This window comes from Microvirga aerilata (assembly GCF_016743775.1).
Taxonomy (GTDB): domain Bacteria; phylum Pseudomonadota; class Alphaproteobacteria; order Rhizobiales; family Beijerinckiaceae; genus Microvirga; species Microvirga aerilata.
The window spans coordinates 1-57,671 of record NZ_JAEQMY010000023.1; the positions used below are offsets into that span (position 1 = coordinate 1).

Genomic DNA, 57,671 nt, shown 5'->3' on the forward strand with positions numbered 1-57,671 from the left:
TACACCCGTCATGGCAGCCTCCTGTGTCAGATCAGGAGATTATGAACCCATGCGCAGGAGGTGCAACTGTAGTGCTAGGTTGGGCAGGGCCGCCACGAGGGCGCCCGCTTGGGATACGATCAGGGGCAGGAGGATGTAGGCGAGCAAGAGCAGCACAGCAAGCAGGATCAGGAACGAGAGCAGAATGGCCAAGCCGCGCGGAACGTACTGGGCGAACAGGTGGACCGGGAAGGACAGCACCAGGGCCACTGCGAAGCCGGCGAGAGCCACGGCAGGTACGACGGGCACAGCCCATAGGATCAGCACCAGCAGGGCGGCTAGGCCGAACAGGATCAGCCGCCACGTGGTGGTGGAGATCCGGATCGGGGTTGGCTTCCGCGGTCCATGTCTCCGCACAGTCCGGTGCGGAGGCAAACGAATGGGGTCAGGAGGGGGGCTCCTCAATTCCATCGTGCGCTCGTCGTAGGGGCTGAATGGTGTGCCCGACCGACCACGAGCCCCTCCCCAAACTGTGGCGTTATCCGGCTAACGCACGAGCGAGGCTACCTGACACAGTCGGCGGGGCGCTGAGGCTGATGTCTGACGATTGCTTGGAATGCTGCCGCTTCCGTTCACATGCTTTTGTTCATTTCTGATGTCATCTACTATCGGAGCTTGTGCTCACAGTTCCAGCTCGGCCTCTCCTCCCGCGCCCCAGGTTTGGACCAATGAACTGAGGAGGCGCGGTGGCGGTGGCGCCGAGCAGATCCTTGAACATCAACAATTGTTCATTTGCCTGATCCCTCGCGATGCACCAACCTTGGCGTGCGTACTAGGGATTGAGAGCTCATGAAAATCTCATCTGAATCCCGCCTTTCAACCAAGCCCATCCTGCTTGGGGGCCTCCTGATCCTAGCCGTGATGGGAAGTCCAGCCGCCCAGTCCCAAGGCACGGCCTCAGAGCGGGCCGAGCGGTTCCGGCGCATGTCGCAGGAGGCGGAGGCTCGGGGCCTGGCAGAGACATTCAAGGGCGTTACCAGAGACGGTCAGATCATTCCAAGCCTGTTTGCCGTCCGCTCGAGCGGCGTTTCCACCGAGCCCGTGCGGCAGGCTGCGTCAGCCTTCCTAGCCGTCCTCTCTCCTGACCAGCGCGCCAAGACCTTGTTCCCGGTGAACGATGATGAATGGCGCAAGTGGATGAACCAGCACTTCTATGTGCGCCAAGGTGTCAGCCTTTCTGAGATGAGCGAGGCCCAGCGCCAAGTGGCCATAGACCTGTTGCGAGCCTCACTCAGTGCTAAGGGACTTCAGCAATCGCAGGACATCATGCGCCTGAACCATACCCTTGGGGAACTCAACGGTAACAACTTCGAGGAGTATGGCGAAGGACGCTACTGGATTACGCTAATGGGCGAGCCGCATGCCTCCGAGCCATGGGGATGGCAGCTCGACGGGCACCACCTCATCATCAACTACTTCGTCATGGGCGATCAGGTGGTTATGACCCCGACCTTCATGGGCTCCGAGCCGGTCACCGCGACCTCCGGAAAGTACCGAGGAACAGCCGTGCTGCAGCGGGAGCAGGCAAAGGGGCTGGCGCTGATCAATGCTTTTAACGATGACCAGCGAAAGCACGCTGTCCTTCAAACGTCGAAACGGGGCCAGAACAATGTGGCCGAGGCGTTCAAGGACAACGTAGTCCTCGACTATGCCGGCATCCGTGCAGCAGATCTATCGGCCGCACAACAGGACACCCTGCTGGACCTGATCCAGGAGCATGTTGCGAACCTGCGCGATGGGCATGCCCAAGTGAAAATGGACGAGGTTCGTCAGCATCTGGATGCGACGCACTTTGCCTGGATCGGGGAAACGACAGCCGACAGCGTCTTTTACTATCGGGTCCAGAGCCCCGTGGTCCTCATTGAGTTCGACCACCAGCCGCACATCAACATGCCGGGCGTGGAGCGGGGAAAACCGACGCGGCAGCACATCCACAGCATCGTCCGGACCCCAAATGGAAACGACTATGGCAAGGACCTGCTCCGGCAGCACTACCAGCAGCACCCGCATCCCCACCGGCACTGAGGGGGCTAGGAACCCGTACTCAGCCATAGATAGCCCAGACATGTAGGCACCAGCCAGCAAGGGAGGCAATGATGGATCCTGATAGGCCGCCATGGATGGTCCGAACCACAGCCCAACGATCTTCTTCGTCAGCGGATGATATTCGACATCCCGCAGCACGCAGCCAGCCAGTTCGGCATTGCGTTCGTACCAGCCATAAACCGCATCAAGGCCAACCTTGAGTCGCTCGACCTGAAAGTGATCGCCTCTGCCATGCGGAATGAGCATGGAATAGAGCAGTGGAGCTTACACTCTGTTAAGATGTGCCTGCGAGCTGCTCTGGAAGACCCAACCCGTAGTATGATGCTGGTGCGGGACTGCGGAGAGCTTGGTCGGATACCCTGGCTTGCGTGATGCGCTACCTTGAGCTTGTTCTATATGCCTTCGTCAGGTTGGTGATTTGGTATAGCGTAGTTTTTCTGCTCGGCATTGTTGCCATCGAGGTTGCGAACTGCCCAGCGCAGAACCGCTTTGTCACAAGTGAGCGGAGTGGGGCAGTCTACGTGTGCGACCGGGACGGCGACATCGCTCGGTCCAATGCAATCCTTCGGGAGCTATAGTCATTAGGGCAGAGAAGACCGATACAACCTACTCCAGCAACTGGGAGCTATATCGGTGCGGAGGCAAGCCCTCACCCTCAACCTTTTGACCGCCTCCGTAGACTTCAGCCCCGTTCAATCCAATCCCGACGAAGCTTTTTCATGCCCCACGGTAGCCGGCGAGACATGGCTTGACAGCTTACGTCATGACGCAAGAATTATCCTGCCTTGACGGAGAAGCCGCCGTGGATGTGGTCGTGACACCTGCGGAGTTCAAACCAGGCACTTGGATGTTGAGCGACAGGCTCAGGCGCCCTCTTGGAACCATTACTGAAGTCTCCCCGTCGCTGTTCACCATCCAAGCGGACGGTAACTCCAGGCTGGCCGGAATGGAGGCTGCCAATTTCGTCTCTCTGGGCAGTGTCATGTCGGCCATCGCGAAGCACATGAAGGGTGAGTGTCAGCTTTCTAGCGGCAATCTATAACGTGAAGTCGCTGGGATAGGATTGAAGCCCAACCCACCTCGTGCCCCTGCGCCAGCCCTGTCCAGCACACGCATGACTTGATTGGCCGTCAATTCCTTGCCCCGGGTGGTCTTGATGTCAGCAGCCCGGCTCCTATGAACCAGAAGCGCGTCGAGCACCTTCTCGGTCGCTTGAGGGTCTATGCTGCGCGCGGCCGCGATCTCCTAGTCCGTGCGCCCGCCATCGTGCAGGGCCTCAAACAGGCCCGCCTTGGAGGCCGCCATGATGATCCGGGCAAACTGAAATGCGGCCTGAGTATAGGCCAGCGGCTTCGGGCCGAGGTTCAGCCGGAAGGCGAGCCGCTCCAGGAAAGTTTCCGCATGGGCGCCCAGTCGCATCGCACGGCACTCCTCAAGGCCCGCAGCTGACCTTAGTCGTAGCAATGATTGCATGCGGAGCGAAGGGGACACGGACCCAGAGGCCGCTGCCCTTTAGGATGGACGCGTCACTTACTCAGCCAGGGCCACGATCCCATGAGACGACTCAGCGATCGCAAAGTTGAAGAAATCTGTCTTGATGCCAGCAGCTGACATGTGTGGTTACGGAGAGCTCTTCTGCAATGGAGCTGTTTCAGAGCCAGTTACGTTGGGCGTCTCGGACCGTGTGAGTACTACTCGACCCTCGGGAACCCAGTGAGTGTTGATCTCCCACCACTTCAGGACATCAGGCAAGACGCCTGTGGGTGGACCAGCACGGCTGCCCATGTGCAGCTCATACTTCGCCAGGACGCAAGCTGTGTCGGCGCGCAGCCAAAAGAAGTTTGCGCGCATGAGAGCCCCTTGCAGGCCCCTCAGGGTTCTGGCCTCCTCCAAGATTCGGTGGTTTGCAAGGCGACAACTGAAAACATCCGCCAAGCGTCGCTCAGCGTAAAACGCCATGGTGCCGATCTCGCCAGAGACTTGCTTATCACCCCCATAGACCCGGACATTAGCATCAGGCTCCACATGGCTGTGCAGCCATAAGCCGATCTCGCGATACTGCTGATGCGTAGCCCAATTCGTGTGGATTGGCGGCTGCGTCAGCAAATCTCCTCGCCCAAAGAGATAAATCAGGCCAAACACTACCGCAGCGGGTGACAAGATCACCGCAGTGCTTCTGATGAGACTATGGCGTGCAGCATTCAGCTGCTCGGCTGCAGTGAGGAGGCCGAGGACACCAAGTATCACACCCGGGATCACGACCGGAACGAAGTACCAGTGGTAGGGCGGCACTCCCAAGGCCGCATAGGCAGCAAAGTAAGTGGCGCTAAAGGCACAGAGCAGCGCCGCAGCAAGCACGGCCTGCCTGTTTTCAAGCTTGAGGCAAAGAACAGCAAAAGGCATCAGCAGGAGGGAAAACAGGGTCTCCTGCGGATACCGGAGGAAGTACAGCAGGGCACCATGGGCGAAGTTGAAGCCGCCCCATGTGCCGCTCTGGCTCAGCTTGATCCCAAACGTACTTGGAACAATTGACCCCAGGTGAATCCAGGAGAATATGTACCACGGAGCTAAGCAGAGAGCATACACAAGACCCAGTCGGGCTATGAGCCTGAGTTGTGCACGCCACCTGGGGGTAGCTTCCTCCCGAGGCTGACCTGGCCGCAAATTCTCTGAAGCCTGATAGCGGAGCAGGGCAGCGATCATCATAATCGGGAACAGCAGAACCCCATCGGGGCGCGTCAGTGTCAGCAGGGCTGAGAGGATGGCAACGGAGGTATAGTGTTGAGTCAGGAATGCAAAGACACAGGCGACCAACAGTGTGATGTAGAGCAGGGGCTCAAGGCCAATCGTTGATAGAAGAAGCGGATTACCGACAACAGCAAGAAAAGCGAACGCACCAAAGGCAGAGCTGGACGTAATGTGCTTCGAAAGAAGCAGGAGGAGAACAAGGAGGGCTACTGCTTCCAGGGTCGCGAGGGTTAAGGCTGCTTGAACAAGGTCGTGTACGCCAAAGCCTATGGCTGCGGTCAGGATCACATTGAGCGGCGAGGTTGCTGTGTTTGTCACTTCCCATGGAAAGAAGCCCCAAACGCCGTAATCCCGCAGCGTCCGGGCGTACTGGAGCGTGATGAGAGTGTCATCAATCAGCATCTCCCGAAAGAGCTGGAAGTACAACCAGATCGGAATTGCAGAGACGGCAAGAAGTGCAAGTCGGGATTTACCCATAGCGCATCATGATCATCAGATAAGCACTTCGAACTGATCAGTTAACAAGATGCGGCCGCCACGACTAGCGCTCGACCGCAAAGAACTGTTCGGATCTCAAGATTATCGCGATACCGTAAAAGCTGCTCAAAAGGAGGCGTCTTTATGCTATGGCCGGCTTTCATCGGAACGCCTCGCGATCAAGTGAGATTGGATCTTCTGCTGGTCATGCTTTAGTGCACATGGTGACTCTCATTGGCGCGGGACCTGTGCAGCTTGGGGAACGATGCCTTGCGCGGCAAGCCACTGGGTGATCTGTGGCAGGCGCTCCGTTTTCACCTCCAGGCGGAAGTTTAGATCGGCATAAAGCCGCTCAGCCGATTGGCGGAACTCTGCCGGTACGTTCTCATCAATAAAGCGTCGAAGCTCCCCAAGGCGGTGCGGGGTCGTGGACTGCGCTGCGAGAGAAGGCACAAAGTCATAGCGCTGGAGTGCATCAAGCCGGGCGTTGAGGGCATCCAGATGCTCGAGGGCAAATTGCCAAGCCAGATCCGGATTGCCAGTGGCCACCCTCATGATCATGCGCAGGCCTGTTGCCCTTGAGGGCTCATTGCTCAGGGCGATCTCAAGCGTGCGACGGGCCAGGGCGGGATCCTCGGCCAAGGCGAGCGCACCAAAGAGTTGATCCTTCTCAAGAGGGTCGGCAGCCTTGGTCGCAAGCTCGTGCATGGTCCCGTACAGAACCGGATCGGCGGAAAGGGCCGCCACTCTCAACGTTGGCAACCGGATTGCCGCAGGCAGGCTTTTTGGATCGGCCACGAAGGCATCGAAGCGACGGCGGGCCTCTGCCATCACAGCAGGCTCCCCGAACTGCCCCAGGGCGTTCAGAAGATCCTCACGCAGGATAGCCCTGATGTCAGGCTCCTTAGGCCTTGTATCCCAGCCAACCTGCGCCAAGAGCGGCGCCAAGGTGGTGCGTGCGAAAGCGCGAAATGTAGTCTGCTCGGCCTGCCGCGCGTAGAGCCGGTCAATGGACATCAAGGTCTCAATAATCTGCCGCCACACCGCTGAGTCAGCATCAGGCGGAGCTTTCCGGATCAACGCGAGATAATCTGTAAGGGGCGTGAGCCCTGCCTCACCCAGAGCCCAGCTGTCATAAAGTAGTCCCAGCTGGTCAGCCGGTAACAGCAGGCTGAAGCGCTCTGCCAGCGCAAGAAACGCCTCCTGGGGATAGTGGCTGCGGTAGTAGGCGGTTTGACCAACGTTGATCTTGATCGGTAGCGCTCCAGGGACAGAGATGAAGCTGGGGGAGGGGCCTGCAATCACCTGGGCGGCAGGCAGCATTCCAACGCCAATAGCGGCAGCAGAGACCGGAGTGCGCCACACGAGCAGATCGCGTGCGCTGTCATCCACCCCAAAGCGCTCCTGCCTGAGAGTGATCGTTGTCTGGGATCCTGCCGCTTTGACGTCCTGGACCGAGATGAGGGGAACCCCGGGCTGGCGCGTGAAGTCATCCGCGATCGGCTTGACCGGCTGACCGGCGGCCTTCTCCAGTTCGGCCCACAGGTCGTCCGTGATGGCGTTCTGGTAGGGGTAGCGTTGCATGTAGCTCCGGATACCGCGCCGGAAGGCCTCGGGCCCAAGATAGCTCTCAAGCATGCGGATGACCGCCTGCCCCTTGCGATAGGTGATCTCATCAAACGACTGGGTTGCCTGATCCCCCCTGATCACCGGCTGTATGACAGGGTGGGTGGTGCGTTTTGCATCCTGCCGCATGGCTCTCTGCCGACCAGACTCAGATTGGAGCCACATCATCCACTCGGGATGGAAGCGATCGGTGGCTTTGTTCTCCATCCAGGAGGCAAAGCCTTCATTGAGCCAGAGATCATCCCACCATTGCATGGTCACCAGATTGCCGAACCACTGGTGCGCCATCTCGTGGGCGACGACCACAAAGACGCGTTGCCGCGCGGATTCCGGCGACAGGGCAGGGTCCACCAAGAGGGCGTTCTCGAAGTAGAGAATGGCGCCCCAGTTCTCCATGGCCGAAAAGCCGCCGCCACCAGGAACCGCAATCATGTCAAGCTTGGGCAGGGGATAGGGCACGCCAAAGTACCCGTTGAAGTACCCGAGCAGCTGTTCGGCACTGTCGAGAGCGAACTGACCTTTAGATGCGCTGCCCTTGCGGGCAACAACAGCAAGCTTTGTGGAGCCGACTGTTCTCTCGAGACGCTCCAGATCTCCCATCCCCAGGAACAGCAGATAAGACGACATCTTAGGGCTTCGTTGAAACCGGACCCTGTGCCGTTCCCCGTCCAGTTCGGCAATCTCCTCCACGGGCATGTTTGAGACTGCGACCTCACCCTTGGGAACGGCCACCGAGAGGGAGAAGGTGGCTTTGCGAGCGGGCTCGTCCCAGCAGGGCACGAAGCGGCGGGCACTGACCGGCTCGAACTGGGTTGCAAGCATCCGCTTGGGAGCCTCTGGCGAGCCGTACTTTGCCACAAACAGGCCGTCAGCGTTCTCGCTGATCCTTCCCTCGTAGTCGATTGCAACCTCATAGGTCCCAGGCTCGATCGTTTGGCCAAATGTCAGAGTGGCGGTTTGCTGCTCGGGATGCAGCGCGATAGCGGCGAGCTGCTCCGGGCTTGATCTCAGCACAGCACGCTTCAGCTGCAGGTCAGCGGCATTCAGCACGATCGCGGAGGTGGGCTCGCGCACCGAGACGGTAATCCGCACAGAGCCATCGAACCTTAGGCTCCCGGCATCCGGTCTCACAAAGATGTCGTAGTGTTCAGGGACGACGTTCGACGGGAGCTGGATGGGAGCGGCCGTGGTGAGGGGCTGATCCGCCGGTTGTGCCGCGGCAGGGGTGAAGAGCCCTGAGGTGCGTTCCATTGGGAGAAACTCACCCAGCAGAAGGGTCATGACGGCAGCACAGACGAGGGTGCTGAGGCTGTTCAGGTTCATCTCGCTTCACCTTCAATCCGAGAGTTTCCGACTGGATTGCTGCCACTTGTCAGAGCACCCGAGCCATGAAGCCTGAGCTCGCTTGGTATGTTGGACAATTGAGAATGAAGAACGCAACTGTGCCTACTGTAACATGAGCGAATGCTTCGCGCTTGTGATTTCACCGGGTTGGAGGGGGCACTTCAAAGTCTGCGAGGTCGAGCCCACTAAGGCCAGCCGGGCATGTCGATTTCTGTAATTGGATGTCGCTGCGGCATTTAAGGCAGCTGAGAGCCTCGTCGATGTTGGCGACCTCAATGACCTTGATGCCGCTGGAAACCAAGCAGTCTGCCGTTTCAATGCAGATCTCCCGATCGCGCCGGGCCAGCAGGACTTCGGTTTCCAGAGAGTTGAGCACGCGCCATCTCGCGCCTCCTGAAGGTCCCCAATATACCAGATCTGCTTGGATACGGGTGGCCGAGTCCCCATATAAACTGCATGCCATCCAAGGGATTTTCGCCCCGCACTCTCGACCTGTTCGAGTACACCCTGACCATCCCGACACCTTCGTCCGAACTGACTTCCGGTTCGGCCAAGTCGCCGGAGCTTGTCAGCGTGTCTGACGCACAACTAGCCCAGCAGCTCGGTCGCGTCCTTGAGGAAGTGCAGCGCCGACTAAAGAAGGGCAGGGGGACCCGGCCGGAGCTGGAGGAGGCGGCAAAACAGGACAGCCTGTCACTCAAGCATCTGATTTCAAGCCCCAAACGCCAGAACAAGCCCTCAAAATCTGGCAAGGCCTCATCGGTGCTGCACGAGGGGCAGCGCAAGGCCGTGTGGGCAGCCCTTCTGGCCGGGGTGGCACCCAATCAGGTGGCAAGCACTTTGGACTGTCGCCGGCTACAGTGCGCAAGGTTCTCGACGAGAGTGCGTGAGCCCGCAGCATGGCGGATCCTTCTAACGCCGATAGCCTCCAACTTGTGTTCTCAACGGCAGGAGGACGCTTGTGGCGGAGAACTTACTTTCGGGATGGAGCCATTCCAGCATAGGGGTAGCACCGGGCGCGCTCGAGGGTGAGGCCGAAGTGCTCCCCTAGCTTGCGAATGGCCTCCGCATGCTCAGGGTAGGGATCCCGGTTCTCAGGACCCACAAGGATGATCCTGAAAGCCGGGTCATAGCGCCTGGCTGGCGGCAGCATAGCTGTCACGAGGGCTGCTCCCTCCGCACTGCGCAACGTCAGGAACAGAGGCATGACACGCTGAACGTGGGCCTTGAGGCCAATGTTCTGCTCAACAAATGAGCTGGAGGATGAGCGGTAGGTGCTCGTTGCGGCTTCCCACGCTTGGCGGAAGTGCTTCTCCACCACATGGCCCATCACATCCGACTCGAGCGCGGCTTCACCTTCAGTCTCGATCCGAAACCAGGTCTTCGAGCCTGGAGCATCACAGATGTACTGCATGCCTGATCAACGCAGGACTGCGGCGAAGGTGTCCAGAGGCTGGGCCATCCGACCAGAGCAACACGAGAGCTTTGTTCCAACAAGCAGGTAGAGGCTATTTTAGGCAGGGTCCGTCCGGCAGGCGTAAGCCGTGGTGCTCCACAACCGGGGTCTTGGCAGGGGGTACAGGTGAGTAACCCGCCTTGATGTAATCCGCCCCGTTCACCCCGTCCGTTGCGCGGAAGCCGATGCAGGCACGAGGTCAGCTTCACGTACAACGCGTTGGACTGGCCCCGTTGCTGCCTTGATCCGGTAGAGTGGTTCACCGTCCGGTCCGGAGGGCAGAACACGCAGGATCTCATAGATCCCGGTGTTCTCAAGAAGGCGTTCCTTTGGCCGCACAAGCTGGCCAATCCCGAAGCGGTGAGTCATGGCGTGTGTTCCTCGTCCTTGAGCGCGGCCCTTCTGGGTGGCTCGCGATGCCGAAACAACCGTGTCGCTTCACCCGACGTTCCAACGGATACCGCACTGACAGTCGGTCCATTCAGGTCTGCACTTGCGCTTTGCACTCACCAACAGCCCAGGAGCATTCCTGCTGCTGGGGAAGCATCCGCGGCGAGAGCTGGAGCAGGCCACAATGGAACATACCTCACAAGGTTGCGGTTACCCTAACGGCCAAGCCTACCTCGCCAGTTCGCTGCCTCAGAGTTCGACATCCGTCATGCCCATTGCAACGCCTCCGTCCCAGGATCCGCACAGCCACCCCGCTTCGTCCATGACATCCACGCTGCTGGCTGCTGCGGCTGGGATGGTCCTAGTCCGACTCGTGGCCGGCGGGAGCACGGCGACTGCGAGGGTGCGAGCCCGGAAACCCAATCACATGCCGCAGACCGACCGGCAAGGCCGAGCACAGGACCCAAGCCAGCATGCGCCGGAAGCCACAGCCTCAGAGCCGGGGCGTGGACGTGAGGCAGCCACACCGGTTGAGATCTCGGCCAAGGGATGGAAGGACATCCTGTGGCGCACGTATGAGGAATTTGGCCAGGACCGTCTCATGTCAGTGGCCGCGGGCGTGACCTACTACGCCCTTTTGGCTCTGTTTCCGGCGCTGGGCGCCCTGATGTCTGTCTACGGCCTGTTTGCTGATCCAGCTACGATCCAGGATCACCTGACGGCACTCTCCGGCGTTCTCCCGGGCGGCGCCCTCGACATCATCCGCGAGCAGGTGGTCCGCATTGCCTCAGCGGGCGAGGGGACCCTCGGTCTCAGCTTCATTATCGGCCTGGCCGTGTCGCTGTGGAGCGCCAACGCGGGCATGAAGGCAATCTTCGACGCGCTCAACATCGTCTATGACGAGGAGGAGAAGCGCAGCTTCGTGAAGCTGAACCTCGGGTCGCTCACCTTCACGCTGGCGGCCGTCGGTTTCCTGCTCCTCGCCCTGGCCGGCATCGTGGTCCTGCCCGTCGTGCTGGATGTCGTCGGCCTCGGCAGCGGTGTCGAATGGCTGCTCGCCATCGCTCGCTGGCCGGTTCTGCTTGCTGTGGTGATTGCCGGGTTGGCCGTGCTGTACCGCTACGGCCCGAGCCGTGACAAGGCCGAGTGGAAGTGGGTCACGTCAGGCGGCATTGTTGCGGCCGTGCTGTGGCTTGTCGTGTCGATGCTGTTCTCCTGGTATGTGGCCAACTTCGGCAGCTACAACGAGACCTATGGCTCGCTAGGGGCCGTCATTGGCTTCATGACGTGGATCTGGATCTCGAGCATCGTTGTGCTGCTCGGGGCTGAGATCAACGCCGAGATGGAGCACCAGACGGCAAAGGACACCACGGAAGGACCCGAGAAGCCGATGGGTGGGCGCGGCGCCACCATGGCCGACACTTTGGGCGCGGCAAAGGCATAGGGCCGCATTTCTGCGGCTAGGCTGACCCCTGCTGGAGGAAACCGAAGTGGACGTTGTGGAGGTCGAGAGCGCGGAGGCGGCGTTTGAGTGCCTCCAGGACCGCGGTGGGCGGGCTGCGATGGTCCGGCTACCAGGCATGATGGACGGGGTAGTCTTGGCTGAGCAAGTTCATCAGCGCTGGCCGCATGTGTCGCTGCTGATTTGCTCAGGCTATGCCCGAATGCATCCTGACGAGATCCTGGACCACGGGCAGTTCATCCCCAAGCCTGGCCGCCTTCGTCCGGCACATTCACGAACTGATGCCCATGCTGCACCCGTGAGCAGGGTGGCGCAGGCAGGCATTGCCCCTCGGCGACTCACGCAGACATTCAGTTCCCCAACCGCTGCCGTTGCCGGAGTTCCCCGGCCAGGCAGTTGGCCCGTGCGTCCGCCTGAGTCGGCTGAACAAGGGATTGGATCTGCGGCCTCTCGGCAATCTCGCGCACGACCTTCATCCGGATCGCCCCTGCGAACTGCGCCTTCTCCCGCACCGGGATCATGAAGGCGCCCGGCCCTCCGATCACGCAGTCGTGGAAGTACAGGTCGAGGTTGTCGATGTCCCATGCGCCGTCAGGCCGCTTCAGCATGAGCGGCAGACCGTTGATGGTGATCCCCTGCGCCACCGCCTCGTCTCTGGCTGCGGTCACCATGCGCCCCTGGTTGTTGGCGCCATCGCCCGAGATGTCGATCACCTGCCTCACAGGCTCTACGCCACTCACACGCAACTGCCAGAGACTGAAATCAATGGCGCCGGAGATGGACGTATAACCGAAACGCTGAATGGTGCTCCCCGACAGACGAGCCGCAAAGGCATGGCTGTCGGCCGGGTGCTCAATCACGGTCCAGGGCACAACAACCTGCTGGTACCCGGCCCCAGCCCATTCAACGTACACCACCGCGATGCGCCCCAGCATGCCCTTGCCGATGGCCTCGTGCACCTCGGGCGAGCGGAACGCCTCCACGAAGCCCTGCCGCTGGAGTTCCTGCTCATCCGGCTCCATGGACAGAGACACGTCGACCGCCAGCACCAGGGCCAAATCGACCTCCGTCTCGGCACGGGCGCTCCATGTTCCTGAGACCAGAATCCCTACAGTCACCAGCAGGGCTGCGAGCCCCCGCGTCAGGTTGAACATCTTGAGCTCCCTCTCAGGAACCACCCGTTGCTGATAAAGCTAGAGCGATACTCTGAAAGGACGATTCCCGGAAGTGCACCCAGACCTCTGCTCCCGTCCCATGCGTCTGGGCTCTTCAGTGCTCCGAAGATCCCAATCACCTCACTCCCCGACTACGAGGTAGGGTCACTGGCGTAACCTTGCCAGAAGCGCCGCCCAGCATCGCCCGCGGCAGCGCACCGTGAGCTTCGCGGTGACCTAAATTCTCTGGGCGTAGAGCGGGATCATCTTCGAGCCGGACAACTAGTCAGCCCGCAATTGGGTAGCAAATGCCACCACCCCTGTCCTCTTTGTCACGGAAGTTATCGGGTCACGCCTGTTCGGCCATACAAACGTAGAGTTAGAGGAACAGTTTACTCGGGATGGATCGGCTCAGCGGGGCAGGGGGTGTAGACGCCATAATGCAGGACACAATCGAACACCAGCGGGATCAACATTTTGACATGCTCATTGTTGGAGCTGGGCTCTCCGGCATCGGTGCCGCGTATTACCTGCAGACCCGTTGCCCGACCAAGACCTTTGCTGTCCTGGAAGCTCGGGAGGAGAGCGGTGGAACCTGGGATTTGTTCCGCTACCCTGGCGTTCGCTCGGACTCGGACATGTACACTTTGGGCTACAGCTTTCGGCCTTGGCGCCACGAGAAAGCAATCACTGACGGTCCGTCTATCCTCCAGTACATTCGGGACACTGCCGAAGAGCATGGCATCGATCGCAAGATCCGGTTTGGCCATCGCGTCATACGCAGCGTTTGGTCCTCTTCCGACGCACAATGGACCATAGTGGCGGAGGTCGGGCCCGAGAAGCAGGCTCTCCGCTACACCTGCAGTTTCCTCTACATCTGCTGCGGCTACTACGACTACGGCGAAGGTTACCTGCCGGGCTGGCCTGGCATGAATCGTTTCAATGGGCCCATCGTGCACCCGCAGCACTGGCCGGGCAATCTGGACTACGAGGGCCGCCGGGTGGTCATCATCGGGAGTGGCGCGACAGCCGTAACGCTCGCCCCAGCCATGGCTGCAACAGCCGCTCATGTCACCGTGCTGCAGCGCTCGCCAACCTACGTCGTTTCTCTCCCCGCTCAGGATGCTGTTGCCAACTGGCTCCACAGGTGGCTGCCCGAAAGGCTGTCCCACGGCCTTGCGCGTTGGAAGAACGTGCTCGTAAGCATGTTCTTCTACAACCTCGCGCGGGTGAGCCCCGAGCGTATGAGGCAACAGATCACAAAGGCCGTACAACAGGAGCTCGGCCCGGACTACGACGTGGGCAGGCACTTCACCCCTACGTACAATCCATGGGACCAGCGCCTGTGCCTGATCCCGGATGCCGATCTGTTTCAGGCGATCCGCTCCGGAACTGTGTCGATTGTCACCGACGACATCGAGGCTTTCACCGAAACCGGCCTGCAGCTTCGCTCGGGGGAGGAGCTTACAGCCGATATCATCGTGACCGCCGCTGGGCTGAAGGTCAAGTTGCTGGGCGGCATGGTGATCACTGTCGATGACGTACCGGTCAATCCCTCGAAGACCCTTCTCTACAAGGGCATGATGTTCAGCGACATACCGAACCTGGCCTGTGCCATCGGCTACACCAACGCCTCCTGGACGCTGAAGTGCGAACTCACCTCAGCCTATGTCTGTCGTCTGCTCAACTATATGGATCACAACGGCTACGCCTGGTGCGTGCCGCGTCGCCGGGACGATGTTGTCGAGGAGCCTGCGATCCCCCTCACCTCGGGATATATTCAAAGGGCTGCCGCAATCCTGCCCAAGCAGGGATCCCGGAGGCCCTGGCGGCTGTATCAGAACTACGCCCTCGACATGGCCGCCTTGAGGTTTGGAAGGGTTGCCGACGGTACGCTGGAGTTTGGACCTCCTGGTTGTGATAGACGGATGGCATAAACCGGGAGCGGCGGCATGGCTCGCAAAATGGAACTGAAGGGCAGGACAGCAGTGGTGACGGGAGCGGCCGGCGGCATCGGCCGCGCTATCGCGGTCTCGCTGGCACGGCGCGGTTGCCATCTCGCTCTGGCAGACATCAACGATGCTGGGCTGGCAGAAACGCTAGCGCTGATCGCCAAGCCCGGGTTGCGCGTGACCCACCACCACCTCGACGTAGCCGATCGAGACGCCGTTGCTGCCTTTCCCGAGATTGTGCAAGCCACACATCTCGGTGTCGACCTCCTGATCAACAATGCTGGTGTGGCCCTTGGTGGCACCTTTGAGCAGGTGAGCGAAGAGGATTTCGAGTGGCTGTTCGAGATTAACTTCTGGGGCGTGGTGCGCCTGACGCGGGCCTTCCTTCCCGCTTTGAGGGCGAGCGACGATGCCTGCATTGTCAACCTGTCGAGCATCTACGGCAACATTGCACCTCCCGGGCAGACCGCCTATTCAGCGAGTAAGTTTGCAGTGCGCGGATTCTCGAATGCACTGCGACATGAGGGCGATGTCACATTAACGGCGAATACTGCTCTGTACTCGTCAACGAAAAATCGCGTGTCGAGGAAAATCAGCGACTTGGCCGGTGCAAAAGCCAGCCTCGTAGGTCTCTTTAACGGCTATACTCAGTTAATGTGACATCCCCATCCGGGGCTTGCAGTTTCTGTAAAAATCGATTATCGATAATCGACAGTCGGAGATGGTCATGATAGAAGAAATTTCCTGCTACCATGTTCCATGGGATGACAAGGACTACTTCCCGGCCGCCAGCGCTTGGCTGTTCATCAAGGACGACGAAGGCCGGATAGGGATCGGGGAGGTCTCCCCTGTGATGGACGGCCTACCTGCGATTGGATTTGTCCAAAAGATTGCCGCGTCATTGATTGGCAAGGATCCACTTAACGCCGGGCTCATCCATCGCACCCTCTCCCGGAACTACGCTAAACTTGGCCCGCAGGGCATTGTCTCATCAGCACTGGCCGCCATCGACATTGCCCTTTGGGATCTTAAGGGGAAGCAGTTGGGGCAACCCGTGCACCAGTTGCTTGGTGGCGCCGCGCGGAAAGCCGTGCCATTCTATCTGTCGATCGGTGGTCTCGGTCCGAAGCCGGTCGACGAAGTTAAGGCCATTGTTGAGGCTGGCATGAAATATGCTCCGACAATGGTGAAGATAAGGATGGAGCACCCCCGCCACCAGCGCGACTTGGACGTCAAGACTGATCTCAAGAAAGCAAGCCTCGTGCGCAAGATCGTCGGAGACGACTTCCCCCTAGCCTTCGATGCGAGCAATGGCTATTCCCGCAACGCGGCGTACCGGGCAGGCGAAACGCTCGGCGACCTCGGCTACATCTGGTTCGAAGAGCCGGTGGACCATCTCGATCTATCAAGTTTCGAGTTTCTGTCCAGGAAGCTCAGGATAGCAATCGCAGCCGGTGAACAAAGCTACACACTCCAGGATCTCCTTGGCCTCATTAACGCCGGTATCGGCATTCTTCAGCCTGACATTATCAAGATGGGCGGATTCACCGGACTCGCGGAGTGCGCCGCCCTTGCGGCAGCGCACGGATGTGATCTCGTGCCGCATCAGACCCAGCCGGGGATCGGTCACGCCGCCAATCTGCAATTTCTCGCGGCGCAGCCGGACCTGCCGTTTCCAGCGGAACTGAATGACCCGACAGACCGGCAGCAACGGATATTCAGAGATCCACTGCGCCCAATCGCTGGCCATTTTCAAGTTCGAGACTTGCCAGGTATCGGCCTGGAGGTCGACCTGGAGGAATTTCGACGTCGGGCAATTCAAGTTGATCGGTCCTAGAACGGGCAGTCGACCCTCATCTGCCCATGGATCAACGCAAGTCGTATGCACGGGAGGACAAGAAGCACAGATGAGCAACAGACGGGAAGCGCCTAAGCGGGGAACAGTCATTGAACGCGTTGAGTTGCGGATATTCTCCTACAGAATGGAGAACGTGAAACACGGCATCGACCTTCCGGGCGCCGTCTCGAACCGCACTCGTCTTGCCGTGAGGATCGACACGAAGGACGGCAGCCGGGGAGAGTATATCGGCGGTAACGACACGATGTTCGGACAGGCACGGCTAACGGCCAAGGCCCTCATAGGCTATGGCGCCCTCGAGCGCGAACTGTTTTACGAAAACATCAAAAGAGACCTCCGCAAGACGGACCGGATGGGTGTCGGCGTTTTTGATAATGCACTCTGGGACCTTGCGGGAAAGCGCGTGGGGCTGTCGGTGAGCGAATTGCTCGGTGGCAGCCGGGGGCGGTTGCCAGCCTATGCAAGCACCTGGCACGGCGGAGAAGGCGGCGGACTCGACACGCCTGAGCACTACTCCGAATTCGCCGAGGAGTGCTACGAGCTCGGCTACCGCGCTTTCAAGGTTCATGGGTGGAAGGACGACAATCCCCGCCGCGAAGCCGACAACGTCCTGATGCTTGGAAAACGGGTGGGGGACCGCATGGCGCTCATGCTGGATCCTGGTTGCCATCTGCGCACGTTTGCAGACGCCTTGTTGGTGGGCCGCGCCTGTGACGAGGCAAATTTCTACTGGTACGAAGACCCGTACAGCGACGGCGGTCTTTCGAACCATGCCCATCGTAAACTGAAGCAGATGCTGAAGACCCCTCTCCTCATCGGCGAGCACGTCCGAGGGCTCGAGGCCATGGCTAATCTTCTGATAGCGGAAGCGACCGATTTTGTCCGTGCCGATCCGGACTTCGATATGGGAATAACCGGGGTGATGAAGATCGCCCATCTTGCAGAGGCGCTCGGGCTCGATGTCGAGCTGCATGCCCCCGGCCCGGCGCAGCGGGCATGCATGTCAGCGATCCGGAACAGCAACTTCTACGAAGTGTCCATGGTCGGCCCAAGCCGAGGATGCTTCACCGGGGATTTCTACACATGCGGGTATAGCGACGCTCTTGATGCCATCGGCAAGGACGGCTGCGTGGCCGTGCCTGAAGGTCCGGGTCTGGGCGTCCAATACGATTGGGGCTTCATCGAGAAACAAACGCTCGAGGTGTATGAACATCGATTGGATGGCTGACAAAAGAAGTGAGAGCCAACTCACGTCGACAGTTTCTAACAGGTGATTTTTGGGAGGAAGCACATGAGCAAAATGAACAGACGGCAACTCTTGATGAGCGGCGTGGCTGGAGCAGTCGTAATGGGTCTTCCGGGAGGTGCTGGCGCACAATCCCAAAGACCCCTTCGCATTGGCATGTCGGCAACCAACGTCAATTCGTTGGACCCGCGCAAAAGCGTGCAGAATGCGGACAACTTCGTCCAGCGGCAAATCTACGACTCATTGCTCGATCCGCCTTACGGGACATTCGATCTCGACTATGAGGATGTAATCAAGGAACTTGCCGAGTCCTGGGAAGTATCGCCTGACAGCAAAAGCTGGACCGTTAAGCTGAAAGAAGGTGTCAAGTTCCACAAGAATGCCGGCGAGCTGACGTCTGAAGACGTCAAGTATACCTATGACAGCATCATGGACCGCGCAAACAGCTCGACGCAGCGCGTTTACATCACTGATCTCGACAATGTCGAGATTGTCGACAAGTATCGAATAAAATTCAACCTCAAGCAGCCGAACCCGAATTTCCACGCTTCCGGCCTGATCTCCATCATAGGGTCCATCATCCCCAAGAGTGTCGCCGGGACGATGTCGATGGAGCAGTACGCGCGCAACCCGATCGGAACGGGACCATACGAGCTGGCAGGCCCGGTCTCCGGTGGGGCGGTTACGCTCAAGGCGTTCAAGGACTATTACGGCAAGAAGCCGGAGATCGAGACGGTCGAGTTTCGCTACATGTCCGATCCGACTGCGCGAACCCTGGCACTTCTCAAAGGTGACCTCGATATCATCGAGGGCGCGCGACTTCCCGGCTGGGTTCAGCAGTTGAAGCAGCAGAAGCCGGATGTTATCATCGACCAGACGCGTCCGGGCAGCATCAAGACGTTCTTCTTCAACATGAGCAAGAAGCCGTTTGATGACATTCGTGTCCGCAAAGCCCTTCGGTACGGCATCAACCGGGATGTCCTCATTGCGGCGTTCGGTGGGATTGCCGGTCCGTCATGGGGCATCAATCCACCTGACTTTCCCGGTGGCTTCAAGGAAGGCGAGCTGCCCGAGGAGTTGCGTTACAACTACAATCCTGAAAAGGCCAAGGCCCTGCTTGCCGAAGCCGGCCACAGCCGCTTGAAATTCGAGATCATCATGACGCAGCGCGAGGACTACGCGTCGATCATGCTGATGGTACAGGACATGTGGCGCCAGATCGGGGTTGACATGACCATTCGAACGATCGACCACACGACTTATCATGCCGAGAAGGACAAGGACGTAAACGCCGTTGTCCTGCAATCCTCCACATTTGCACCTGTCTCGACACAGATACCCGTCACCTACTATCGCAGCGCCGCGGAGGTTAAGCCCGACGGGAGCGGTGATCAGAACTACAGCCACTACGGTGCTATCGGCGGACCGGGCGTTGACGATCTCCTCGACCGTGCACTCGCCGAAGGGAACCTGGCGAAACGCCAGGGCATCATCCGGGAAGCGGAGCTCAAGATCCTTCAGGACATGCCTGCGTTCACGATATGCACGTTGTCATTCGTCTATGCGCGCAGCCCGAAGGTCAACCTCGGCTTTGACGTCAAGGCGGGATACGCCCGATATCGCCTCGGCAACGCGAAGTTCACTGCCTGATCGATATGCCTTGAGTGGCGCTGGTTTCATGGATCGGCGCCACTCAACTACCTGATCCAAAGGTGAGACAATACAATGCTATTCAATCGTGTTGTGGATTCGGCCATCACGATCATCATGGTGGTAAGCCTCGTTTTCGTTGCCATGCGCATCTTGCCTGGCGATCCCGCCGTGGCAGCTCTTGGAGAGTACGCGACCCCCGAACAACTGGCCGCTTTTCGCGCCCGGATGGGTCTCGACGCCCCGCTATGGCTTCAGTACCTGACATTCCTACGCGATATCGTGACCCTCAACTTTGGAACCTCGATGATAACCGGCGAAAGCATTGCCGCGATGCTACTCGCCAATCTCCCTTACACGGTCGAGCTGACGGTTGCCGCGATGCTCGTGGGCATGATCATCGGAGTGCCAATGGGCGTCTTATCCGCGACGAGGCGGGGGTCGGCTGCCGATTACAGCGCGCGTGTCATCGCGCTCGCCGGCTTCTGCGTTCCTGACTTCTTCCTCGGCGCACTGATCCTGATCATTTTCGGGCTGAAGCTCGACTTATTTCCGGTGATGGGCGGAGGCGTCGGTTTTGCCGATCGGATGGAGCATCTGGTCCTGCCGGCCTTGACGCTCGGATTGGTGATGGCGGCCTTCACAAGCCGGCTCACGCGGTCGGCGCTGCTGGAAGTGCTGAGGCGCGACTACATCAGGACCGCGCGTGCGAAGGGCGTTGACGAACACTGGGTCATTTACAAGCACGCCCTTCGTAACGCTCTGATCCCCGTTGTCACCGGGTTCGGCATCTATATCCTCACGATGCTTTCCGGATCGATCGCCATCGAGCTGATTTTTGCCCGGCCGGGTGTCGGTAGCGTGCTGATCAATGGGATCAATTCTCGCGACTATCCCATGGTCCAGGCTGGCCTGCTTGTGTTCGCACTCTTCGTCGTCCTCGTGAACATTGCCATGGATCTGATCTACGTCTTGATCGACCCGAGGCTGAGGAGGGTCTCCAAATGATAGCTGGAAATGAGAGTATAGCGGTAGAAGCTCCCGAGCAGACGCGAGCCGACCGTCTTGGCGCGTGGTCGATACTGGTCAGGAACCCTATTACGGTTGCATGCCTGTTCGTGATCGGCGCCTTCTTCCTGATGGCGATATTTGCCCCTTGGATCGCACCTCGTGATCCAGTGAAGCAGAACTACCTGGCGATGAGCCAAGGCCCAAGCGCGCAATATTGGTTCGGGACCGATCGCTACGGCCGGGACATTCTTTCCCGAACGATCTACGGCGCACGGCCCTCATTGGCGCTCGGAGTCCTTGCGCCGCTTCTTGCGGGCGTGGCAGGGACGATTATCGGGATGCTGGCCGGATACTTCGGTGGCTGGGTGGACCGCGTCGTCAGCAGGATCAGCGACGTTCTGATGGCCTTTCCGTCGCTGTTGCTAGGGATCATGATCTCCGCCGCGCTCGGGCCGGGCTTCACCAATCTGATCGTGGCGATCTCGTTTGCCTTCCTGCCGCGATTTATCAGGGTCGCCCGCGCTTCGACGATGTCGATCATGGCTGAACCCTACATTGATGCGTCCGTCGCCTCCGGTCAGACATGGTTCCGCATACTTCGCAAGCAGATTTTGCCGAACATATCCGGCCCGCTCATCGTCGTGGCAACCCTTTGGGTCGCCACCGCAATACGAATTGAGGCAAGCCTGAGCTTTCTCGGCCTCGGTACGCAGCCACCGGCGGCGAGTTGGGGCAACATCATCCGCGACGGCTTGACGGAAATGCTGGTAAACCCTTCGGCAGTTATCGCGGCGGGATTTGTGGTTACGCTTTGCGTGCTTGCCTTCAACATGGTCGGAGATGCCGTTCGCGACGTTCTCGATCCAGAATCGCGCGACTGAAACCAGATGAGAGCTAAATGGCTACCCTTAACGCAGGCAACGAGCGATCAAGGAATTCAAGAGCCAATTTCGGCATCCCGAATTACGTGCGCGTTGCGTCAGACATAAGGCAAGATATCGTCTACGATCGCCTGTCCGATGGCCAGCGTCTGACAACGATCGAGTTGGCCCAGCACTATGGCCTCAGCCTTGCACCGGTACGCGAAGCCCTCCTGGCCTTGGCAGCCGAAGGACTGGTGGTCATTCATCCCAAACGAGGGGCGGTCGTGTGCGCAGTCACCCCCGCGTTCCTCCGTGACATCTACGAGGTCCGCCTGGGACTGATCCCCTACATTGAGGGGGAACGCGCGGCCCTCGCCACGGATGATGACATCGCTCGCATGGTGGCCGCCGAACAGGAATACGAGCATGCAGTGTCAACCGGGGTGAACGAAGATATCATCCAAAGCAACATCAAATTCCATCAGACGATGGCCACGGTCCGCGTCAACATCCAGGCTGAGCAGATTTTGGCCCGTCATCATCTGCTGACACAGGAGCTGAGGAGACGGTATGGCTTTGTCGGCCCTCACCGCTCCCGGGCCATCGAAGAACACAACAGACTGATTGCCGCCTACAAGCGCGGATCGAAGTCGGATGCAAGGGAAACCAGCCGCATCCACCTGCAAAGCGCGTTCGATGAGCTGCTTGATATCATGCAGCACGCCAGATCCAGTCTGGGCATGCCGCAGCCCGCTGAAGTTTGAATTCGTTCTCTGGGAGGAGACGCAAGGATGACCCAACCGGTCCTATCAGTTTCAAACCTGACGACATCGTTTCTGACAAATGGCGGCTGGAAGTCCGTCGTCCGTAATGTATCGTTTTCAATCGCACCTAAGGAGACGCTGGCGGTTGTCGGTGAGTCCGGGTCCGGCAAGAGCGTCACCGCGCTCTCGATCATGGGGCTCACCCCTCCCGACAGGAGCAGGATAGGAGGAAGCATTAAGCTGGAGTCTACCGAATTACTGAAACTATCCCCAGCACGGATGCGGCACATACGCGGCAACGAAATCGCCATGATCTTTCAAGAGCCGATGACATCGCTCAATCCCGTATTGACGATCGGATCTCAAATATCCGAGGCGCTTACGCTCCATCGGGGCATATCCCAGCGCGAGGCTGAGAGCGAGACCGTTCGACTGCTTGAACGGGTTCGCATCCCCTCCGCACGCACCCGTATCAACGAATACCCGCATGGTTTTTCGGGCGGTATGCGGCAGCGTGTGATGATCGCGATGGCTCTGGCCTGTCGGCCAAAGCTCCTGATCGCCGACGAGCCAACGACCGCGCTCGATGTGACAATACAGGCTCAGATCCTCGATCTTATCAAAACGCTCCAAGAAGAGGAGGGCATGGCCGTTCTCTTCATCACTCACGATATGGGAGTGGTCGCCGAGATTGCCGACAGGACTGTCGTAATGTACGACGGAGAAACGGTAGAAGCAGGCGCGACTGCCGAAATCTTCAGTGATCCGAAGCACGCATACACGCGGTCACTGCTTGCAGCGGTGCCGAAACTTGGTTCCCTCCACGGCATCGATCAGCCGACTCGCTTTCCGACAGTCGATCGCATCACTGGCGTTGCCAAAGAACCTGAGCGGAGGGCAAACACGGTCAACGAAGAAGATAGGCCCGTGCTTGAGGTGAAGAGTCTTGTCGCTCGCTTCGACATGCCGGGCGGCTTTCTACGTGGCCCCAGCGGACGTATTCACGCCGTCGAAAACGTTAGTTTCGATGTCAGACCGGGAGAGACGCTGGCGCTTGTGGGCGAGTCGGGATGCGGAAAGACGACGACCGGGCGTTGTATTATGAGACTTACGACCGCAAAGAGCGGATCCATCCTCTTGAACCAAGCTGACCTGCTCGCTCTTGATGGCCGCGCCTTGCGGGAAAAGCGTAAAGGGATCCAGATGATCTTCCAGGATCCCTATGCCAGCCTCAATCCTCGAATGACTGCTGGCGAAGCCATCGCCGAGCCGATGCTCGTCAACAAGTTGGCAGATTCGGCTGAGGCGTACGCCAAGGTCGGCGAACTCCTGAAACGGGTCGGTCTCCTTCCGGACATGGCGGGACGTTATCCTTACGAGTTTTCGGGCGGTCAACGCCAGCGTATCTGCATCGCTAGGGCGCTTGCCGTTGAGCCTCGGCTCATTGTAGCAGACGAATCGGTTTCGGCCTTGGACGTCTCGGTGAAGGCCCAAGTCGTCAATTTGATGATGGAGCTTCAGGAGCGGCTGAAGCTGTCATACTTATTCATCTCCCACGATATGGGCGTTGTGGAACGCATTAGCCATCGGGTGGCTGTTATGTATCTGGGGGAAATTGTCGAGATTGGGCCACGGGCTGCGATTTTCAACAATCCCCAGCATCCTTACACACGGAAATTGCTGTCGGCAGTGCCAGTAGCGGATCCAACCCAACGGCAACGAAAAAGAAGCATTGCCAATGAGGAGATTGTCAGCCCTCTCAGGCCACTGGACTATGCACCGCCGAAGCGCCGCTACCGTCAGATTTCACCAGGTCATCTGGTAATGGACTCTAACCTAGATCGTGTGGATCTAATGGGGTCGTCTAATCGCGGGCCGTTTTGCAAGTAGTTTTTCACGAGCTTACCGGCTCGACCCTGGTTTCAGGGTCGAGCCGGTACTTAGGGGAACTCAGCCCAAGCGGATTGTGGGCGCGCCAGGGGGGTGTGCCGGGTGCAGGGTCGTCTTCGCGGTCAACAGCAGTCGCCGCATGATGGAGCTTCGCGGGAGGAGCCTTCCTATGTGGACGACGCACTCGGCTGGATCAGCGGTGCATCCCATCAAGCGGAATGGCTCGGCCCACGTCCCGGCAGGGACGTCTCAGCGCGTTCAGAGCCTGAACGCGATCCTCAAACCATCAAGCGGCTGCTCCCACGCTCCTGTCGAAGAAGGTGCCGGTCTTTAGCATCGCATGCATGATAACAGCGAGTTTCCTCGCCACAGCAACGGCAGCGCGCTTGAAGCCGACCCGCTCCCGCAGTTTGAGGCCCCATCGCCGCAGGCTACTCTCGGCCGAGCTGCGGGTCAGGATGACGGTTGCGGCCTCAAACAGGAGCCCCCGCACATGGCGATCGCCCCGGCGGGAGATATGGCCGTCATAGTCGACCTCACCGGATTGGTAACGCCTGGTGGTCAGGCCTAGCCAGGCACCGACCGAGCGGGACCTTTTGAAGTTGTCTGGATCCTCAATGGCGGTCGCAAACGATGTCGCGGTGATTGCCCCGACCCCAGGGATCGACATGAGAATGCGACAGGCCTGGCTTTGGCGAGCGCCAGCCAAGAGCTGACGTCCGAGTTCCGCCGCGCGGATACGCAGGCTGCGCCACGCCTCCAGCATCGGCAATACGATGGCAGCGAGCCCATCCTGGTCGACCAGCAGACTGCGGACATTCGTCTCGAACGTGCTGCCCTTGCCGGCGGGAACAATCAGGCCGAACGTCTTCATGAGGCCGCGGATCTGGTTGGAGAGCTCGGTTGTGATCCGCACCAGCCGCGTGCGGGCCGCCACCAGCGTGCGCGTCAGCATGCTGTCGAAGCCCTTACGTGAGTAGTCAGTTTGCGCCGGTCCATGCCGCTCTGTTTTCCAATCTCCCAAGCGATACACACCTTTCCTTGGCACCTTCCGATTGATCGGAGTAAAGATGGCTCGGATGCCAATTTCACGCCGGAATGCCGGAATTCGTGTGCCTTGCTTAAGAACCGCTCCGAACTCTACGCAAAGGAGGAGTTCCTAGAGCTCAGAATGTGCCAGAATAGGCGCCGCCATCCAATAGCCAGTTCTGACCGGTAATGAAACCGGCATGCGTGCTGCAGAGAAACGCGCAAGCTGCACCAAATTCCTCCGGAGCACCCAAGCGCCTTGCTGGATTGGCCTCGGCCATGATCTTGAGCTGTTGATCAAGCGTCCGGCCGTTTTGCGCAGCCTGCACGGAAGCATTGCTGCGTAGGCGGTCGGTATCGAATGGTCCCGGGAGCAGGTTGTTGATCGTGACACCACGAGCAATCGTCTTTCGCGAAAGGCCTGCAATGAACCCAGTAAGACCCGAACGCGCTCCATTCGAGAGGCCAAGGATATCGATCGGCGCTTTCACCGCACTAGAGGTGATGTTCACAATCCGCCCGTACCCACGCTCCATCATTCCGTCGACAGTTGCCTTGATCAACTCGATAGGGGTGAGCATGTTCGCATCCAGCGCCTTGATCCAGTCCTCCCGGGCCCAGTCCCGAAAGTCGCCCGGAGGTGGGCCACCGGCGTTGTTGATCAGGATGTCGGGTTTTGGGCAGGCCGCGAGAGCCGCCTGACGCCCTTCAGGAGTTGTGATGTCACCAGCAACCGCGGTGACGATGATGTCTGGTGCCGCTTCGCGGATCTCATCGGCCGTCACTTGAAGCCCTGCTTCAGTGCGGGCCGTAATGGTGATGTTCACCCCCTCGCGCGCCAATGCCAGTGCACATCCTTTTCCCAATCCTTTGCTGCCTGCGCACACCAGTGCGCTCTTGCCCCGAATTCCGAGGTCCATGGCACGCTCCTTCACGCTCTACCGAACGAATTGATCGACGTAGTCAGCCCCAAGACCATTGTTGGCATAATGCGCCCGGCATTTCTCGATCCGGGTGAAGACGTCATCGAATCCGGTCGCCTTGCCGTCAGGGTCGACGTAGATCATCGCTCCATTCACCTGAAATAGCGTGATCATCTCCTCAACGTGCGGATCAACGACGAGCGTATGCGTTTCCCCGGGAGCCTCGTAGGCGTAGGATCCCTCGGTTGCGACCCAGTCATGTTCCAGGTAGCGCCATTCCCCCTTCAGCACGAAAGCGTGCACCGGCTGGGGATGGCGGTGGCGCGAGAGCACGCCCGACTTCCGCACGCGCAGCAGGTTCATCCAGTAACCGCGCGAAGCGGCAAGAAGCAGCGGACGGAACCACACGTTTTCCTCTACAGGCACCCAGATCCGCTCGTCCGTCGGGATGGCGTTGGGGATCACGAGTTCTGGCGGGGAGTCCTTTGGTTGCGGATGCTTGTAGGGCACCCACTTGTCATTCACGGGTGTGGTGTCTGGTTTGGACATTGGATCTGCTCCAGTGGGATACGTTAAATTCACATAGTCAGGTAGCCACCGTCGATGACTAGGATGGCACCCGTCACGAAGCGGGCCGCTGGGGAAGCCAGGAAGACCACACCGCCGGCGACTTCCTCGGGGGTGCCCCAGCGACCCATTGGCGTCCGGGACAGAATGGGGCGGCTGCGCTCCGGATCGTCCTGAAGTGCTTGCGTAAGCGGCGTGGCGATCCAGCCGGGCGCAACAGCGTTTACCCGGATGCCATCGGCCGCCCAGGCGGCGGCAAGACTTTTCGTCAGCTGACCGATGCCGCCTTTCGAGGCGCTGTAGGCAGGGACCCGAGGACCGCCAAAGAAGGTGAGCATCGAGGCAACGTTCACGACAGAACCGTGGGCTTCGCGCAGCTTCGATCTCGCAGCCGAGCATACCCGCATGGTCCCGTTCAGGTTGATGTCAATTACGTCAGCAAAGACATCCGGCTCATGCTCGACGTCGCGGCGGATCACCCCTGCTGCGTTGACCAACGCGTGCAAGCGATCCATCGGCTTGAGCAATTTATCGATTGCGGCGGCGTCGCGGACGTCGAGGACCACAAACGAAATGCCTGCATTGCTCTCTTCTTCCGACGCCCGACCTCGCTCGGCGTTTGTCGCGCCGGTTGCAGTAACTTCGGCACCCAAGTCTCGAAAAGCCTTTGCACAGGCAAGCCCGATGCCGCTCGTCCCTCCGGTAACCAGAATGGCTCGGCCTTCAAACAGCAGTGGAGCAAATGCGTCTACGATCATCCTAATTACCGATATTGGAGGCTTCTTGAATGGAGTGGCGCGGGCATGGAGAGCGTGACATCTGCTGCCGGGGCAGACAGCGACCCGATCACTTGCTTTCGGAGCGCTTCACCGGTGACGGCCACCCAACCCCAAGCCGTTCGGACCACGGGGCAAGGGTTTCCTTGATCACCGGATGCAGAGCGACACCCTCGGCCAAAGCGCGCCGCTTGCGAGCGAGAGCGCTATGTCCTGGCATTCTTATCGGGTTCGACGGGTCCCGCGACGGGCCTGAAATACAGGCCTCTACAAGATGATCGACCTCCCGCTGGAAAGCCAAAGTGCCGCCGAATGCAGCCGGATCAAGCACTTGGATGAATACGGAGGCTCCCCACCCATTTGGCGCATCAGCCCGCCCATATCCGCCAAGGCCGCTCGTTAAAGTCTCGATCATCAAAGCAAGGCCGAAGCCTTTGTGGCCAGCCTCGATGCCACCGAGTAGCATCAGGGATCCTGGGGGCTCACCGTCGAGGACCGATGGATCGTCTGTGGCGTCCCCGTGGCCGTCAAGCAGCCAAGGATGCGGAGTGCGCCCACCGCTCTTCTGCAATCGCCGCGCAAGCCCGACTGTCGTGATCGACATCGAAACATCGACCAGGATGGGGTCCCCTCCGGCCGGAATGCCGATGGCCAACGGGTTTGGCGTAAATACCGGCCGTGTGCCCCCATGCGGGGCAACGGCTGCAACAGCCGGATCGGAGCTTTGGATCATGACGATCAGCCCACCCGACGTAATGCGCTCGAGATAGGCCGCAAGACAGGCTATGTGGTGGGAACGGCGGATCACGACCGTCCCGGTACCGAAAACGGCAGCTCTCCGTGCCGCCTCGTCGCAGGCCTGCCGAGTGAGCCAGGGGCCTGGCAGCTTATTCCCGTCCCAAACGGCGGTGGCAGGTCGCTCGTTGAGCACGGTGAATTCACCGGACCGGGTCATCGTGCCGTTGGCTATTTCACCGAGATAGCCTGGGAGCAGAGCAAGACCATGCGTCGTGTGCCCGAGGAGGTCACCTTCGACGAGCACTTCTGCAACCGTTATGGCCTTATCGGGGTCAAGCCCGGCCGCACCGAGGAGAGCCGTAGCATGGGCCCTGAGTTCCGCCGCATTGTACAATTCTGCATGGGAGGTCACGATGCTTCCTTTCCAATCGTCAGTGCCCGGCTGAGTTGATAGGCTTAGGGCGAGTACTCAGCCTCAGGAGCAGTGGCACGGACCATATGAGAACGACAATGATAGCGAGAGTTGCCGCTATGGGTCTGCTCACCAGCGCTGTTAGGTCGCCACCCGAACTGATCATCGTCGTCACGAAATAATTTTCAAGCATCGAGCCCAAGATTACACCGAGGATCGCGGGGGAGCCCGGAAAGCCGGATTCCTCCAGCACGAAGGCAAGAACACCGAAGCCCAGCATCAACCCCACGTCGAAGAGACTGTTGTTTACGGCGTAGCTGCCAACGATGCAGAAGATCAAAATACACGGCATGATGACCTGTCGTGGAACCCGCATAAGCCGGCTGAACAGGCGAATGGCTAGCAGTCCCAAGGGGATCATGATGATGTTGGCGATCACGAACAGTGCGAAAATCGAGTAGATCGATACGGGGTCACTCGTGAAAAGCTGCGGTCCGGGGTTCAAGTTCTTCATGAACAGAACGCCGATAACGATAGCCGTAATCGAGTCGCCAGGGATGCCGAATACGAGTGCCGGAACCCATGCTCCAGCCAATGCCGAGTTGTTCGAGGCGCCGGCCTCCAGCACGCCCTCAACATGGCCCGTGCCGAACTTCTCCTGTTCGCGCGAGTAGCGCCTGCTAATGCCGTAGGACATCCAGGCGGCAATATCCGCTCCGGCCCCGGGAAGTGCCCCAATCAAGGTCCCCAGCATAGAGCCACGAAGGATCTGCACGGGATATTTCAGGAACATGGCTCCAACGCCGCGAAGAATGCTTCCCGAAGGAGTGGCGACTTTGTCCAGGGACCTTGTCCCGCTTGCGGCAAAACGCAGGATCTCCGACAGGGCGAACATGCCGACCATCATTGGAATGAGCGAGACACCGTCGAAAAGAGCAGTCTGTCCGAAGGTAAAACGTGGCGTACCGGCCGGATTGTTGAGACCGACCATTGAAACAAGGAGCCCGAATGACAGGGCGATAATCCCCTTGATCGGATCCGCCGACCCGATGCCGACGGTACACGTAAGCCCGAGAACGACCAGCCAGAAATACTCCACGGACGAGAAGCGCGTGGCGAACTCAGCGAGGATCGGCGCTCCCGCAATCAGAACCGCTGTGCCGAACAGGCCGCCGAAGGCCGAGGACATCAGGCTCGCCCCCAAAGCCAGTTCGGCCTCTCCCCGCCTGGTCATTTGATAGGTTTCGTCGGTGTAAGCCGCCGATGCAGGAGTGCCGGGCATGCGCAGCAGGCAGCCGGGGATATCCCCCGCGAAAATAGCAATCGCTGTTGCCGTGACCATCGTCGCGATGGCTGGAATCGGAGGAAGGAAAAATGTGATCGGCACCAGGAGCGCCGTAGCCATGGTGGCGGTCAATCCGGGCACTGCTCCCATGAAGACGCCAAAGACTGCTGACGCCGCGATGGCGATCAGGGTTGTGGGGTCCGTGATCCGGCTGAGTACATCAAAGAACATCGCTGATCCTTAGACGATCGACTCGAGAAAGCCGCGAGGCAGGGGGACCGCGAGAAGCCGCTCGAAAAGGAAGAAAATCGCGAGCGAGACCAGCACGGAAGCGGAAGTAGCCGTAAGCCAGCGAACGCCAAATACTAGGAACAGTGCAAGCAGGATTATGACCGAGCAGAAAATGAAGCCAAGGCTACCTGATGCCAGCAGGTAGAAAATAACGGAGATCGGAACAAGCAGGAAACCCATAAGCACGCGTGGACGTAACAGGTCCTGCGAGGCGCTGATCCATGTGCGGGGGCCCGAAGCTTTGAGAGAGCGCACGATCAGGGCGACGCTCGCTATCGCCAGAACGATGGATATAATGGTCGGGAAGAGAGCCGGCCCGACCGGCTGCCCCGGTGCAGGTGCGAGTCCTTGCGAACTCAGGAAGGTGGCGATTGCAAGGATCAGGAACCCCAATCCGATTAGGCTGTCGTGGATTTTCATAAAAGGATCCCCATTGGCTCGAACTCGAAACACCGAGCTGCAGCCGAGCCCTCGCCCGGCTGCAGCTCGAGCTGTCACTTGGCCAAGCCTACAGCCTTCAGCGTATCACCCAGGGACTTCTCGTTCTCCGCGAGGAACGTATCGAGATCGCGTCCTTTGGCCCACGAGATACCGAAGCCGCGATCATTCATGAACTTCTTGAACTCCTCGGTGGCCACGATCTTTTCCACGGCGCCGACTAGGCGGTCACGAACGTCGTTCGGTGTCCCTTTCGGAGCCATGATGGCGCGCCACGCACCACCGGTGACCTCGGTTCCAACGGCCTCCTTCGTGGTCGGCACATTTGGAAACGTTGTAAGACGTTGGAGCCCCACAACTGCCAGGGATCGCACTTTGCCTGCGTCGACCAGGGGCTTTGCCTCCGGCAGCGACGATGCGGTGGCATCAACACCTCCTGAGATCATCTCCTGAAGTCCCGGAGCCGCCCCGTTTGACGGAACGAAGGCGACGGTTGCCGGATTGATCCCTTGCTTGAGGAGCAGAAGGCTGAAAGCCGAATGCCATGACCCGCCAAGAGGGCCGCCAGTGGAAATACGGACCCTTTCACCGCTCTTCAGTGCCTGAAGGAGACTCGGCAGGTCCTTGAACTTGGACTCGGCCGGGACATGCACCGCAGCCGGATCGAAATTGTAGAGCGCAATCGGCGTGTAGCTTGCCGTTGGGGTGAGATCCGCAAGGCCCATCGGCTTATAGGATCCCAACTCGGTCGTCGCGATGCCGATGGTGTATCCATTGGGCTCGGCCTGCGCGACCGCGGTGTGGCCAACCAGCCCGTTGCCTCCCGGACGGTTCACCACGTTGAACGGCTGACCAAGCTCCCTTTGAAGCAAGCTAGCCAATATGCGCGCAGTGGCGTCGGTGCCTCCGCCAGCAGCAAAGGGGACGACCACCGTGACAGGGCGTTCCGGCCACGCAGCCGCTGCGCTTGTTACGGCGGTCAGCGCCATGGCGCATCCGGCGAGCACCAGTCTTAGCCTTTTTGCAAGCATTCCTTTGTACGATTTCATGGCGTCTTCTCCTCCTTGTAATTTGCAAGCCGAATGGTCGGCTCGCTTGCTAAATGTCGAATGGGCGAAAGTCCCTTTTCTTGTAGGGGTTCTTATTTGTCCTCGTCGAGAAAGGTTGTCCTATCATTCTCAAGACTTGAACACGTATCCAGGCTTGATTGCGACGTCTGCTGGGATTGGTGGGAGATCTGAGAACAGATCTGGGTGATCCGCCATAACTTTTAGTATGTATGAAGACTCGATATGCTTGTTGACGTCAAATGTCTCCTTCAGGAAGCCAAGACGGTGCAAACGATCTTGCGCACTCCAGAGCGCTCGGTAGTTGTTTGCGGAGAGGCGCCGATCAGCCTGCTGGATGTTGAACTCCATCGCTGCTTCCGCAACCTCTTGCTTGAGGCCAGGGACCCAACGCGTCGCAACCTGTGCGGCCCGCTTCGGGTTCTTTCGCATCCACTGGTCGGCCTCCGAGAGTCCTGCCAGAAACTTGACGATAGTATCCCCGTTCTTGGTCGCCCACTCACGTGTTGCCACGTTGAACCCCAAATACGAGATGACGTCGCCGCCACGCACGATCTCCACTGCGCCCGGTACATCACGCAAAGCAACGATCGGCCAGGGATCCCAGGCAGCGAATGCATCGATACCCTTGGACAGCAGCGCAACTGTCATATCCGGCGGAGGCGTATTGATGAGCGTGACCTCCGCGGGAGTTAGCCCTGCCTTCTCCAGGAGTGCTAGAGCGTAAAGGTGGTTGATTGTGCCGAACGAGGCGGCAATTCTCTTCCCCTTGAGGCTCGACAGATCGCCCTTTCGGATTCCGGACGCCTCACTAGCAATGAGCGCCATAGTAGTGTCCGAGCCGGCCTTTGCGGCATTACCGCTATAGTTTGCGAGAGCTACGAGATCCATCCCACGAAGAACCGCCCCGATCATCGGTACGCCGACCTGAACAATCTGGCTCTCCCCGGCTTGGAGGGCATTCAGCGCGTCGACACCCGTCGCGTACGGACGTACGATTTCAACATCGAGGCCATACTTCTCGAAGAAGCCACGTTCGAGGGCGATCGGTAAGCCAATCTGGTCGATCGCACTGACCATTCCGGCCTTAATCTTAATCATGTCCTGCGCATTTGCGCGGGATGTAGCGAGCGCAACAGTTGCAAGAGCTGCGCCTAACCATTCACGTCTGTTCATCATCATCCTCCCTCTTCCATTGGAGCAACGTCTCGAACCCAATAGGGCCTCGCGACGGCATTAAGATCTTGTTGTCTTACCCCCCGTACTTCGACGGAGTTGCTCTCGGTCCCGGATACCCGGCCGAAGCGCTGCAAGGCCAGCACGTGAAACCGTTCCGGCGGAAAAGAGAGTGTCACCAATACATTCACGCGCGGCCCGTCTGTACGAAGTTCGCTGGCTACTTTCATGGGAGCTGCCAGGACCAACCAGAGTTGCCAGCCGAGGTAGAGCGTGAAGACGCTGACCACAACACGGCCTCGCCCGGAACTCAGCATTAATTTCAGCAGTCTCATGCAGAGCGCACCATCTGAAGAACCTCCGATGAGAGGCGCTTAAAATCATCTTGTTCTGACACTGTGTCCCAGGCCCGCGGACGAGATATCGGTATGTCGATCTCGCGAAGCACTTGCCCCTTGGACAAGACAATGACCCTGTCGGCGAGGAACACGGCCTCGCCCACATCATGGGTGATGAAGAGGACTGTATGGCGCCGCTCTTGCCAGATGCGAGTCAACTCTTCTTGCAACGTCATTCGCGTCTGGGCATCGACACTCGCGAAAGGCTCGTCCATCAGAAGAACGTCAGGTTCGTTTGCCAGCGCCCGCACAACGCCAACGCGCTGCTGCATGCCGCCAGAGAGTTCATTAGGGTAACGGTCGGCTGCGTTCGTGAGCCCTGCCAAGGCGAGAAACTCGCGTGCGATGCGATCACGCTCCGGCTTAGGAATGCCTCGCATCTTGAGCCCGAAGCCCACGTTATCGATGACCGTCTTCCAAGGGAACAGAGCGAAGTTCTGGAATACGACGCCCCGATCTGGACCTGGACCCTTCACGGGACGGTCTCCCACGAGAACTTCGCCCTTAGTTGCTGGCAGAAAGCCGGCGACCATGTTGAGGATTGTGCTTTTGCCGCAGCCTGAGGGACCGACGACTGCGACGAACTCGCCCTCACGAATATGGAGCGAGACGTCCTGCACGGCCGTAACCCTTGATCCCATGTTCAGGTCAAAGTACGTCTTGTGCAAGTTTCGAAGCGTCAGACCCTTCATGCGTCTCCTCCGGCTATTAAGGTCGCCTTCTCACGGGGAACCGTGCATCAGGACCTTGCGATGAGTCCCCAGCGCTGGCCTGTAGCTCTCTCGATCGGTGCGAGGATCCAGGCATCAACGACGTACCAGAGAAGACCAAGGACGATCATCCCTATCACGATTTCGACTGCCGACCCGGCTCGCCTCGCATCGAACATCATAAATCCGATCCCGCTCGTCCCAACGATGATTTCGGCGGCGATCAATGCTCGCCAACCGTAACCGAGGCCGTTCCGCAGCCCGGTCATGATGTTGGGGAGGGCACCCGGCAGGATTACCTCGCGGAGAACCGCTATGCGGGATGCTCCTAGCGACAGCGCTGCGCGAACGAGTTCTGGTGCAATAGACCGAACTCCGAGTGCAGTGTTGAACACGACGGGAAAGATCACCGTATAGACAATAACGAATGTCATTGTCGTAAGACCAAAGCCGAACCAGATCAGGAGAAGGGGGAGCCAAGCAATGTCGCCAATCGCCTGAAAGAAGAGCACGAGTGGCCATAGGGCTGTATGAGCAGCGCGGTTCAGGCCGACTAGCAATCCGAGCGGAACTCCGATCGCAATCCCACAAGCAGCACCGAGCGCAAGACGTCCGATGCTGTCCTCAAGATAGGCTGGAAGAATTCCTTTGTAGGTAAGCACGGCGAAGCCGTTTACCACCTCCAAGGGGCCGGGAAAAAAGGCCCGCGGGAAAACCTCGGCTGCTGCCACGCCCCACCAGAGTGCCACGATTGGAAGGAAGGGCACGAGAGCCGCGATCGTTGGCCAACGCGCTGCCCAGCGGCCGTATTGCTCTAAAACTTGTCCGAGTTGACTCATGTGCGCTGTACCAGTCCCCAGCGTTCGATCGTCGCTCTTTCAAGTGGGGCGAGAAGAAGCCGGTCGATGAAAAGCCAGATGATACCAATGATGATCATTCCAAGCACGATCACCTCAGTGCGGTAGAAATCACGAGCGACGAACAGCATATAGCCGAGGCCGACATCGGTCGCGATCATCTCTGCTGCAATCAGGCCACGCCACGCAAAGCCAAGGCCGGTTCGAACGCCTGTCACAATATTGGGAAGAGCACCGGGGAGAAGAACCTCCGTCAGCATGGCGACTCGACCGGCGCCAAGCGAGGCCGCAGCGTGGCGCAGCCGCGGCGGGATCGCTGATACGCCGAGCAGAGTATTGTATGCGACGATGAAGAAAACAGCGTTGAAGATCACAAATGTGATCGCCCCGAAGCCGTACCCGAACCAAAGTGTTGCAATCGGAATCCAGGCGATTCCAGCAAGAACTGAGAAGAAACGAAACAGCGGAGTGAGTAAGGCCGAGACACCTGAATTGACGCCCATTGCAACGCCGAGCGGAACAGCGGCAGCGACAGCGAGCACGGTCCCAAGGGCCACGCGGCCAAGGCTTGTCGCGACATGGGCTAAGAGTGTGCCATCGCGAAGCCCGTCCGCGGCAGCACCAAGCACCGCCTGGACACCAGGAAAAACCCGCGGACTTACATCGAAGATAGTAACGATTGCCGGCCACGCCAATAGAAGCAAAACAAGCGGGGCAATGAAGGCGGCCGCTTGTCTTACGTATAGCCAAACCCTCTTTGGTCCTGCGATGAAAGCGATAGGCTCAACGTGGTCGCTCATCGGATCCCCTGAATGAGGTTGACGGCGCAGAGATCATTTTGACCATAAAGGACGCGGCAAACGTGTTGCCCGCCGCTACGGTCGTGTCGTTCACACAACAGGTGGTCATCTCCGTTGTGACGGTGCCAAGGCCTTGCACACACCCTACTGGAAGAACTGGACACCTGTTGCTCGCAGGTTTGGCGAAGTGGATCCGCTCAATCTGGTAGTGAGGGGGCGCGGAGTCGCGACTCCTAGACAATCCTCCGCCTGTGGGCTCTTTTGCTTCCTTCGGACCGGTGCTCCCACTTGTGGGCTTCTGGAGCACACTGATTTTAAAAACAGTGGTAAAGGTCATCCTGCTACCTCCACATCTGTAGTTGCAAGGCGGAAAGTCTCAGTGAGGAAACTGTGGGTGCGGTCGAGTAACAGCTCCATTGCAGCGCGGGCGTTGTGAGCGTCCCCACGCTCGATCGCATCGAGCACTGCCTTGTGGTTCGGCAGGTTCGGTGCGAGACCTGGCATGGCGACGGCAAAGACTGTGTGTAGGATGGCCTCGAGGCCGCTGCGGAAACTCCCAAGAACCGGATTGTGCGTGGCGTCGAGAATAGCGAGGTGGAATACGCGATCAGCTTGAGTCGCCACGGCTAGATCGTCCGAGTACTTCGCCATCGTAGCATAGGCGTCCTTGATGGTTTGCCGCTCAGCCGCCGTCGCACGCTCGGCGGCGAGCGCCGCCGCTGCGGGCTCTATAATTCTTCGTGTCTCCTCAAGAGCTAAGAGGAGGCTATGGTCCTGCTGACTCTCCCCGAGCCAGGCCAGAACTTCGCGATCGAGGAAATTCCAGTTCTGACGTGCTTGGACGCGGGTGCCGTGCCTAGGACCGACCGTAACCAATCCCTTTGTAGCAAGGATTTTCACGGCTTCGCGAACAACACCGCGTCCGGCACTGAGACGTACCTCAAGGTCTTGCTCCCGTGGCAGTACACTGCCAGCGTCGTAGTCCCCATTGGCAATCGCTCTACCGAGTGTCGAAACAACTCGGTCGATTTTCCCAGGCTTGGCGTTCGCACGCATCATCAAGCGCGCGCTATCAATTGCGTGCGCCTGTGGCGCTTGGACCAGACCACCCGCATAGCTGCATCCTCCCAGTTCGCCGATCTTTGTCAGCGTAACTGCCGCAGTCTGACATGACTAACTTTAACTGACAAGATCATCCGATGTTAAACATCGGATGATCGATTGCTTAAATCGATGAACAGTTAGGCATTGTCACGTCAATGCTGACGCCTCGAGCTATTCCGCGGTAGGGTAGGGGTGCAGCCTATCTCCTTCGGATGGACGCTGCTGGTCGTCAGTCGGCGTGCCGCCTCGTTCTCCTTGGCGCGCTGAGCAATCTTATGATCGAGCCGGGCAATCTGCTCGTTCAGTCAATGAAGCATCTCGACCACCATCTGGAGGATCGGTTAGGCGATCTCGGGGATCGGCTCTGCCCCTTCTTCGACAGCCTGCATGAGTTATACCCATCCAGAGGATTGCTGACTCGGATTTGCATTGCTGTGCCTGGCATGATTCCCTGATGGCAGGGGCGCAGTTTGCAGGAGACCACCATGGCCGGGCTCCCGATCCGTCAGGACTACGCGCCATTCGATCTGCGTGAGAGGGACACCCGGGCCAGCCTGCGGTTGCTGGCCATTGCCAATGCGCTGGAGGGCATGACCCGGGCCGAGGCCGCGCGACTGGCCGGCATGGAAAGTCAGGCCCTGCACGATGCGATCCAGCGCTTCAATGCTGAGGGACCTGACGCTCTGCATGACCGGCATCGCTCCGGTCGCCCGGAGCAGCTCGCTTCCGGTCAGCAAGCTGCGCTCAAGGCCCACATCCTGCGCGGGCCTGAGCCCGAGCGCGATGGGGTGAGCGCCTGGCGCTTGGTCGACCTGTGCGAGCATGTCGAGCGGACCTATGGCGTTCATTACAGCGAATGGGGGCTCGTGCCTGCTCAAGCGGCCGAACCTGTCGCGCCAGAAGACCCGGCCCTCGCACCCGAAGGGCAATCCGGCCGCGCAAACGGCGTTCAAAAAAGAAACTCCCGTCAGAACTGCAGGCCCTCGCGACCGAGCACCCTGAGGCGCGTCTTCAACTCTGGTGCTAGGACGAGGCGCGCTTTGGCCAGAAGGGCCGGACTACGCGCGTCTGGTATGAGCGTGGGGTGAGTCCACCCGGTGTAGTCGATCAGCGCTTTGAGAGCCTGTATCTGTTTGCCGCCTGTCGTCCCGGCACGGACGAGACCTTCGCGTTGGCTCTGCCGCGGGTGAATGCCGACGCCATGACGATCTTTCTGGAGCAGTTTGCCCGGCAGCTCGAACCCGGTGTGCATGCGGTGCTCGTGCTGGATTAGGCCGGCTGGCACGACGCGCGGGCCTTGCACGTGCCAGAGACGATCACGCTGCTGCCCTTGCCGCCGGCGTCACCCGCGCTGAACCCGGTGGAGCGGGTCTGGCTCTACCTGCGTGAGCGCTATCTCTCGCTTCGTATGCTCAACGATTATGAAGCCGTGTTGGATGCGGTCTGCCGCGCCTGGAACCGGCTCCTCGACGAGACAGGCCGTCTCACAACATTGACGGCCTACCCGTATCTCACTGCGTCAGGAATTCCATGAACGGGTATTACGGAACGTAAGCTGGCCCTCTTGCGACCACGAGCCCGAACTCGGTTAGGTGGCTTCGAAGTGCATCGATGATTTGAGCCCGTTGCCGCACCAGGAGATCGCGCGCCCGGAACACGAGGGCGGCCTGAGCCGGCTCGCTCTTGGGCGCTACAAAGCGCATCGTTGGGCGCCCGGCTGCCTCGCAGATCGCCTCAGCATCGGCCGCATCGTTCTTCTGGCGTTTCACAAACGGCTTCACGTAAGCCGGTGGAATCAGCCGAACGGCATGCCCGAGCCGGCCGATCTCACGGGCCTAGTGGCGTGCGCTGCCGCGGGCCTCCATAGCCACGTGCAAGGTGGCTGGGACGAGAAGAGCCCGAGGACTTGGTGTCGCTGCAGCCTCTTGCGGAGATTGACCGCCCCGGACGCATCCGCTCCGTGTGCCTGGAAGACGTTCTTCGCCAGATCCAGTCCAATTATGCTCACCTCGCACATGGACGCCTCCCTTGAGTGTAATCCACACCTCCACTCTGGCACAGCGAGGCCGTTGAAGGGCGTCTACCCAGCAAAAACCGAGCTACAGCGCAAATTCCTTGTTCTTCTAACTCGGGATGTTTGGCACGCCGCGAGCCGGCTTAGGTGTCGTAAGTTTATGCCGGCCCGATCGTTACCTCTTTAACTTGGTATTCAACGCGCAGCCCAGAGCATGCCCCGCCTCAGGATGGTGCGCATCTCTGGGATCTCGAACTCTTTCGCCACATGCCCGAGGGAGCTGTAGAAGACCCGCCCCTCGCCGTAGCGACGCTTCCACACGACCGGCATCACTACATCCTTGGTCCAGTAGGCATGCTCGCCGGAGAACGTCGTCGTCGCCAACACCTCGTTTGAGGGGTCAATGTGCATGTAGTACTGCTCGGAATGGTAGTCGAAGTCGCGGATGCCCTGCATGACTGGATCGTCGGGGCGGGTGACGTTCACGCGGTAGTCGATGATGTTGCCGGGATGGGCTACCCATTGGCCGCCGCACATGAATTGATACTCAACCGCCTCGCGGAACGCGTCGCACATACCACCATGATAGCCGGCAAGGCCGACACCACCACGGACGGCCGCCGTGAGATTGCTCAGCTCCTCCTTCTCGATCTTCGACATGGTATAGATAGGAACCACCAGGCTCATGTCGGATAGAGCGGGGTCGGCAAACGCCTCGGTCGAGTTCTCGACATAGACCCTGAAGTCCTCCTCCTCCAGCATGCCGGCAATGATGGAGGCGCACTGCTCCGGCTCGTGCCCGCTCCAGCCGCCCCATACAATCAGTGCCTCGCGCATTGTCGCACCTCCCAGTTTTCCTTTGGTTTCTAGTCCAGCGAGCCGAACTGAAGCTTCGTCGGCAGCATGGCCGGCCGTTCAGGTCGCGATTCGATGCTGACGTGGGTTCCTCGATCCGAGGACACCTGGAAGGCTTCCATAACCTCGAGAGCATGAAAAGCGAGCTCGCCCGACGCGCGGTGAGGGCGCCCAGATCGGATGGCATGGGCCATATCGGCGACACCAATGATCCGGTAGTTCCCGCTCGCGTATGGATGCTCGGTCGGCTGTTCAGTCCACTCCTTTGCCGCGGTGGCGAGCTCGATGGCGCCGAAGAACCGGTTGGGATCCGGAGCGCTCAGGCTGCCCGCAGTCCCGTACAGCTAGATTGGCCTATGGCGGTGCCGGGGGACATCAAAGCTCATAGCGACCGACACGACCGCGCCAGAGACGAACTCAAGCGTCCCTGCCACGTGCGTTGCCACCTCTACAGGAATCATCGTGCCCTTCAACGGCTCGCTCGTGATCTCGCGTTCGGACCTGGTGCGGGATGTAATGCCCGCCACCCTGGCAACAGGGCCAATCAGGTTCACAAGAGCTGTGATGTAGTAGGGCCCCATGTCCAACATCGGCCCGCCACCTTTGGCGTAATAGAAGGCCGGATTGGGATGCCAGCGCTCATGGCCGGGGCACATGAAGAACGCGCTGCCAGCTAGGGGGCGGCCGATCGCTCCCTCGTCGATGAGCTTGCGGCACGTTTGGTGTGATCCACCGAGGAATGTGTCAGGCGCACAGCCGACGCGTAGCCCTCGCTCCTTGGCCATTTGCAGGAGAGGCCGCGCCTCGGCGGTCGTAAGGCCAAGGGGCTTTTCAGAATAGGCATGCTTGCCGGCAGCGAGGGCTTTCAGGCCGACCTCCACGTGGGCGGCAGGGATCGTGAGATTGACCACGATCTGGATCAACGGATCCGCGAGCATCTCGTCTACCGACATTGCCCGCAACCCGAATTGGGCTGCACGTGCCTCGGCTGCCTCTGGCAGGATGTCAGCGATCCCCTTGATGTCAAGGATCGGAAACTTTGACGCGGCCTTGAGATAGGCCTCGCTGATATTTCCGCATCCGATGATGCCGATGCCCAAGCGTTCCATATTCACTCCCTTGCATGATTGAGATTGGCATTAGCGCTTCTTGGCTGGTCCGGTCGTTCCCCAGGGGGCACCATAGAGATCGCGCAAGGTCAGGGCTGCGGCGCCACGGGCCCAGGTATCGTCGCTGGACTCGTGGACCACGATCTCGGTGACACCGGAGATTGTTTCGGGCGTTCCGGCCTGGACCGCATCACGCAAGGGCTTGAGGAGGAGATCTCCCGCCTGGAGAGCCGACCCGGCGAGAATGACCTTCGGTGGCGCGAACAGCGTGATCAGGTTTGCGATCGCGATTCCTAGGGCGCGTCCGGCCTCTTCGAAAATCTCTGAGATCCGCTCGTCACCGGCTTGGGCGAGCGACACAGCATGCTCCATGCCACGCGTCCCGCGAAGGAGCTTCTCCTGCGGCGTTCCACGGGCAAGAACAGCCGCTGCCGACAGGATCGCAGTGGTCGACGCGATCCCGGAGAGGCGCCCCGGGCGGGACCCGTTCCCGATGCTGCCGATGGGCGACACGATCAGGTCGCCCAGGTCCGGGCTAAGTCCGTTCGCCCCACGGAAGAGCTCGCCCGCGTGAACGATGCCAAGTCCGATCGTATGCTCAATGGAGACGACTAGGAAGTCGCTGAGGTCCCTGCCGTGACCGAACCATTGCTCGGCGAGGGTGATCAGGTTGACGTCACTCTCGACCGTCGTCGGCACCTTCAGGCGCTCTTGGAGGTCGAGGCCAAGCTTGAGATTGCGCTCCGAGAAAATTGGACTGTAACGGCAGATGCCGGAGGCGCGCTCGACGATTCCCGGCACGCCGAGGCAGAGGCTGTTGATGTCCTCGACCTGCAAGCCCGCCGCCTCGATGCATGAGCGAACGCCGTCCTCCACGAGATCCAGGATGACCGTGGCGGGTTGTCGGTCGACCCTAATCGGGATCGATACCGTGCCAAGGACGTCCGCCTGGAAGTTGGTGATCGCAATGGTGATCTTGTTGGGGGCCAGCTTCGCGCCGCAGACCGAGGCCGCAGCCGGGTTGAGCTCGAGCATGATGCGCGGTCGTCCGCGCACTTGGTCAGGGGCAGGAGCGACCTGGCGCGGGATGACCAGGCCGTCCTCGAGGAGGGCCGCCGTAATTGCCGAAACGGTTGTGGGGCTCAGCTCGGTTTGCTCAGAGATCTCCACGCGCGAAATCGATCCCGAACGGCGGATGGCATCCATGACGTGGAAGCGGTTGATGGCACGCATCAACTCAGGATCGGCTGTTTTCATTGCAGAACTGCCTGCCGGTCGGAAGACAATATTAATCCGGAAGCCGCATTTAATTACTCTGCCCTGCACTCTGTCAATCGACAAACGCTCGGAGTTTCGAGACACAAACCCAACAGCTGCTTGACAAGCCCGTATCTGCGGCGCACGATTTAATCAATAAGCCAAAATAAAGGGCGAATGCCCGGCAGAGGAAACACCGAGGAGAACAGCAATGCGCGTTACAAAGCTGATGCTAGCGGCTGCTTGCGCGATCACGGCCTCATTTTCTGGAATGACTGCGGCATTCGCTGACGTGACCGTCAGAATGCTTCACGTCGAGCAGAACGCTCAGGTCACCGGCTTTTGGAATGACATCGCCCGCCGCTACGAGGCCTCTCATGCGGGTGTAAAAGTGGAGGTCCAGTATCTGGAAAACGAGGCCTACAAGAAAAAGCTGACCACGCTTCTGCAATCATCCGATAGGCCGAATATTATATACAGCTGGGCAGGCGGTGTCCTACGCGACCAAGTCAAGGCGGGGGTGATCGAGGACCTGACGCCCGTCATGGACGCTCCCTGGAAGGCCCGCTTCGTTCCGGCGGCCGTCCAGGCCTACACCATCAACGACAAGGTTTATGGCGTGCCGATGCACACGGCCCAAGTCGGGTTCTTCTACAACAAGGACCTGTTCGCCAAAGCCGGACAGGACGCGTCGACGATCAAGACTTGGGATGACCTGCTCGGGGCCGTCAAGAAGCTGCAGGCCGCCGGCATTACGCCGATCATCGCAGGGGGAGCCGACAAATGGCCGGTTCACTTCTATTGGTCGCATCTGGCTATGCGCATTGGCGGCAAGGAGGCCTTCGAGGCAGCCCTGCGCGGCGAGGGCAAGGGCTTTGCCGATGCCACCTTCGTCCGGGCAGGCGAGGTGTTCAAGCTATTGGCGGACCTCAAGCCATTCCAGGCCGGCTTCCTCGGAGCGACCTATCCTCAATCGGCAGGCCAATTCGGCGATGGCAAAGGCGCCATGATGCTCATGCTGAACGGCCTCCTCAACACCATGAAGGCCAATGCAGCAGACAAGGTGGGCATTCCCGACGACAAGCTGGGGTGGTTCCCCTTCCCGACAGTTGCGGGCGGCAAGGGTGACCCGGGCGATACCTTGGGCGGTTTGAATGGCTGGCTGGTGACAAAGGGATCGCCGAAGGAGGCGGCCGACTTCCTGAAGTTTTTCTCCGAGGCGGAAAACCAACGCCAGGCTGCAGAGCGCGGTTTCTACATCCCCGTAGTGGTTGGCACGCAGGATGCGATCAAGCACTCGATCCTGCGCCAGCTTGCAGAAAACGTCGCCAAGTCAAAGTACCACCAGCTCTATTACGACCAGATGCTTGGCCCATCGGTCGGCGCCGTGGTCAACGACATCTCGGCCGATCTCGCTGCCGGACGGATGAAACCCGTTGAAGCGGCTGAGGCTGTCCAGCAGGCCTGGGAACTCGCCCAATAGTCCGACTTCTCCCGGAAGAGCGGTCACGCCGCTCTTCCTTGCAAGACAAAAAGGGAGGGGAACTGTGGCAACAAGCGTCACAGGTGGGGTGACCAGAACCGTTTTCCAGGCACCATCCTGGTTGCGCGCGTCATCGGCGGCCATAGGCGGGACAAGCGCCATGGTGCTGCTGTTCCTGCCACCAGCCCTTTTCCTCTTCACCCTATTCGTGGCGCTCCCGATGGGGGAGGCCGCTTGGTACAGCTTCTACAGCTGGAACGGTTATGGGGCGCCCACAGACTTCGTCGGATGGCGGAATTTCGAGCTTCTGTTCGCGAACCGGGCCTTTCGCATTGCTCTGACAAATAATTTTCTCATCATTGTGGTGTCGCTGGCCATCCAGCTCCCGCTTGCCTTAGGAATGGCTATCCTCCTCGCCGACCGAGTGCGAGGGACAGCGACCTTCAGGCTCATCTTCTTCCTGCCCTACATTCTGGCGGAGGTCGCCGCAGGTCTCATCTGGCGCTTTGTCTACGACGGCGAGTATGGGCTTCTCGCAAAGCTGTGGGAGTTGTTTGGAGCGACACCGCCTCACGTGCTCGCCGAACCTGATATCGCCATCTACGCCATCATGGTAGTCGTGGTCTGGAAGTATTTCGGCTTCCACATGATGCTGTACATTGCGGGCCTCCAGCAGATCGACCGCAGCCTGTACGAGGCCGCACATATCGACGGCGCAACAGGCTGGCAGATCTTTAGGCGGATCACGGTGCCGCTCCTTGGATCGACCATTCGCCTCTCCGTCTTCTTCGCCATCCTCGGATCGATTCAGCTGTTCGATCTCATTATGCCCCTGACCAAGGGAGGGCCTTCGGACAGCACCCAGACTATGGTCACCTATCTCTACAGCTATGGTGTTACCCGAATGAGGATCGGCTTCGGCAGTGCGGTCGGGGTGGTTCTATTCCTGATCTGCGTCGTCTTCGCCTTCGGCTATAAACGGGTCCTCATGCGTCATGACTAGCACCGTCGCTCGCTACGATACACCGGTCACCATCGCTCCGGTCCTTCGATACGCCATTCTCTTTATCGTTGCCGGAGGCGTGTTGATCCCGCTGATCGCCACGGCCCTCGGCGGCTTCAAGTCGCTCGGCGAGCTTCGGGTCAATCCGTTTGGATTGCCGAGTCAATGGGAGTGGATCAACTACTGGGAAATTCTGTCCAGCAGTCGTTACTGGCAGTTGATGGGAAACTCTCTGATCATCGCGGTGCTCACCGTCATCCTGACGGTTACCGCTGCCGCCATGGCAGCTTTCGTGTTCGTGCATGTTCGCTTCTTCGGCGCGACGTTCCTCCTGAACTACCTGCTTCTTGGGTTGATGTTCCCTGCCGCGACCGCTATCCTGCCCCTCTTCATCAAGATCCGCGATCTTGGCCTTCTGGATACGTATTGGGGTGTGGTGCTGCCCCAGGTCGCCTTCGGCTTGGCGATGAGCATCCTCCTGTTCCGAAACTATTTCCGCCAGATTCCGAAAGACCTCTTCGAGGCGGCTGTGATCGACGGATGCGGCTACTTCCGTTTCTTCTGGTATGTGATACTGCCCTTGTCACGCCCCATCCTTGCAACGGTAGCCGTTATCGTCTTCGTTCACAGCTGGAACAACTACCTGCTTCCGTTGGTCGTGCTGAATCGTGACACGCTCTATCCATGGCCGCTCGGGATCATGGTCTACCAGGGAGAGTACTCCACCGATTGGAACCTGATCCTGGCGTTTATCACGCTGACGATCCTACCGGCGATCATCATGTTCTTCGCGGCACAAAAGCATATTGTTGCGGGATTGATGGCGGGGTCGGTCAAAGGATGAGGACAGAGAACTTTCAGGCTTGTCGCATCAACGAACATAACCAAGGAAAGACATCGATATGGCATCTGTCGAAATCCAGAATGTGAAGAAGGCCTACGGGGCGGCTCAGGTGATCCATGGCGTCTCAGTCGACATTCGGGATGGTGAGTTCGTCATCTTGGTTGGGCCGTCCGGCTGCGGCAAATCCACCCTCTTGCGCATGATCGCCGGCCGGCGCCCCGCTCGAACTCTATGATCGACCGGCCAACCTCTTTGTGGCAGGCTTCATCGGCTCGCCGGCCATGAACTTCCTTAAGGGACACCTACAGGGCGGCCGCTTCGTCACGGCTGGCGGGCTCTCCCTGCCAGTGGCCAATGCGCCAGCGGCCTCCAATGGGCAGCCCGTCGTCTACGGCATCCGGCCAGAGCATTTCATTCTCGACGATACCAACGGCCTGCCGGCGGAAGTCGGCGTGGTTGAGCCGACGGGATCGGAGACGCAGGTGTTCGCTAAGCTGGGCGGCACGGATGTAGTGGGCGTGTTTCGCGAACGCGTCGATGCAAAGCCAGGTCAGCAGATCAGCGTCACGCCCGATCCGAGGCTGGTGCATCTCTTCGACGAGCAGACTGGTCTACGCCTATGACCCAGAGTTCCCCAAAATGGGAAAAAGTAAGACGGCAGTGCGCAGTGCGCAGTGCGATCGCGGCCGCAACCAGGTTACCGGCACCTTCTCTTCTCCGCCCACAGTTTCGGTACTCTTTCTTCCTGGCACATCCGAGACCTAAGCTCAGGGCAGCAGTTCTCACCAATCCAGACATTCGAAAAGGTCGGCGAACTTCACTGCCTGACTCTCATCGGACCTTGTGCCTAGCTCATTCCGCTCAGAGCCGCAGACATGGATCAGATCCTCGCTCGGGGCACGCTTCCGATGAAGGAAAGGCCGGTAAGCACGGTCGGTGCATCCATTAGCTGACATTCTGACCGTGGAACTAGGCGACCGTCGAGGACCGCACCCGGCTACCAAGTGATGGTCTGGACTAAGAAAGCCAAGGTCGAAATATATTTGCTGCTCTTAGATACCGACTGGACTAATCCACGCGTTAAAATATTCGGCTATCTAAGCCAAGGTGTATTCGCTTGAGGTCTCTACCATCGCGCAGATTGGGATCAACCGTGCGATAGAACGGGGTCAGGAGATATGATGGTATCGCTCGTGCTAACTGCGCGACGTTCGCCACCTTCGCGCTTCGAGCCGGGGATTACTTTGACTCCTTCACAGGTGCGTTATTCAAGGGCTCCCTGTCAATCCCCATGATGTTTTGGATCTGCATGGACCCCACCATTGACATCTGCTCGACACCTTATGTTCTGCAGAAGGGCGCCGCCATCTTGGTGACTAAGGTTGGCATGGGCATTCAGATCAGCGTCATAGTAATTGCGATCCCCGTTCCTCTCGTCACACATCGGTGGGCAACGCGTGTCCAAAGCACCGCTGTTTCGCCAGGTGCCATGCCCGAGCCCCAGGCGTGGGAGGTGTCGGTGACCTCAGTTGGACGCCGACGGCCAAGAAGCAACCAACAGGTGGAACGATCTGCCTAAAGGAGGACCGCTGATGATCGAAATCCTCATTATTGCTGACGATCTCTCGGGTGCCGCGGATTGCGCTATTGCCTGCGTCAGCGTCGGCGCCCGGACGGTCGTCATCATTGATCCTGAGGCGGATACAGATAACGCGACCGCAGTTTCGGTCGATGTGAACTCCCGCGCCATGGAGCCGAGGGAAGCGGGAGCCGCTATTGTCGCAGCGACCGAGTGGCTCTATGAAAAAGGCACCCGGATCCTCTACCAGAAGATAGACTCCACCCTGCGCGGTCACTGGGCTGATGACATGGTTCATATCCGCCAAGCGGCAGCAAAGGTTCTGGGGCGTGCGCCTCTTGCCATCGTGGCGCCCGCCTTTCCGGAGGCGGGGCGGGCGACGATCGACGGTCATGTGTTCGTCAACGGAACGCCACTTGAGGATACTGAGGTTTGGAAGCAAGCCGGCTTAACCGGGCCTGCCGATCTGCGCATGCTTCTGACGCAAGCAGGGCTCAAGGTTGAGTTAGCCAGTCACGAGCAGGTGGCACTGGGTTCGGAAGCGCTCCAGACGAAGCTTCTAAACTGGCTGGATGCCGGGTGCAGTGCTGTGGTGTGCGACGCGCAAACGGAAGTCGACCTGCTCACAGTTGCGGCAGCAACCCTCGCCCTGCCTGAGAAGCCCTTGTGGGTAGGCTCCGCTGGCCTGATGCGGGCACTCGTCAGGGCAGGGGAAGCCAAGACAACATCTTTATCCCCACCCACGCGAGATGGGGTGGAGAAACCTGTCCTCGTCGTGGTCGGCAGTGCGTCTGGAGCGTCGCATATGCAGTTCGACGCTTTGGCGCAGGCTGCAGACGTCTCCTGCTTGGTTATCCCTTCCTCCAACCTGCGATTGGACACTGGTCCAAGCCAGGTAAGAGCAGATATCCAAGTGCTCATTGATGCCCTGGCTTGCGGCTCGGATGCCGCAGTAATGATCGGAAATAAGGAAATTGACTTCTCGGAGGGGCCGCAGCTTGCGACGGCCCTCGCCGATTTGATCGCTCCCTACCTGTCTCAGGTTGGCGGTCTCGTGGTAACAGGCGGGGAGACGGCACGAGCCATTCTGGTCAAGGCTGGCATATCCGGGTTGAGGATGCTGGGCGAAATAGAGCCTGGCGTTCCGGTTGGATTATCCATCGGCGAGATCGCTATCCCCGTAATTACCAAGGCTGGGGCGTTTGGCGACTCTACGACGCTGATACGTTGCCATGCGGCGCTGCGCGGCGGTACGAGTGATCATTTAATCCCTGCCTCGGGCGGGTAAACCGGCGTTTGGCGCCAGGGAGTTCGGGTATGAAACGGCCAATCATAGCGATCACGATGGGTGATGCGGCAGGCGTAGGCCCCGAAATCATCATGAAAATGCTTATCCACCGTGATGTATACGAGCGCTGCAAGCCTCTGGTGATTGGCGATGCGAAGCGCCTCCGAAGAGCAGGTGAGATTATCGGTTCCACACACAGTGTTCAGCCGGTCGCGGGTCCACAGGAGGCTGCGTTTGAGTTCGGGGCAGTTGACTGCATCGACCTCGATCTGATCCCTGCGGATCTTCCCTGGGGGGAACTATCTTCAGTCGCTGGCGACGGTGCGTTCCGATACATCGAGCGGGCGGTCGAACTGGCCTCAGCGAACGAGGCCGATGCTATTTGCACTGCTCCGCTGAATAAAGAGGCTCTGCACGCAGGTGGACACATCTTTCCAGGCCACACCGAGATCTTGGCCACGCTGACACATACGCCAGAGGTCTCGATGATGTTAATGACGCCGAAGCTGCGCGTCATTCACGTCACCACTCATATTGGTCTCATCGACGCCATTGCGAAGATTGAACCCGGCTTGGTCGAGCGCACGGTCCTGAGAGGCCAGGAGGCTCTGGTGCGTTCAGGCATCGACAGCCCGCGCATTGGCGTGTGCGGCATCAATCCTCATGCAGGCGAACACGGGTTGTTCGGCCATGGCGAGGAGGAGGAAAAGATCGTGCCCGCCGTACAGGCGCTTCAGGCGCGCGGCATCAATGTGGAAGGACCGCTTCCTGCCGATACCTTGTTCTTCCGGGCTCAGCGTGGTGACTTTGATCTCGTGGTCGCAATGTACCACGATCAGGGCCATGGTCCTGTCAAGGTCCTAGGGATTGAGGCTGGCGTGAATGTTACCGTTGGCCTGCCTGTCATACGCACCTCTGTGGATCATGGCACCGCTTTCGACATCGCCGGAACGGGAAAGGCTGACGAGCGGAGTATGATTGAAGCATTGAACCAAGCGATCATCTTGGCTCCTCAGCGTTTGGCAGGAGCGCAAAGCTAACAACCAAAGCTGAGTTTTCGATTGGCGTGGCCGAACCTCAGCGCCCGCTGCCGCAAGGTTTTATGGCTTACATCAATCCCGCGGGTGGCCAGAATCTCCTCCAACGCCCGGAGGCTGAGCGGGAGCCGAAAGTACAGCCAGACAGCATGGCTGATCGCCTCGGCCGCGAAGGGGTGGCGGGCGTAGCGGGAATGACGAATCGGGTTTATCCCTCATGTATGGCTCTCGGTGGCCGCCACCGCGTTAACCTGACAATACCCTGTCGGGGCCGCGAGGAATGGCCAATGAGGGACTTATGAGAAGAAGGCACGGTCATCTTCGGACAGGTATTCCTTCGCCCGTTCAGGGATGAGCTCGACTCCCATGCCGGGCCGGTCGTGAACCTCGATCATGCCGTTCTGGACGATTGGGTTGGGGAGCCCTTCCACGATTTCGCTCCACCATGGCGGATCCGCGGTTGTGTACTCGAAGGCGATGAAGTTGCTGGGTAGCGTTGCGCTCACCTGGATCAAGGCCGCGAGACCCAGAAGGCCGTTCGCGATGCCATGAGGGGCGATCGTGATGCCATGCAGGTCGGCGAATTCGGCGATCCATTTCAGTTCGGCAATGCCCCCGACATCGGCGGGGTCTGGCCCAATCACATGCACAGCATGGGTTTCGATGAGTTCCTTGAAGTTCTGCCGCAGATAGATCTGCTCCCCTGTGTGTATCGGGGTGATGGAGGCGCGGGTCAGCTCGCGGTAGACGCCCGCATTGACCCAGGGCGTATAGTCACCCGATAGTACGTCTTCGATCCAGAGGAGGTTGAATGGCTCGAGCATTCTGGCGAGCCGAAGGGCATCACCAAGCATCCAGCCCGGGCCGCAATCGAGCGCCAAGCCCACGTTGTTTCCCGTCACCTCCTTCATGGCAGCGACGCAGTCCACCAAGTGGCGGAGACCTTTCTCCGTCACAGGTCCGCGGTCGAGAGCGCCATGGAAAGGGCTGACGTTTGGTTCACCGTAATAGAAGTCCGGTACTTCCCGCTTCATCGAGGAGTGAAAGCCGATCGGCTGCTTGAAAATGGTGAACCCCTCGGGGAGCGCCATCATCTTGCGCATATCGTCCGCATAATCTTCTGGTCTGTGGCCCGCGAGAGGGAAGCGGATCGAGCCATTGTAGACACGCACCTTGTCGCGGACCTTGCCGCCGAGCAGCTTGTGAACAGGCAGGCCCGCGGCCTTGCCAGCCAAGTCCCACAGAGCCATCTCGACGGCGCTGACCGCTGCCCCCCATGGCTTGAACCCCCCACGCTGCCTGATCTTGAGCATGACCCGCTCGACGAGGGTGGGATCCTCGCCAATCAGCGCCTCGCGCAGGGCAAGGATGTGCGGCTTCAGGTAATGTTTCCATGTCTCGGCCTGGGCATAGCCCGAGATACCTTCGTCCGTAACGATCCGCACGACTGGGCTCTTGCCAATGATGGCGCACTTGAGATCGACGATCTTCATTCCCTTCTCCTCCGGGCTAGGTCGGCATCGCATCCGAAATGGCACGCCCGGTATCGATGGCGGCCATGCGAATCTCTTCCATCCGGCTCGAATCCGCACCCGCCAGGAAGGGCACGCTGACGGCAGCCGCCAGCCTACCGGTCTTGAAAAAGACTGGAGCCGCGAAGGCATGAATGCTGGGGGCGCTCTCACCTTTGTCCTGTGCCCAGCCAAGACGCTTGATCCGCGCCAACTCAGCGCGAAAACGCTTCGGATTGGTGATAGTCCTGCCGGTATAGGTGGGGAGCGGATCGGCCAACCACTGGTCCAGGTCCTGCGGCTCGACATATGACAGCAGAAGCTTGCTGGCCGCACTCGCGTGGGTTGGCATGCGCTGGCCCGGCTTCACTGTCAGCGCGTACTCCCGCCGCCCTTGCGAGGCGGCGACCACGACGATCCCTTCTTCGTCGATGACGCTCAGCTTGACGCCCTCGCCGAGGTCAGCCGAGAGCCTGTCCAAAAAAGGCTGGCTGAACGCCGCGATATCGAAATCGCTCGCCCGGGACGCAACGTGAGACGCCAGGGTCAATAGCCTGCGGCCGAGACTGTACGCCCCTACCTTGTCCCGATGCACCATGTCATGGCGTTGCAGGGTGTTGAGAATGCGGTAGACGGCTGTTCGGGGCAGATTGAGAAGATCGGTCAGATCCCGGATCGTCAGGCCGGTGCTGTTGCCGTGCTCAAGGGCCTCCAGAACCTCCATCATGCGATCAATAGCAGGGATCGTATGTCTGTTTTCTGTGTCCTGCGCGATTTCGCTCATCGTTCTTCCGGTTCGCTATTGACAAGTATTTGTCGACCGGTACCATAAATAAATGAACAGCAAAAGTTCATATTTGAACAAATTGCCGGACGGACGGACTCATGAGGGAGGACGCGGACATGAGGCTTGAGAGCGGAGCCGCACTTAGGATCCGAGTGCGAGGCATGCTGGCCGGGTTGGTGCTGTCATGCTGACGGTGTCGTCAATCGCCCATGTCGCCATCCGTGTGAAGGACATCGCGCGCACGCTTGATTTCTACACGAACAAGCTCGGATTCACGGAAATGATGCACCTAGACCGCGATGGGCGGTTGTGGCTCGTCTACCTTCGAATAACGGACGACCAGTTCTTGGAAGTTTTCCCGGAGGGCGAGGGCGAACGTGCCGCGGAGCGCGAGGCTGTCGGCTATAACCACATGTGCCTGTCCGTTCCCGACATCGATCAGACGATGCGTGAACTCGAGGCAAGTGGCGTTCCGTTGATCCGTCCTAAGACCATGGGAGCCGACGGTAACTGGCAGGCCTGGATCGAGGACCCTGACGGCCACCGGATCGAACTCATGCAGATGGGGCTGGACAGCATGCAGGCGGCAGCCATCCAGCGGCTGAAGCAGGCATAGGGCATCTCGGCCAACGTCGCCCACCGTGTGGCTTGAGGGGCATTTCTCCTGCTCCTCGGCTGACCGTCCTTTGGGACATCATGTGGCGGGCTGATCGGTTCGGATCAGCCCACGAAACGTCTCTGCAGAGCACATTCGTAAGTGGCACCAGGAAACGCGCGGCTGATCGGCCTGGAGGGAGCTTAGATGAAAATTGTGGCACAGAAGGTGTTCGTCGCAAATGCCTCGCGCACGAATTTCGTGTTCGTTAAGCTCTATACTGATGAAGGCATTGAGGGGATCGGGGAGGCCACATTAGAGTGGAAGACCAAGACCGTTGTTGCCGCTCTGGAGGAACTGGAACGCGTCCTTGTGGGGCGCGATCCGTTTGCGGTGGACGCCATCATTGAGCAACTCCACCGCGACAGCTACTGGCGCACAGGCGCGGTCTTCCGCACGGCTTTGGGGGCGATCGAGGCGGCTCTTCTGGATATCAAGGGAAAAGCTCTCGACGTACCGGTCTTTGAGCTTCTTGGAGGCAAGTTCCGGGATCGGGTGGCGTGCTATGCGAACCACTGGTTCTTCGGCTCGGAGACGCCCGAGCAGTACGCCGCCAACGCCCGCAATGCCATTGCCATGGGATATCGGGCCCTGAAGTGGGACCCCTTCGGGGCCGCCGATTTGGAAATGGACCGGCAGCAGCGCCGGACGACGATCGAGATCGTGGAGGCGGTGCGCGATGCTGTCGGGCCTGATGTTAACCTGATGCTCGACGTTCATGGGCGGCTGAACGTCCCCACGGCAATCGCCATGTGCAAGGCTCTCGAACGTTATGATCTGACTTGGATCGAGGAGCCGACTCCACCTGAAAGCATCGATGCGCTGGCGGAAGTCCGTGCAAGCAGCCCGATTCCAATTGCGGCCGGCGAGCGCTGGTTCGAACCTTCCCGGTTCATTGAGGCCCTGAACAAGAAAGCTGTCGACATCCTTCAGCCTGATGTCTCCCATGTCGGCGGCCTTGGCGAGACGAAACGGATCGCTCATCTGGCGCACAGCCATCTGATCCCGGTTGCGCCACATAACCCGGTGGGACCTGTGATGAATGCCATGACGCTCCACACGTCGGCCGCCATCCCGAACTTCTCGGTCTTTGAGACAGTCTCCGTAGATGTTCCATGGCGCAAGGAGCTGGTGCGTGAGACCCTGCAGTTCGAGGATGGATACATCCTCGCGCCCACGGCTCCGGGCCTTGGTGTCGAGCTGATCGAGGAGGCGTGCGCGCGGTTTCCATATGAAGACCATGACGTACCGCTGTTCGATGGGACCATCAACACGCGGGGAATTGCCACCGGTGCAAAGACGTTTTGAGGATAGAGACTTCTAAAAGGCCTGGGCTGTTGATGAACCGGTAAGCCTCTGGGGGTGGTGATGAGTGAGAGGTTGCTGATAAAGAACGGGCGCCTTCTCGATCCCTCTTCCCGGCGCGATGAGATCGTGGATGTCGCGATAGCGGACGGCAGGATAGTAGGTCTCGCTCCCCATATCGACGCCAGCGGACACCACGTTGTCGACGCGACTGGCGCTCTCGTCGTGCCGGGCTTGGTCGATATGCATACCCATGCCTATTGGGGCGGCACTTTGCTCGGCGTAAATGCAGACAAGATCGGCCCCCTTAGCGGCGTAACAACATGGGTCGACTGCGGCTCTTGCGGAGCGGCAACCTTCGAAGGGTTCTTCCACCACGTGATCAAGCTGAGCCGGTTGCGGATCATCCCCTTCGTCAACCTGTCTTACATTGGCCTCACACAGGCAGGGAACTTGAGCATCGATGTTGGGGAGCTATACGATTGGCGGTTCGCCGATCTTCGTGCGCTGCGCCGCATCAAGGCGGAATTCGGGTCCGTGATAGCCGGAGTGAAGCTGAGGGCAAGCAACAATGCCTGCGGCGCGAACGGCCCTATCGTGCTGCCGCTTGCGCGCGAGGCGGCGGATATCCTTGAAGTGCCGCTAATAATTCATGTCGGAACCGCTCCGCCCAGAATAGACGAGGTGCTCCCTTATCTCAAGGAGGGCGATATTCTGACCCATATCTACAATCCATCGATCGGTGGCTGCGTTCTCGACGAGCGCATGCGCTTGCGACCGTCCGTTCGCGAGGCTATTGCCCGTGGCGTCAAGATGGATGTGGGACATGGTGGCGCAAGCTTCTCATTCGAGATTGCAAAGGCGGCCATCGACCAGGGTTTGCTGCCGGATGCTATAAGCACGGATATTCATGCACACAACATCGACGGGGTGGTCATTGATCTCCCGCATGTCATGGCCAAGTTCATGGCGCTTGGCTTTTCCCTGGAGCAAGTGCTCAGGCTTACGACCTGCTCTCCGGCTGACATTCTCAACCGGCCAGATCTTGGCAGGATCGAGCTTGGAGGGGAGGCGGATCTGGCCGTGTTCCACGTCCGGCATGATCCCGTCCGGCTCTACGACTCTCTCGGTGCAAGCAGGGAAGCGGCAACCACATTGGAGTGCAGGCTGACGCTGTGCAAGGGGCAAGTCGTCAACACGTTCGAAGATGGGCGAACCGAAGGCCGGACATACTCATGAGCGCAGAGCCGGGCTCGGCTCCTTTGTGCTTGTCGGTATCATTGAACTCTCTGAGCGCATCAGCGAAGTAATTCCAGATAGTCGGTTGACATCAATTATATTTCATCGATAACTTTTATTGAAATGAATTGGCATAGTTCAAATATGAACAGTAAAAACGCCGATCAACTGAACGACTCAGGTCGTCACCGCATCCGCAGAATGATGCAAGGTCGGCTCCTAAAGGGAGGAATGAGAATGACGAGATCAAAGCGTTCCATTGTTGTTCTAGCAGCTTCCATGCTGGCGCTCTCGGCTGGCAGCTGCCTTGCCGGCGACGTGGTGTGGTGGACGCCCAATTGGGGTGAGGCGCGGGCCCGCGACCTGGCCGAAAAGTTCATGAAGGCGAACCCGGATACCAAGATCAAGATCGAGGTGACAACGTCAGACGGGTTGCCACAGCGCGTCCTGACCACGCTGCAATCGGGTGCTGCGCCGGACATCATCGAGGTGCAGCACGGGTGGGTGAACGGCTATGCCCAGAACAACCTCGTCATACCGCTCGATGACACGCTGCAGGACCGCAGCGATTATGTTCCCGCCGCGCTTGATTACGTCACCTGGAATGGGAAGCTCTGGGCAATCCCCTACCGCATCGAAACGCTCGCGGTGGTCTACAACAAAGGCCACTTTAAGGAGGCGGGGCTCGACCCTGAGAAGCCGCCGCAGACCTGGGACGAGTTCGTGAAGGCCGCGACAGCCCTGACCCGTGAGGGACGGTTCGGCTTTGCGATCACGGGCGGAGGCGAGGTCGGCAACACGATCTTCCGGTCACTGCCTTTCATTTGGATGAATGGCGCAGACATCATCTCGAAGGATGCCAAGACGGCTCTCGTCAACAAGCCCGAGGCTGTGGAAGCGGTGAAGTTCTATACGGACTTCTACAAGAAAAAGATTTCTCCGACATCGACACTGGAGAACGATGGCATTGCCAATCGACGCCTCTTCATTGCTGAGAAGGTTTCCATGTACCAGGCCGGTCAATTCGACCTTGCCTCGATCAAAAAGGAAAATCCAAAGATCGACATCGGCGTGATGCAAATTCCCCATCCGAGCGGCAAGGATACGGCAGCCATTCTGGGCGGCTGGAGCTTCATCGTCCCGAAGAGCGCTAAAAATCCGGCAGAAGCTAAGAAGTTCATGCAGTTCCTGAACACGTCGGAGAACCAGGGCTATTTCACGGATACGTTCCCGGCTCGAATTTCGTCGATGAAGCTGCCTCGCTTTGATGATCCGATCCTTGCAGGATTCAAGGCAATGCTGCCTTATGGACGCCCTGCACCAAGCCATAAAAATTGGGTCCAGATCACGCAGGCCTACTTCAGCAACATCCAAGGCATCATGCTCGGCAACGAGGAGCCGCAGGAGGCAATGGACAACGCGGCCGACGATATTCAGTCCCTGCTCGGCGACTAATTCCCACGAGCCCGAGCTCCAGGATCCAGCGGCGTAACGCCGCTGGAAACCACTTTCCGCTCTTCGAGGACGGTCACATGTCTCGTCAATCGACAGGCTATTGGTTTATTCTGCCTGCATTGGTGGTCCTGGCAATGCTGATTGCGTATCCTGTTGCCTATACAGGTCTGCTCAGTGTAACGGACAGCCAGTCGAATTTCGTCGGCCTCAAGAACTTCGCCACCGTTCTCCGCTCCCGCGCCACACCCCAGGCTTTCTGGAATACGCTCTATTGGGTCGGCGGCTCCATCGTCTTCCAGGTCCTGCTCGGAACCGCAACGGCAATCCTGCTCAATCAGCGCTTTCCCGGCCGCTCCGTCATGCGCTCGGTCGCCCTCATTCCCTGGGTCATCCCCAGCATCGTCGCGGCAACCACGTTTGCGTGGATGTTCCACACCGAGTTCGGCATCATCAACTACATGATGACCACGTCCGGCCTGATTGAGCAGCCCATCGGGTGGCTTACCAACCGCGACACCGTTATGCCGGTCCTCATCGCCATCAATGTTTGGAAGCTTTTTCCCTTCGTGGCCATCATGGTGCTGGCCGGCCTCCAGTCGATTCCCAAGGAACTCTATGAGGCTGCCCGTGTCGACGGTGCCAACTTCTGGGAGGAGGTGCGCTATATCATGCTGCCGCAGGTGCGGCCGGTCCTGGTTGCCGTGACACTGCTTCTGGTGATCTGGGGGCTCAACGCCATCACCATCATTTATGCCATCACTCGCGGCGGCCCGGCCAACAGCACCTTGATCACGCCGATCCAAATTTTCCGCATCGCCTTCGAGAACGTGCAATTCAATCAAGCCGCCGCCCTGTCCGTGATGTTCTTCGCCGTCGCGATCCTGATTGTGTTCTTCTACATCAAGGCACTCGCCGCAGCCCCGGGAGAGGCGCGATGACCATGAATGCTCACGTGCTGCCGCCTAAGCAGGCTGCTGCAGCGGAAAACACGTCATCGTCCCGGAAAAAAAGTGCCAAGCTGGAACGGACCGGACCTGGCGCTCTCTTCATCGTTGTCGGCTGCATCCTGCTGGTGGTGATCTGCCTCTTTCCTTTCTGGTGGATGAGTCTCTCGTCCATCAAGACCCTGCGCGAGCTCTATACCATCCCCCCGATCTGGTGGCCAACGGCGCCTACGTTGGACAATTACTACAAGGTTCTGTTTGAGTCGAACATCCCACGTTACTTTCTCAACAGTGTGATCATCTCGGTCGGATCCACCGTGCTTGCGCTGTGCCTGGCTGTGTTTGCGTCCTACGGGTTTGCCCGGTTCGACTTCAAAGGCAAGTCGCTTTTCCAGGCCTTTGTGCTCGTCGGCCAGCTGCTGCCCACCGCAGCCATCATCGTGCCGCTGTTCGTGACGCTGCGTGTGCTGGGGCTGGTGAACACCTACTGGGGACTGATTTTAGTCTACATGATCATCACACTGCCGCTCTCGGTATGGATGCTTACCAGCTACTTCAAGGCCCTCCCTGTCGAACTCGACGAGGCGGCAATCATCGACGGCGCCTCCCGCGTGGGCGTGCTGTTCCGGATCACGATCCCTCTGTCGACGCCTGGAATCGTGGCAGTGGTTGTGTACTCGTTCGTTACCACTTGGAACGAGTTCATCTTCGCGCTGTGCTTCGCCAGCGACTCGTCGGTCAAGACGCTGCCGATCGGGC

The 57,671-nt window shown here is 59.3% G+C and carries 51 protein-coding genes and 5 pseudogenes (1 of these 56 running past the window's edge); 29 read left to right on the forward strand and 27 right to left on the reverse strand.

What is annotated here, in order from left to right:
• Positions 1-39: 39 nt before the first annotated feature.
• On the reverse strand, positions 40-396 hold the full coding sequence (locus JKG68_RS16110; protein WP_202061409.1) for a hypothetical protein: 357 nt from the start codon (positions 394-396) through the stop codon (positions 40-42).
• 432 nt (positions 397-828) lie between these two features.
• On the opposite strand from JKG68_RS16110, the gene JKG68_RS16115 reads away from it, so the two are divergent.
• Both JKG68_RS16115 and JKG68_RS16120 read left to right on the forward strand, forming a co-directional pair.
• A complete protein-coding gene (locus JKG68_RS16115; RefSeq protein ID WP_202061410.1) occupies positions 829-2,064 on the forward strand; it encodes a DUF3500 domain-containing protein in 1,236 nt (411 codons plus the stop codon).
• A gap of 769 nt (positions 2,065-2,833) precedes the next feature.
• A complete protein-coding gene (locus JKG68_RS16120; protein ID WP_246515498.1) occupies positions 2,834-3,127 on the forward strand; it encodes a hypothetical protein in 294 nt (97 codons plus the stop codon).
• 203 nt (positions 3,128-3,330) lie between these two features.
• Here the strand turns inward: JKG68_RS16120 and JKG68_RS16125 are convergent, their stop codons facing one another.
• The 5 genes from JKG68_RS16125 to JKG68_RS16145 form a co-directional block, all read right to left on the reverse strand.
• A complete protein-coding gene (locus JKG68_RS16125; protein WP_202061411.1) occupies positions 3,331-3,504 on the reverse strand; it encodes a hypothetical protein in 174 nt (57 codons plus the stop codon).
• A gap of 201 nt (positions 3,505-3,705) precedes the next feature.
• Positions 3,706-5,310: a hypothetical protein gene (locus JKG68_RS16130; protein ID WP_202061412.1), complete on the reverse strand. Its 1,605-nt coding sequence runs from the start codon at positions 5,308-5,310 to the stop codon at positions 3,706-3,708.
• Between the two features lie 231 nt (positions 5,311-5,541).
• Positions 5,542-8,259: a M1 family metallopeptidase gene (locus JKG68_RS16135; RefSeq protein ID WP_202061414.1), complete on the reverse strand. Its 2,718-nt coding sequence runs from the start codon at positions 8,257-8,259 to the stop codon at positions 5,542-5,544.
• Positions 8,260-8,419: 160 nt separating this feature from the next.
• Complete coding sequence (locus tag JKG68_RS16140; RefSeq protein WP_202061416.1) at positions 8,420-8,656, reverse strand: hypothetical protein; 237 nt, start codon at positions 8,654-8,656, stop codon at positions 8,420-8,422.
• Positions 8,657-9,253: 597 nt separating this feature from the next.
• Positions 9,254-9,694 carry a hypothetical protein gene (locus JKG68_RS16145; RefSeq protein WP_202061418.1) on the reverse strand — a complete coding sequence of 147 codons (441 nt, stop codon included), beginning with the start codon at positions 9,692-9,694 and terminating at the stop codon, positions 9,254-9,256.
• Between the two features lie 754 nt (positions 9,695-10,448).
• On the opposite strand from JKG68_RS16145, the gene JKG68_RS16150 reads away from it, so the two are divergent.
• Positions 10,449-11,570, forward strand: coding sequence for a YihY/virulence factor BrkB family protein (locus JKG68_RS16150; RefSeq protein ID WP_376773163.1), 1,122 nt, complete (start codon positions 10,449-10,451; stop codon positions 11,568-11,570).
• Between the two features lie 368 nt (positions 11,571-11,938).
• On the opposite strand, the gene JKG68_RS16155 is transcribed toward JKG68_RS16150, so the two are convergent.
• Entirely contained in the window at positions 11,939-12,742 is an 804-nt protein-coding gene (locus JKG68_RS16155) for a DUF1194 domain-containing protein (protein ID WP_202061422.1), read from the reverse strand.
• A 482-nt stretch (positions 12,743-13,224) separates the two neighbouring features.
• Between JKG68_RS16155 and JKG68_RS16160 the strand changes: the two genes are divergently transcribed.
• The 9 genes from JKG68_RS16160 to JKG68_RS16200 all read left to right on the forward strand — a co-directional run bounded on the left by JKG68_RS16160 (position 13,225) and on the right by JKG68_RS16200 (position 23,976).
• Positions 13,225-14,679 carry a flavin-containing monooxygenase gene (locus JKG68_RS16160; RefSeq protein WP_281399141.1) on the forward strand — a complete coding sequence of 485 codons (1,455 nt, stop codon included), beginning with the start codon at positions 13,225-13,227 and terminating at the stop codon, positions 14,677-14,679.
• A gap of 15 nt (positions 14,680-14,694) precedes the next feature.
• Entirely contained in the window at positions 14,695-15,354 is a 660-nt protein-coding gene (locus JKG68_RS16165; protein ID WP_246515499.1) for an SDR family NAD(P)-dependent oxidoreductase, read from the forward strand.
• Positions 15,355-15,421: 67 nt separating this feature from the next.
• A complete protein-coding gene (locus JKG68_RS16170; RefSeq protein ID WP_202061426.1) occupies positions 15,422-16,531 on the forward strand; it encodes a mandelate racemase/muconate lactonizing enzyme family protein in 1,110 nt (369 codons plus the stop codon).
• A 145-nt stretch (positions 16,532-16,676) separates the two neighbouring features.
• Complete coding sequence (locus JKG68_RS16175) at positions 16,677-17,780, forward strand: enolase C-terminal domain-like protein (RefSeq protein ID WP_246515501.1); 1,104 nt, start codon at positions 16,677-16,679, stop codon at positions 17,778-17,780.
• 63 nt (positions 17,781-17,843) lie between these two features.
• Positions 17,844-19,448 (forward strand): ABC transporter substrate-binding protein, encoded by a 1,605-nt coding sequence (locus tag JKG68_RS16180; protein WP_202061430.1) that lies wholly within the window; start codon positions 17,844-17,846, stop codon positions 19,446-19,448.
• A gap of 75 nt (positions 19,449-19,523) precedes the next feature.
• Entirely contained in the window at positions 19,524-20,456 is a 933-nt protein-coding gene (locus tag JKG68_RS16185) for an ABC transporter permease (RefSeq protein ID WP_202061432.1), read from the forward strand.
• Positions 20,453-21,340 (forward strand): ABC transporter permease, encoded by an 888-nt coding sequence (locus tag JKG68_RS16190; RefSeq protein WP_202061434.1) that lies wholly within the window; start codon positions 20,453-20,455, stop codon positions 21,338-21,340. The genes JKG68_RS16185 and JKG68_RS16190 overlap by 4 nt, the downstream gene beginning before the upstream one ends.
• 17 nt (positions 21,341-21,357) lie before the next feature.
• Positions 21,358-22,086, forward strand: coding sequence for a GntR family transcriptional regulator (locus JKG68_RS16195; RefSeq protein WP_202061436.1), 729 nt, complete (start codon positions 21,358-21,360; stop codon positions 22,084-22,086).
• 27 nt (positions 22,087-22,113) lie between these two features.
• Positions 22,114-23,976 (forward strand): ABC transporter ATP-binding protein, encoded by a 1,863-nt coding sequence (locus JKG68_RS16200; RefSeq protein ID WP_202061438.1) that lies wholly within the window; start codon positions 22,114-22,116, stop codon positions 23,974-23,976.
• 286 nt (positions 23,977-24,262) lie between these two features.
• Here the strand turns inward: JKG68_RS16200 and JKG68_RS16205 are convergent.
• The 13 genes and pseudogenes from JKG68_RS16205 to JKG68_RS16265 all read right to left on the reverse strand — a co-directional run.
• Positions 24,263-24,946, reverse strand: a pseudogene (locus JKG68_RS16205) (IS110 family RNA-guided transposase); the annotation flags it as partial.
• A 196-nt stretch (positions 24,947-25,142) separates the two neighbouring features.
• Entirely contained in the window at positions 25,143-25,925 is a 783-nt protein-coding gene (locus JKG68_RS16210; protein WP_202061440.1) for an SDR family oxidoreductase, read from the reverse strand.
• 18 nt (positions 25,926-25,943) lie between these two features.
• Positions 25,944-26,477 carry a 2,4'-dihydroxyacetophenone dioxygenase family protein gene (locus JKG68_RS16215; protein WP_202061442.1) on the reverse strand — a complete coding sequence of 178 codons (534 nt, stop codon included), beginning with the start codon at positions 26,475-26,477 and terminating at the stop codon, positions 25,944-25,946.
• A gap of 29 nt (positions 26,478-26,506) precedes the next feature.
• Positions 26,507-27,253: an SDR family NAD(P)-dependent oxidoreductase gene (locus tag JKG68_RS16220; RefSeq protein ID WP_202061444.1), complete on the reverse strand. Its 747-nt coding sequence runs from the start codon at positions 27,251-27,253 to the stop codon at positions 26,507-26,509.
• Between the two features lie 88 nt (positions 27,254-27,341).
• On the reverse strand, positions 27,342-28,421 hold the full coding sequence (locus JKG68_RS16225; protein WP_312890822.1) for an Ldh family oxidoreductase: 1,080 nt from the start codon (positions 28,419-28,421) through the stop codon (positions 27,342-27,344).
• A 19-nt stretch (positions 28,422-28,440) separates the two neighbouring features.
• The gene (locus JKG68_RS16230) at positions 28,441-29,937 is read right to left on the reverse strand and encodes a tripartite tricarboxylate transporter permease (protein WP_202061446.1); all 1,497 of its coding nucleotides are present in this window, start codon (positions 29,935-29,937) and stop codon (positions 28,441-28,443) included.
• Positions 29,938-29,946: 9 nt separating this feature from the next.
• Positions 29,947-30,417 carry a tripartite tricarboxylate transporter TctB family protein gene (locus tag JKG68_RS16235; protein ID WP_202061448.1) on the reverse strand — a complete coding sequence of 157 codons (471 nt, stop codon included), beginning with the start codon at positions 30,415-30,417 and terminating at the stop codon, positions 29,947-29,949.
• A gap of 74 nt (positions 30,418-30,491) precedes the next feature.
• Positions 30,492-31,484, reverse strand: a complete 993-nt coding sequence (locus tag JKG68_RS16240; protein ID WP_246515503.1) for a Bug family tripartite tricarboxylate transporter substrate binding protein — start codon at positions 31,482-31,484, stop codon at positions 30,492-30,494.
• A 129-nt stretch (positions 31,485-31,613) separates the two neighbouring features.
• Positions 31,614-32,684, reverse strand: coding sequence for an ABC transporter substrate-binding protein (locus tag JKG68_RS16245; RefSeq protein ID WP_246515505.1), 1,071 nt, complete (start codon positions 32,682-32,684; stop codon positions 31,614-31,616).
• Positions 32,685-33,009: 325 nt separating this feature from the next.
• Positions 33,010-33,768 carry an ABC transporter ATP-binding protein gene (locus JKG68_RS16250; protein ID WP_202061450.1) on the reverse strand — a complete coding sequence of 253 codons (759 nt, stop codon included), beginning with the start codon at positions 33,766-33,768 and terminating at the stop codon, positions 33,010-33,012.
• Positions 33,769-33,815: 47 nt separating this feature from the next.
• On the reverse strand, positions 33,816-34,553 hold the full coding sequence (locus JKG68_RS16255; RefSeq protein WP_312890824.1) for an ABC transporter permease: 738 nt from the start codon (positions 34,551-34,553) through the stop codon (positions 33,816-33,818).
• Between the two features lie 68 nt (positions 34,554-34,621).
• Positions 34,622-35,443 carry an ABC transporter permease gene (locus JKG68_RS16260; RefSeq protein WP_202061455.1) on the reverse strand — a complete coding sequence of 274 codons (822 nt, stop codon included), beginning with the start codon at positions 35,441-35,443 and terminating at the stop codon, positions 34,622-34,624.
• A 333-nt stretch (positions 35,444-35,776) separates the two neighbouring features.
• Positions 35,777-36,502, reverse strand: a complete 726-nt coding sequence (locus tag JKG68_RS16265) for a FadR/GntR family transcriptional regulator (protein ID WP_246515507.1) — start codon at positions 36,500-36,502, stop codon at positions 35,777-35,779.
• Positions 36,503-37,032: 530 nt separating this feature from the next.
• Here JKG68_RS16265 and JKG68_RS35145 point away from each other — a divergent pair.
• The 3 genes from JKG68_RS35145 to JKG68_RS16280 are packed head-to-tail and all read left to right on the forward strand — an operon-like array spanning position 37,033 to position 38,081.
• Positions 37,033-37,635 carry a helix-turn-helix domain-containing protein gene (locus JKG68_RS35145; RefSeq protein WP_202061457.1) on the forward strand — a complete coding sequence of 201 codons (603 nt, stop codon included), beginning with the start codon at positions 37,033-37,035 and terminating at the stop codon, positions 37,633-37,635.
• Complete coding sequence (locus JKG68_RS16275; protein WP_202061459.1) at positions 37,632-37,820, forward strand: hypothetical protein; 189 nt, start codon at positions 37,632-37,634, stop codon at positions 37,818-37,820. Before JKG68_RS35145 ends, JKG68_RS16275 begins: the two co-directional genes overlap by 4 nt.
• 30 nt (positions 37,821-37,850) lie before the next feature.
• Positions 37,851-38,081, forward strand: a complete 231-nt coding sequence (locus JKG68_RS16280; protein ID WP_202061466.1) for a hypothetical protein — start codon at positions 37,851-37,853, stop codon at positions 38,079-38,081.
• A gap of 13 nt (positions 38,082-38,094) precedes the next feature.
• Here JKG68_RS16280 and JKG68_RS16285 read toward each other — a convergent pair.
• The 4 genes and pseudogenes from JKG68_RS16285 to JKG68_RS16300 all read right to left on the reverse strand — a co-directional run.
• Positions 38,095-38,564 (reverse strand): annotated as a pseudogene (locus JKG68_RS16285) (IS110 family transposase); the annotation flags it as partial.
• Between the two features lie 192 nt (positions 38,565-38,756).
• Positions 38,757-39,398 carry a ThuA domain-containing protein gene (locus tag JKG68_RS16290; RefSeq protein ID WP_202061473.1) on the reverse strand — a complete coding sequence of 214 codons (642 nt, stop codon included), beginning with the start codon at positions 39,396-39,398 and terminating at the stop codon, positions 38,757-38,759.
• Between the two features lie 29 nt (positions 39,399-39,427).
• Positions 39,428-40,525, reverse strand: a pseudogene (locus tag JKG68_RS16295) (Gfo/Idh/MocA family protein).
• 30 nt (positions 40,526-40,555) lie between these two features.
• Positions 40,556-41,782, reverse strand: a complete 1,227-nt coding sequence (locus tag JKG68_RS16300) for an ROK family transcriptional regulator (RefSeq protein ID WP_202061475.1) — start codon at positions 41,780-41,782, stop codon at positions 40,556-40,558.
• A 211-nt stretch (positions 41,783-41,993) separates the two neighbouring features.
• Between JKG68_RS16300 and JKG68_RS16305 the strand changes: the two genes are divergently transcribed.
• From JKG68_RS16305 to pdxA, 8 genes and pseudogenes are all read left to right on the forward strand, one after another.
• A complete protein-coding gene (locus tag JKG68_RS16305) occupies positions 41,994-43,265 on the forward strand; it encodes an ABC transporter substrate-binding protein (protein WP_202061480.1) in 1,272 nt (423 codons plus the stop codon).
• A gap of 121 nt (positions 43,266-43,386) precedes the next feature.
• A complete protein-coding gene (locus JKG68_RS16310; RefSeq protein WP_312890825.1) occupies positions 43,387-44,268 on the forward strand; it encodes a carbohydrate ABC transporter permease in 882 nt (293 codons plus the stop codon).
• Positions 44,261-45,112 carry a carbohydrate ABC transporter permease gene (locus JKG68_RS16315; RefSeq protein WP_202061482.1) on the forward strand — a complete coding sequence of 284 codons (852 nt, stop codon included), beginning with the start codon at positions 44,261-44,263 and terminating at the stop codon, positions 45,110-45,112. The genes JKG68_RS16310 and JKG68_RS16315 overlap by 8 nt, the downstream gene beginning before the upstream one ends.
• 58 nt (positions 45,113-45,170) lie before the next feature.
• Positions 45,171-45,347 (forward strand): ATP-binding cassette domain-containing protein, encoded by a 177-nt coding sequence (locus JKG68_RS34725; RefSeq protein WP_376773161.1) that lies wholly within the window; start codon positions 45,171-45,173, stop codon positions 45,345-45,347.
• Positions 45,325-45,735, forward strand: a pseudogene (locus JKG68_RS34730) (TOBE domain-containing protein); the annotation flags it as partial. The gene JKG68_RS34725 and the pseudogene JKG68_RS34730, both read left to right, overlap by 23 nt.
• 563 nt (positions 45,736-46,298) lie before the next feature.
• Entirely contained in the window at positions 46,299-46,691 is a 393-nt protein-coding gene (locus tag JKG68_RS34735; protein ID WP_202061549.1) for a 2-keto-3-deoxygluconate permease, read from the forward strand.
• 13 nt (positions 46,692-46,704) lie between these two features.
• Positions 46,705-47,979, forward strand: a complete 1,275-nt coding sequence (locus JKG68_RS16330; protein WP_202061484.1) for a four-carbon acid sugar kinase family protein — start codon at positions 46,705-46,707, stop codon at positions 47,977-47,979.
• Positions 47,980-48,008: 29 nt separating this feature from the next.
• Positions 48,009-49,019 (forward strand): 4-hydroxythreonine-4-phosphate dehydrogenase PdxA, encoded by a 1,011-nt coding sequence (gene pdxA, locus JKG68_RS16335; protein ID WP_202061486.1) that lies wholly within the window; start codon positions 48,009-48,011, stop codon positions 49,017-49,019.
• A 29-nt stretch (positions 49,020-49,048) separates the two neighbouring features.
• Here the strand turns inward: pdxA and JKG68_RS35150 are convergent.
• The 3 genes and pseudogenes from JKG68_RS35150 to JKG68_RS16345 all read right to left on the reverse strand — a co-directional run.
• A pseudogene (locus JKG68_RS35150) lies at positions 49,049-49,228 on the reverse strand (IS6 family transposase); the annotation flags it as partial.
• 84 nt (positions 49,229-49,312) lie between these two features.
• The gene (locus JKG68_RS16340) at positions 49,313-50,509 is read right to left on the reverse strand and encodes a mandelate racemase/muconate lactonizing enzyme family protein (protein ID WP_202061488.1); all 1,197 of its coding nucleotides are present in this window, start codon (positions 50,507-50,509) and stop codon (positions 49,313-49,315) included.
• 16 nt (positions 50,510-50,525) lie between these two features.
• Positions 50,526-51,311, reverse strand: a complete 786-nt coding sequence (locus tag JKG68_RS16345; protein WP_202061490.1) for an IclR family transcriptional regulator — start codon at positions 51,309-51,311, stop codon at positions 50,526-50,528.
• A gap of 187 nt (positions 51,312-51,498) precedes the next feature.
• On the opposite strand from JKG68_RS16345, the gene JKG68_RS16350 reads away from it, so the two are divergent.
• The 6 genes from JKG68_RS16350 to JKG68_RS16375 all read left to right on the forward strand — a co-directional run.
• A complete protein-coding gene (locus JKG68_RS16350) occupies positions 51,499-51,930 on the forward strand; it encodes a VOC family protein (RefSeq protein WP_202061492.1) in 432 nt (143 codons plus the stop codon).
• Positions 51,931-52,116: 186 nt separating this feature from the next.
• Positions 52,117-53,277, forward strand: coding sequence for a mandelate racemase/muconate lactonizing enzyme family protein (locus tag JKG68_RS16355; protein WP_202061494.1), 1,161 nt, complete (start codon positions 52,117-52,119; stop codon positions 53,275-53,277).
• Between the two features lie 60 nt (positions 53,278-53,337).
• Positions 53,338-54,513: an amidohydrolase/deacetylase family metallohydrolase gene (locus tag JKG68_RS16360; RefSeq protein WP_202061496.1), complete on the forward strand. Its 1,176-nt coding sequence runs from the start codon at positions 53,338-53,340 to the stop codon at positions 54,511-54,513.
• Between the two features lie 237 nt (positions 54,514-54,750).
• Positions 54,751-55,968 carry an ABC transporter substrate-binding protein gene (locus tag JKG68_RS16365; protein ID WP_202061498.1) on the forward strand — a complete coding sequence of 406 codons (1,218 nt, stop codon included), beginning with the start codon at positions 54,751-54,753 and terminating at the stop codon, positions 55,966-55,968.
• 77 nt (positions 55,969-56,045) lie between these two features.
• Positions 56,046-56,906 carry a carbohydrate ABC transporter permease gene (locus JKG68_RS16370; RefSeq protein ID WP_202061500.1) on the forward strand — a complete coding sequence of 287 codons (861 nt, stop codon included), beginning with the start codon at positions 56,046-56,048 and terminating at the stop codon, positions 56,904-56,906.
• A protein-coding gene (locus JKG68_RS16375) for a carbohydrate ABC transporter permease (RefSeq protein ID WP_246515509.1) crosses the window boundary here: on the forward strand, positions 56,903-57,671 show its 5' portion. 146 nt of this gene lie beyond the right edge of the window; only the first 769 of its 915 coding nucleotides appear in the window; its start codon is at positions 56,903-56,905; its stop codon lies off the right edge, out of view. Before JKG68_RS16370 ends, JKG68_RS16375 begins: the two co-directional genes overlap by 4 nt.

What these genes read in the sequence shown, in the direction of transcription:
- JKG68_RS16115 (WP_202061410.1), top strand. Translation starts at nt 829, where the DNA reads ATGAAAATCTCATCTGAATCCCGCCTTTCAACCAAGCCCATCCTGCTT.
- JKG68_RS16125 (WP_202061411.1), bottom strand. Translation starts at nt 3,504, where the DNA reads ATGCGACTGGGCGCCCATGCGGAAACTTTCCTGGAGCGGCTCGCCTTC.
- JKG68_RS16130 (WP_202061412.1), bottom strand. Translation starts at nt 5,310, where the DNA reads ATGGGTAAATCCCGACTTGCACTTCTTGCCGTCTCTGCAATTCCGATC.
- JKG68_RS16135 (WP_202061414.1), bottom strand. Translation starts at nt 8,259, where the DNA reads ATGAACCTGAACAGCCTCAGCACCCTCGTCTGTGCTGCCGTCATGACC.
- JKG68_RS16145 (WP_202061418.1), bottom strand. Translation starts at nt 9,694, where the DNA reads ATGCAGTACATCTGTGATGCTCCAGGCTCGAAGACCTGGTTTCGGATC.
- JKG68_RS16150 (WP_376773163.1), top strand. Translation starts at nt 10,449, where the DNA reads ATGACATCCACGCTGCTGGCTGCTGCGGCTGGGATGGTCCTAGTCCGA.
- JKG68_RS16155 (WP_202061422.1), bottom strand. Translation starts at nt 12,742, where the DNA reads ATGTTCAACCTGACGCGGGGGCTCGCAGCCCTGCTGGTGACTGTAGGG.
- JKG68_RS16160 (WP_281399141.1), top strand. Translation starts at nt 13,225, where the DNA reads ATGCTCATTGTTGGAGCTGGGCTCTCCGGCATCGGTGCCGCGTATTAC.
- JKG68_RS16165 (WP_246515499.1), top strand. Translation starts at nt 14,695, where the DNA reads ATGGCTCGCAAAATGGAACTGAAGGGCAGGACAGCAGTGGTGACGGGA.
- JKG68_RS16170 (WP_202061426.1), top strand. Translation starts at nt 15,422, where the DNA reads ATGATAGAAGAAATTTCCTGCTACCATGTTCCATGGGATGACAAGGAC.
- JKG68_RS16175 (WP_246515501.1), top strand. Translation starts at nt 16,677, where the DNA reads ATGGAGAACGTGAAACACGGCATCGACCTTCCGGGCGCCGTCTCGAAC.
- JKG68_RS16180 (WP_202061430.1), top strand. Translation starts at nt 17,844, where the DNA reads ATGAGCAAAATGAACAGACGGCAACTCTTGATGAGCGGCGTGGCTGGA.
- JKG68_RS16185 (WP_202061432.1), top strand. Translation starts at nt 19,524, where the DNA reads ATGCTATTCAATCGTGTTGTGGATTCGGCCATCACGATCATCATGGTG.
- JKG68_RS16190 (WP_202061434.1), top strand. Translation starts at nt 20,453, where the DNA reads ATGATAGCTGGAAATGAGAGTATAGCGGTAGAAGCTCCCGAGCAGACG.
- JKG68_RS16195 (WP_202061436.1), top strand. Translation starts at nt 21,358, where the DNA reads ATGGCTACCCTTAACGCAGGCAACGAGCGATCAAGGAATTCAAGAGCC.
- JKG68_RS16200 (WP_202061438.1), top strand. Translation starts at nt 22,114, where the DNA reads ATGACCCAACCGGTCCTATCAGTTTCAAACCTGACGACATCGTTTCTG.
- JKG68_RS16210 (WP_202061440.1), bottom strand. Translation starts at nt 25,925, where the DNA reads ATGGACCTCGGAATTCGGGGCAAGAGCGCACTGGTGTGCGCAGGCAGC.
- JKG68_RS16215 (WP_202061442.1), bottom strand. Translation starts at nt 26,477, where the DNA reads ATGTCCAAACCAGACACCACACCCGTGAATGACAAGTGGGTGCCCTAC.
- JKG68_RS16220 (WP_202061444.1), bottom strand. Translation starts at nt 27,253, where the DNA reads ATGATCGTAGACGCATTTGCTCCACTGCTGTTTGAAGGCCGAGCCATT.
- JKG68_RS16230 (WP_202061446.1), bottom strand. Translation starts at nt 29,937, where the DNA reads ATGTTCTTTGATGTACTCAGCCGGATCACGGACCCCACAACCCTGATC.
- JKG68_RS16235 (WP_202061448.1), bottom strand. Translation starts at nt 30,417, where the DNA reads ATGAAAATCCACGACAGCCTAATCGGATTGGGGTTCCTGATCCTTGCA.
- JKG68_RS16240 (WP_246515503.1), bottom strand. Translation starts at nt 31,484, where the DNA reads ATGAAATCGTACAAAGGAATGCTTGCAAAAAGGCTAAGACTGGTGCTC.
- JKG68_RS16245 (WP_246515505.1), bottom strand. Translation starts at nt 32,684, where the DNA reads ATGATGATGAACAGACGTGAATGGTTAGGCGCAGCTCTTGCAACTGTT.
- JKG68_RS16250 (WP_202061450.1), bottom strand. Translation starts at nt 33,768, where the DNA reads ATGAAGGGTCTGACGCTTCGAAACTTGCACAAGACGTACTTTGACCTG.
- JKG68_RS16260 (WP_202061455.1), bottom strand. Translation starts at nt 35,443, where the DNA reads ATGAGCGACCACGTTGAGCCTATCGCTTTCATCGCAGGACCAAAGAGG.
- JKG68_RS16265 (WP_246515507.1), bottom strand. Translation starts at nt 36,502, where the DNA reads ATGATGCGTGCGAACGCCAAGCCTGGGAAAATCGACCGAGTTGTTTCG.
- JKG68_RS35145 (WP_202061457.1), top strand. Translation starts at nt 37,033, where the DNA reads ATGGCCGGGCTCCCGATCCGTCAGGACTACGCGCCATTCGATCTGCGT.
- JKG68_RS16290 (WP_202061473.1), bottom strand. Translation starts at nt 39,398, where the DNA reads ATGCGCGAGGCACTGATTGTATGGGGCGGCTGGAGCGGGCACGAGCCG.
- JKG68_RS16300 (WP_202061475.1), bottom strand. Translation starts at nt 41,782, where the DNA reads ATGAAAACAGCCGATCCTGAGTTGATGCGTGCCATCAACCGCTTCCAC.
- JKG68_RS16305 (WP_202061480.1), top strand. Translation starts at nt 41,994, where the DNA reads ATGCGCGTTACAAAGCTGATGCTAGCGGCTGCTTGCGCGATCACGGCC.
- JKG68_RS16315 (WP_202061482.1), top strand. Translation starts at nt 44,261, where the DNA reads ATGACTAGCACCGTCGCTCGCTACGATACACCGGTCACCATCGCTCCG.
- JKG68_RS34725 (WP_376773161.1), top strand. Translation starts at nt 45,171, where the DNA reads ATGGCATCTGTCGAAATCCAGAATGTGAAGAAGGCCTACGGGGCGGCT.
- JKG68_RS16330 (WP_202061484.1), top strand. Translation starts at nt 46,705, where the DNA reads ATGATCGAAATCCTCATTATTGCTGACGATCTCTCGGGTGCCGCGGAT.
- pdxA (WP_202061486.1), top strand. Translation starts at nt 48,009, where the DNA reads ATGAAACGGCCAATCATAGCGATCACGATGGGTGATGCGGCAGGCGTA.
- JKG68_RS16340 (WP_202061488.1), bottom strand. Translation starts at nt 50,509, where the DNA reads ATGAAGATCGTCGATCTCAAGTGCGCCATCATTGGCAAGAGCCCAGTC.
- JKG68_RS16345 (WP_202061490.1), bottom strand. Translation starts at nt 51,311, where the DNA reads ATGAGCGAAATCGCGCAGGACACAGAAAACAGACATACGATCCCTGCT.
- JKG68_RS16350 (WP_202061492.1), top strand. Translation starts at nt 51,499, where the DNA reads ATGCTGACGGTGTCGTCAATCGCCCATGTCGCCATCCGTGTGAAGGAC.
- JKG68_RS16355 (WP_202061494.1), top strand. Translation starts at nt 52,117, where the DNA reads ATGAAAATTGTGGCACAGAAGGTGTTCGTCGCAAATGCCTCGCGCACG.
- JKG68_RS16360 (WP_202061496.1), top strand. Translation starts at nt 53,338, where the DNA reads ATGAGTGAGAGGTTGCTGATAAAGAACGGGCGCCTTCTCGATCCCTCT.
- JKG68_RS16365 (WP_202061498.1), top strand. Translation starts at nt 54,751, where the DNA reads ATGACGAGATCAAAGCGTTCCATTGTTGTTCTAGCAGCTTCCATGCTG.
- JKG68_RS16370 (WP_202061500.1), top strand. Translation starts at nt 56,046, where the DNA reads ATGTCTCGTCAATCGACAGGCTATTGGTTTATTCTGCCTGCATTGGTG.